The following is a 56227-nucleotide window of genomic DNA, read 5'->3' on the forward strand; positions in this document are numbered from 1 at the left end:
AGCGGTGGCGGCCAACGTCGGCACCAGGGTCACGGCCGTTGCGCCACTGCCGATCACGACGATCCGCTTGTCCCGGTAGTCCAGCCCCTCGGGCCAGTGCTGCGGATGGATCACGGGTCCTTGGAAGCGTTCCACTCCCGGGAACGTCGGGCTGAATCCCTCGTCGTAGCGGTAGTAGCCCGAGCAGACGTAGAGGAACGCGCACTGCATCGTGACGGTCTCGCCGGTGTCGGTGCGCGCAACGTCGACGGTCCACCGCGCCTCGGCGCTACTCCAACTCGCGGTCGTCACACGGTGATTGACGCGGATCAGCCGTTGCACGTCGAACTCGCGCGCGGTGTCGTGGATGTAGCGCAGGATGCTCGGGCCGTCGGCGATGGACTTGGCCTCGGTCCAGGGCCGGAATCGATAGCCGAGCGTGAACATGTCCGAGTCCGACCGAATGCCGGGGTAGCGGAACAGATCCCAGGTACCGCCGATCGAGTCCCTTGCCTCGAGTACGACGACCGACTTCTCCGGCCGGTCTTGGCGCAACTGGCATGCAGCGCCAACGCCCGACAGGCCGGCGCCGACGATGAGTACGTCGGTGTACTCGATGGCTTCGTTCGTCGACATGGGCACACCTCTCGTCGGGAGCGTCCGGTACGCACGCGTACCGTCGTCGGTACATGACCGTACCACTATTGAACGTGTGTGGAAAGAAGCCTTGCCCCGTTCGGTACTGCGGCGTACCGTGTCCGTAGCCATCACGTGCCGACAGCGAGGAGACGACATGGGCGAGGCCACGACCGACCCGGTGCGACTGCCACCTGCGCCGCGCATCCCGAAGGCCCTGCAGGCCCTCGGCTTCGTCATCAATCGCGACAAGGCCGTCGCCGCGGTGAGCAGGCGCTACGGCTCGGCGTTCACGCTGAACCTGCCGATCTTCGGGCACGCTGTGGTGATCAGCGATCCGGCACTGGTCAAGGATCTCTTCACGACGAGTAGTGACCTGATCGCCCGCGGGGGCACGCTCGGGGAGGTGCTGGGCCCCGGGTCGACGTTCAGCCTCGAAGGTACCGCGCATCGGCAACGCCGCAAGCTGTTGGTACCGCCGTTTCACGGCAAGCGGATGGCTGGCTACGAGGACATCGTCGAGCAAGAGGTGATGCGCGAGATCGCGACATGGCCCGAGGGCGAGGAGTTCGCCACGCTGCCGTCGATGATGCGGATAACGCTCAACGCGATCCTGCGCACGGTGTTCGGCGCCGAGGGCGCCGCATTCGAGGAGCTGCGGGAGTTGTTGCCGCCGATGGTCTTGCGCGCGTCCCACCTGGCGGTGCTGCCGCCGTTCGCCCGCCGTGACTACGGTCGGTGGAGCCCGTGGGGGCGAGTGGACGCGATGCGCCGCCGCTACGACGCGATCATCGCGCAGCTGATCGCCGACGCGCGCAATGACCCACACTTCGAGGAGCGCAACGACGTGCTGGCGTTGATGCTCCAGGCACGCTACGAGGACGGTTCGCCGATCACCGACGATCACGTCGCCGACGAACTGCTGACCCTGCTCGCGGCCGGCCATGAGACCACGGCCACCACGCTGGCGTGGGCGGTGGAACGGTTGCGCAGGCATCCGCGCATGCTCAACCGGCTGACCGCCGAGCTCGACGCTGGCGAGTCCGAGCTGCTGCAGGCCACGATCTTCGAGGTGCAGCGCAACCGACCGGTCATCAACGCCACCGCGCGCATCACCAAGGAGCGGATCAGGTTGGGGGAGTGGGTCATTCCCGAGCGCCACGCCGTGCTGGTCAGCATCTCGCTCGCGCACGCATCCGAGCGGAGCTTTCCCGACGCCGCTGCGTTCAACCCCGACCGGTTCGTCGGCAACCCGCCGGACAGCCATGCCTGGGTCCCCTTCGGAGGTGGAATCCGGCGCTGCATCGGCGCCGCATTCGCCAACATGGAGCTGATGGTCACGCTGCGTACACTGTTGCGCGAGTTCGAGTTCGGCACCACGTACGCCCCCGGTGAGCCGATGCACTCCCGCGGGGTGGCCACCGCCCCGGGTCGCGGCGGCCTGGCGGTCGTGCACCGTCGGGCGCGCGTCGCGGACGCCGTGCGCGAAGGCGCCGCACAGGTGTCGGCGTGACGGCGGACGAGTCGGTCGCCAGCGTCGGACGTGGAATCACGCTGTGCCACGACGGTTTCGGTGACCCCGCGGACCCACCGATCGTGCTCGTCGCGGGCCTCGGTCAGCAGCTGCACTCTTGGCCGTCGGACTTCGCCGCCGCGCTCGCGGCCCGCGGGTTCCGGGTCATCCGCTTCGACAACCGGGACGTCGGGCGGTCGACGCACATGGACTACCGCGCGCCGAACCCGATCGCGGTGCTGCGTGGCGGCAACCACCCGCGCCAGTACCACCTCGGCGACATGGCGCGTGACACCGTCGGCCTGCTCGATGCGCTCGGCTACCGCGACGCGCACCTCGTAGGCATCTCGATGGGTGGGATGATCGCCCAGACCGTCGCCGCGCACCATCCCGGCCGGGTACGGACGTTGACGTCGATCATGTCGAATACCGGTGCCGCGCGCATCGGTCGGCCTGCGGCCTCCACGTGGCGGCGGATGGCGACGGCGCGCCCGGCGCGGAACCGCGCCGAGGCGATCGACGGAGCGCTGCGGATGTTCCGGCACATCGGATCTCACGGTTACCCGTTCGACGAGGAGTGGGTGCGCGAGCGCGCCGGGGTGGCGTGGGATCGCGATCCGACGTCCGACGGTGTGACGCGGCAGCTCGCCGGGATCTTCGCATCCGGCGACCGGACTGCCGAGCTCCACGAGATCGACGTACCGACGTTGGTGATCCACGGCGACCGCGACCGCATGGTCCATCCGACGGGCGGCGCGGCCACCGCCCGCGCGATCCCGGGGTCGCGCCTGGTCACCATCACTGGCATGGGCCACGACCTGCCGTTCGGTGCTTGGGGGCGGCTACTCGACCTGATCACCGACCACACCGCAGGGGCTTCCGTCCAAGCGTCCACCACCGAGGAGCGAGCATGAGCAGATCCGCCCGACACGTCATCAGCGGCCGAACCGTCGTCATCACGGGCGCTGCGTCCGGGATCGGACGTTCACTCGCGCAACGGCTTTCCGCTCACGGATGCGCGGTCGCGATCGCCGACGTCGACGAGCGGGGCCTGAAGGAGACCGAAGCAACCCTGGGTGGGCCGACGTTGACCCGCGTGCTCGACGTACGCGACGCGGACGCTCAGCACGATTTCGCCGGCGAGGTGGCCGGTTGGGCGCCCACGCCGTTGGGTGCGGTGTTCAACAACGCGGGCGTAGCGGTTTCGTCCCGCGTGCTCGACGCCGTCCCAGAAGACGATCAATGGCTGTGGGACATCAACTTCCACGGCGTCGTCAACGGCAGTCGGGCGTTCCTCCCGATCCTCGTCGCGCAGGACTTCGGGTCCATCGTCAACACCTCGAGCGTGTTCGGTCTCGTCGGCATGCCGAACCAAAGCGCTTACTGCTCCGCGAAGTTCGCGGTACGCGGCTTCACCGACTCACTGCGTCAGGAGCTGCGCGGCACCGGCGTTCGTGCGGTGAACGTGCACCCCGGCGGGATCAACACCAACATCGTGCGCAACGCTCGCTTCCGGACGGATCCCAACGGGCTGGGCCGCAGCCACGAGCAGATGGTGCAGGAGTTCGCAGCCATCACGATGACCCAGCCGGACAAGGCCGCCGAGGTCATCCACCGCGGGGTCGAGCAGGGCAAGGCGCGCATCCTGGTCGGTCCCGATGCGTACCTGTTCGACACCCTGTCGCGGCTGGCGCCAACCCACTACTACGACATTCTCAGCCGGTTCGAGTCGCGACTGCGCGGCAAGGCACGCGCTGGCGAACCCGCTCAGGTCGTATGACCTCGTTGACGTAGCGCTGGCGTGACGAAAGTGCGAGTAGCCGTCGCCGTGAGCGCTACCTCAACGTGATTAGTCGCGCTTGCGCTTCACCTGGTTGAACGGCACGCCTCGGTCGGCGGCGTATTCGCGGGGGAAGCCAAGCACGCGTTCGCCGATGATGTTGCGCGCGATCTCGTTGGTTCCGCCGCCCAGCGAGGCGGCCTGCCGGGAGAGGAACCGCCGGCCGACCTTGAACAACCCGCTGCCGTCGTCGACGACGGCGCCTGCGCCGGTCATTGCCAGCACGGTGTCAATCTCGAACTGCACGTTCTCCGCGTGCGAAATCCGGATGATCGATCCCGCCGCCGGGGGCAGCGATCCGTCTAGCACGCCGTTGTAGACGTGACCGACGAGCTGTTCGTGAATAGCGCGGCGCACCAAGGCACGACCGGCCATTTCCCGAATGCGTTCGTTGTCCGCTAGGCCGAGTTCGTCGACCAGTTCTACGTAGTCGACGGGTTGGTCGGTCTTACCCTCTGCACCTATCCCGCTGGCGAACTCGGAGCCGCCGCCGACCGCGCGGCGTTCGTGGTACATCTGGCGCGACGCGACGTTCCATCCGTCGTTGACCTCGCCCACGACGGCGTCGGCGGGCAGTTCGAGATCGTCGAAGAACTCTTCGCAGAACTCGTCGCCACCATCGACCTGCTTGATCCGACGCATCGTGATGCCGGGGCTCTTGATTGGCACCAGGAACATCGTCAGGCCCTCGTGCTTGGGCACGTCCCAGTCGGTGCGGGCCAGCAACAGTCCATAGTCGGCGGCGAACGCGCTGGTGCTCCACGTCTTGGCGCCGTTGACGATCCACTTGTCGCCACGCCGGTCGGCACGCGTGATCACGCCCGCCAGATCGGATCCACCGCTCGGTTCGCTGAGCAGCTGGACGAGGATCTCGTCGCCACGGATCGCCGCGGAGATGCGGTCCCGCTTCTGTTGTTCGGAGCCCGTGTCCAGAATGGTCGCGGCGCAGATCGTGAACGTCGGTACGTTGAGGATGATCGGCAGCTCATACCGGCGAGACACCTCGTCGAACGCCCGCTGATACTCGATGGGCAGCCCGAGGCCGCCGTACTCGCGTGGGAAGCAGATCCCGGCGAAACCACCCTCGTAAAGCTTCTTCTGCAATTCGCGAGCGCGCAGCCACGGCTGCTCCGCGCCGCGGTCCGCGTCGGGCGGGTTCGCGGGGTCGGTCGTCGGCATGTTCGCCGCCAGCCATGCCTTGGCGCGCTGTGCGAACTCCTCGACGGTCTCCGTGGTGGCTTCCACCGACGTCGTCTCGGTCATGATGCTGCCTTCTGTGCCTCGGCGTGCGCGTACACGCGCAAGTTGTGGTCCTCGGGGGTGCCGAACATGGAGCGGTACAAGGTAACTCGGCGCACGAACAGATGCAGGTCATGCTCCCACGTCACGCCGATGCCGCCGTGCAACTGAACGCAGTGCTGCAACATGGGCGCCGCGTGCTCGCCTACATAGGACTTCGCCACGCTGGCCAGCAGGTCGGCGTCGGCGGCCCGGGTACCAACCGCTGCGATGGCGGCACGAGTGGTCGCCCGGCAAGCCTCTAGCCAGATCTTCATGTCGGCGAAGCGATGCTTGAGCGCCTGATACGAGGCCAACGGCCGCCCGAAGGAGTGCCGGTCCAACGCCCACTGGGTGGTGAAGTCGAACACGGTGTCGAGAATGCCGACGACCTCGGCGCACTGCAACACCTGCGCGACCTGAGCTTGTCTCGCGATGAGCGCCGCCGTCTGAGCGGACGTGCCTACCACGGCTTCGGCGCCGACGCTGACGCCGTCGAAAGTCACTCGCGCGTAACGCTTTACCAGGTCGAGCGACTCCTGCGGTTCGATCGTGACGCCCGCCGCGTTGGCAGGTACGAGGAACTGCTGCAGGGCGTCATCGACGCGGGCGACCAGGAGGAAGACGTCACTGTCGGTGCCAGCCTCGACGCGGTCCTTGACCCCGTCGATCCGATAGCCGTCGGGGGTCGCCGTGGCCGTCACCGTCGTCTGCAACGGCGCCCAGCCCCGGCGCGGCTCGTAGACCGCCCACGACGCGATGAGTTCGCCGGCAACCAAGGCCTCGATGGTCGCCGCGTGCGCTTCGGCGTTCTCGGCGTCGACGAGCCCGGCAAGCACGGTGTTGACGGGATGAAGGGGTCCTGGGGCGACGGTGTGACCGACCTGTTCAGCGACGAGCGCGAGATCCGCGACACCGTCACCCGAGACGCTGCCGCCGCCGAGTTCCTCGGGCACCAGCATGCTGGCCCAGCCGAGTTCGGCGGCCCGCTGCCACCAGCCCCTGTCGAATGACGTTCCGGCCGCATGCAGTTCGCGTACTCGGCTGAGCGAGGCTTCCTTCTCGAGGAAGGCCGCAGCGGTGGACACGAATAGCAGACGTTCGGGGGAGGCGACTTCACTCACGGCGCCAACTTCCTTTCCATAGCCCGCGAACGTGCGTGCCGGCGGGGCCGACACGCACGTTCGCGATGAGCCTGGGATCAGACGAATTCCATTGCGGGCACGTCGGGCTTGTGGACGACCTTGTTGGGCACCTTGAAGAGGTCGATCATGTTGCCGCCCATGATCTTCCGCTGTCCTTCTTCGTCGAGCCCTTGGAGGTCCTCGATCAGGTTGATCGGGTCGGCCAGGCCCTCGGGGTGCGGCCAGTCGGAGCCGAAGATGACCCGGTCGACGCCGCACAGCTCGGCCATCTGCGCGAAGTCGTCCTCCCAGAACGGGGCGACGTACACGCCGCGCTTGAACGCCACGACCGGATCCTCGAGGAACCCCTGCGGCATCTTCGAGTACACGTCCTTGAACTGCTTCAATAGCGTCGGCACCCAGGATGCGCCGTTTTCGACGGACAGGACGCGCAGGTCGGGGTTGCGGGTCAGTGCGCCGTGGCAGACCATCGCGGCCATGGTGTCCTCGATGGGCCGCTTGCCCATCGCGACCATGCGGAACGAGGTCGGCGAGAACGGCTTGAACTCGCTCGCGGGCTCCCAGTCGTTGAGGTACTCGGAGTATCCCGAATCCGACGCGTGCATCGAGACGGGGATACCGGCCTTGACGCAGGCGTCCCAGAACGGGTCGAACTCTTCGGTGCCCATGGAACGGCTGCCACGGTAACCGGGCACCGGTGCGGGGCGGACCAGGACGGTCTTGGCGCCGCGCTCGAGGCACCACTCCAGTTCTTCGAGAGCGCGGTCGACATTGCCCAGGTTGATGACCGGGGTGGAGAAGATGCGGTCCTCGTAGTTGAACTGCCAGGTCTCGTACATCCACTGGTTAAGCGCGTGGACGATGTCGAGGATCAGGTCGGGGTCGTCCTTGAGGCGCTCTTCGACGAGGCTGGCGAGCGTCGGAAACATCAGCGTGTAGTCCAGGCCGAGCGAATCCAACACCTCGAGGCGGGCGGCGGGGTCGCGGAAGGCGGGGATCGCCTTCATCGGCTTGCCCATGACCTCGCGGAAGCTCTTGCCGCCGCTGCCGTGCCGGAAGTACTCCTCCTGCGCGCCGGGTCGGGCGACGACCTCGAACGTCGGGTTCGGGATGTAGTCGCTGACCTGGTTGCGAACCATGATCTTGGTGCGTCCGCGGACGTCGATGTAGTCGATGACGCCCTTGCGGTGATCCGGAAGGAACTGGGTCAGCGCTTCCTTGGGCTCGTAGAAGTGGTTGTCGGCGTCGAACACCGGAAAGGGAAGCTCGCGGCTGGGCATTTCCGCCTCCTGAAAGGCTCGTTGTGCTTGGGTGGTAATGACGTTACCACTTCGGGAACACAAGCAACACCACCGCTGGAGAAATCCGAGATGGAATCGCATTCGATGCAGGTCAGCGGCCGTGTCGGCCGGCCGCGAGGTTACTTGCGCAGGACGCGTATGCAGAAGTCGAAGATGTGGTGAGGCTCGAGTGGTGCGTCGTTGAGTTCGGCCCCGAGCACCCGAAGCCGCATCGCGCCCATGGCCGACTGCATGATCAGCGTGGCGGTCGGGTCGACGTCGAGGTCGGGATCGAAGACGCCCTCGGCGATGCCGCGGTCGATGATGTCCTTGATGAGCACGTGCACCGGCGAGAGCACCCGCGCATACTCGCGGGGCAAGGTTTCCGCGAGGTGGTCGTTGTAGAACGTCAGCCCCCGGTTGATGCTGTCCTGGGTGGTTGACGGAGCCGGGGCGCTGACCCGGTCGATCAGCTTGCGCAGCGCCGCAACGGCGTCGAGGTCATCGGTCTCCTGTCGCCACTTCAGCGTCGACTCGGTCATGATCCGGTCGATGAGCGCCAGCAGGAGCTCGTCCTTGGTGGAGAAGTGCTGGTAGAAGGACCGCAGCGACGTCTTCGAACGTTCGACGACCTCGAGCACGGTGAAGTCGGCCTTGCCGGTCTCGCCGAGGATGGCCAGCGCAGACCGCATGAACCGATTCGCCCGGGACTCTTCTTCGCCTGCGCCGGCCTCTGCGGTGCCGGTCGACGGTCGTGCGCTCGACTTGGCCATGAGAATGACGTTACCGTCTCTGGGAAGCCCACGGTGTGGTTGCGGCTAAGGTGTCGCACCGCTGGGCAGTTCGCAACCTACGAGAGGCCGGATGCACATGACCACCGAAGCGACTACGGGCGAGTGGACCGTCGAGGGCTTGTTGGAGCTGTTCGACGCCCAAGAAGTCGGGACCGACAAATTCGTCGGACAGACCGGCATCGCTGGCGTCGACGAGCGACAGGTGGTCGAGGGCACCCAGGTGCTCGCTCAGGCGATTGTCGCCGTGGCCAAGCGCTTCCCGGAGAAGTCGGTGCGGTCGGTGTCCGCGGTGTTCGCGCGCGCAGTCGTCGTCGGCCCGCCCGTCGAACTCACCATCGACGTGGTCGCCGAGGGCCGCTCGACGGCGACGGCCGTGGTCAACGTGACGCAGAACGGCAAGCGCTGCATCACGATCACCGCGTTCACCGACGTCCCATCGGGCGACGTCATCCGCCACCACATCCCCCGCCCGAACGTGGCGGCGCCCGCGGACTCGAACGTGTCCGAGATGCCGATGGTCGGCCGCCAGTTGCGCCTCGTCGACGTCGTGGACGTCAACAGTCCCGACGAGGTGGGCCCTCCGGAGCTCTTCGCGTGGCTGCACTACGACCCGATCCCGACACGTGACGACCTCGCGAAGGCCCTCGTCGCGTATTTCACTGGCCACCTTGGTATCTCGACGACGATGCGCGCCCACGAGGGCATCGGCACCGCGCAGGCGCACCTGACGGTGTCCACGGCACCGATGACGATCTCCGTGAGCTTTCACGAGCCGTTCGCCTGGGGCGGATGGCTGCTGTACACGCACGAGAGCAATCAGGTGGGCGCGGGCATGTCCCACGTGCGCGGCGCCGTGCACACCGAAGAGGGCGCGCTCATCGCCTCCTTCGCTCAGGACGCGTTGATCCGCCCGCTGCGGACCACCGACACGTCGATCGGCGCGGAATCCCGGCTCTAGCAGGTCCGGCGCACTAGATCTTCAGATAGCCCTTGTCGGCGGGAATCTGTGCGGCGGTAACCAGGGAGGACCCGTCGCCGGCCAGCCAGACGACGATGTCGGAGATGAGGTCGGGCGCGGCCAGCGAGTCGGTCGGCAGCGCGCCGGGGGAGAAGCTGTGGATGTAGGTCTGGTGGTCGGCGAACAGTTGGTACATCGACAGGTCGTTGCCCATCGGCGTGTCGGTGCCGTACGGATGAACCGAGTTGACCCGAATCCCGAACTCGCCCAACTCGACTGCCAATGAGTTGGTCAGCGCCACGACGCCGAACTTGGTGGCGCAGTAGTGCCCGCAGCCCGGGACGGCCTTGATGCCCGCCGCCGAGCTGATGTTGATGATCGACCCGCCGTTGCCTGCCTCGATCATCGGCGGGACTACGGCCCGGATGGTGTTCCAGACCCCGGTCAGATTGATGTCGATCGTCTCCTGCCACTGCTGGGGCGTGAGCTCCCACAGCCGGCCCCAGTTCATGACGCCGGCATTCGCCACCACGATGTCGAGCCGCCCGAATTGTTCGACGGCGTCGGCGATCACCCGCTGCTGGCCCTCGGCGTCGCGAACGTCGACCTCCTTGGCCAGGATCTTGCGACCTTCCCCCTCGACGAGGCTCACCGTCTCGGCGAGGTCGGCCGGGGTGGAGGCCGCGTAGCCGTTGTGGGCGGCGACCGGACCGCAGGCGTCGATGGCGACCACGTCGGCGCCGGCCCTGGCCAGCCGGACGCAGTGCGACCGGCCCTGCCCGCGGGCGGCCCCCGTGACGTAGGCGACGCGTCCGGCCAGTGGCTTGTCGGTGTCGGTCATGCCGGTTGCTCCTCGGGTAGTTGGCGTGCGGCGGTGCGCGCCGACCGTCGGGTGAATTGGTAGTCGGTCAGCGGACCTCGGCGCGCGAACCACCTTGAGGCGGTGATGGTTTGGGGGCGGTGGTAAACGGTGTCGCGTTGGGAGTTGACGAAGTAGGTGTTGAGCTCGGGGTTGCAGTCGGTGAAGTAGACGTGGGCCGTCTTCCCGCGGCGCGTCATGGTGCGATTCCACCGGTTGAACGCGTCCGGACCGACCGCGGCGACCTGTAGCCCGCGCCTGCGGGTCTCGGCGATGACGCGCACCGCGTGGGCGGCCATCGTCTCGACGAAATCGCACCACGCGAAGCCAACGAATCCGAGCGGGCCCACGATCTCCCACCTGTTTGGCAGGTGCGGATGCGCCGTACCCGCGTAACTCTGCATGCCGTGAGCGCGGTAGTACTCGGCGAGATCGAACCCGTTGGCGCCGAGGATCGTTCCCGAGCGGTAGGTTTCGGGATCGGTCCACAGTTCGTAGCCAGTGGCCAACACCAACAGGTCGGCAGGATGCTCGACACCGTCGACGGTGCGCACGCCGTCGCGGGTGATCCGCTCGATGGGGGTGGTGATCAGCGAGGTGTTCGGATCGTTGAGCGCGGGCAGGAAGGTGCTGGAGATGACGGGCCGTTTCGCCATGATTCCGTAGCGCGGCACCAGCGCGGCGCGCGTCGCGGGGTCGCGCACCGTCGCGCGTAGCAGCAGCCGGTAGAGCGCACGGCAGTACGTGTCGTACAGAGGAATCAGGCGGACCAGCAGCCGGTCGGGCAAGCGCGAGAAGACGTGCACGATCGGCGCGATCATGGCGACGTCCATGAGCAACCGACCCGCCGCGTTGACGGCGGGAAAGACGCCGGGCACCTTGAGGATTCGGCGCATCTGCGGGGGGATGTCGAAGTCGACCTTGGGGAGCACCCAGGCCGGCGTGCGCTGGTAGACGTCGACGCTGGCGGCCTTACCGGACAGTGCGGCGGTGATCTGCACGCCGCTGGAGCCGGTACCGATCACCGCGATGCGCTTGCCCACGGGGTCGTACGAGTCGTCCCACGCGTTGGGCCGCAACGTCGTACCCGCGAAGTCCTCGGCGCCCGCGATGCTGACCGTCTGCTTCGCGTTGACGTAGCCGCCGACGGAGCTGATCACGAACCGCGCCGTGATGGTCCGCCCGTCTCGAATCCTCAGATGCCACAGCCCTGCATCTTCGTCCCACTGCTGTTGGACCACTTCGGCGTTGGGCATCAGGTGCTCGTAGAGCCCCAACGAGGCAGCGGTGTCGCGCAGATACTGGTAGAGCTCGGGACCCGGCGCGAACAGCCGGGACCACTTCGGATTGGGTGCGAACGACAGCTGATACCACAGGCTGGGGATGTCGACGGCCAGCCCGGGGTAGTGGTTGTCGCGCCAGGTGCCGCCGAAGTCGGCTGCCCGCTCGACGATGACGAAGTCGTCGATTCCGTTCTGCCGCAGCAGGTGTGCCGAGGCGATGCCGCCCGGCCCCGCGCCGATGATCGCGACTTCGTGGTCGGGTTCGGTCATGCAGCTCCTCCGGTCAGTCCGTCGACGACGTGGTTCTTCACGAATTTGCGCACCGCGCGCGGGTTGTCGAGGTTCACACCCATCGGCGGAAGCAATTCGAAGCTGAAGAGGATGCGCACGATCCACTCGGCGGCCCGCGCCTCCTCGACGCCCGGGTGGACCTCACCGCTACTCTGTGCGGCCTTCACCAGCGGCTTCCAGAGCTCGACGGCACGCTTCACCAGATCGTCTCCGCTGTTGCGCAGCAGTAGCACCACGATGCTCTCGTTGATGCCACGCGAAGTGACGGAATCGGAGCGCTGTCGGTGCACGCAGACGAAGACCGCTGCGGCCGAGACCTTTTCGGCCAGTGTCTCGGCTTTGTCGACCTCCTCGGCCATCGACTCGACGAATGCCGAAGCCAGGTGGTCGAGCGCCGTCTTGATGGCGTGCTCGCGGCTGCCCAGCGCGTTGTGGACGGTGCCGCGAGAGACTCCTGCCGCCTCGGCGACGGCGGTGAGGCTGAACTGGCGGGGGCCGAGCCTGCGGAGCGTGTCGGTGGTGGCGGCCAGGAGCGCAGCGGACACCGCCTTGGTCCTGGTCGGTTGATCCGGTCCCTGGCTCATCTTGAACACATTAGCGATATGTGTTCAAAGTGGTCAATGGCTAGGGCGTGACGTCCCAGGCATGGTGAACGATGTCGTGCAGGTGGTAGCGCGCGATCGACGCGATGGTGAACTCACTGCCATTGCTGCGCAGTCCACGCCGCGACCACGCGTCGGCGGGCACCGAGCCGTAGGTGTCGGCGACGGCGGTGGCGGCCTCGACGAGTTCGCGCGCGACCACGACGGGGTCCTGCGCGCCGTAGTTCTCCGACACCGCCGTCTCGTCCTGATCCCAGTTGGGAAACCGTGGCTCGTCCTCGTTCAGCATCAACTGGACGCGGTGATCGAAGATGCGGTGCACGTCGCGAACGTGGCAGCCGTACTCCAGATGTGACCAGACGCCGGGTGCGGGACGGGTCGTCGCGCCGGGCTCGGTGAGTCGGGCGATCCAATCGTTCGCATCGCGGCGCACGTGAGCGCCGACGTCGGTGGGATGTACGAGCGCGGCGTCGAAGCCGCACTGCGGACACGGGCGGCCGAGCACCCACGTCCAGTCCTTGGCGTCGGGCGTGATGGGATCGCCCGGCGTCATCGGTCGTGGAGGTCCTGCGCCGAGAACGTGTCGCACTTGTTGGGGTCGCCGGTCCGGTAGCCCTCGGTGAACCAGTACTGGCGTGCCGCCGCTGAGCCGTGAGTCCAGGACTCCGGATTCACGCGACCCGTCGACGCCTGCTGGATCCGGTCGTCGCCCACCGATGCGGCCGCTGACATCGCGTCCGCAATGTCGTTGTCCGTCAACGGTTCCAGGAAGGTGACGTTCGTACCCTCTTGCTTCGTGATCGCGGCGTAGTGCGCCCACACCCCGGCGTAGCAGTCGGCCTGGAGCTCGGTCCGTACGCCGTTGCCCTGTGAGCCGGTGGCACCCTGCTGCGCACGGCCGAGCACGCCGAGCAGGTCCTGCACGTGGTGGCCGAACTCGTGAGCAACGACGTACTCCTGCGCCAGCTTGCCTCCGCTGGAACCCAACTGCTTCTCCAAGACGTCCTCGAAGAAGGTGGTGTCGAAATACGCAGTCTTGTCGACCGGGCAGTAGAACGGGCCGACATCGGTGGTGGCCGGGCCGCAGCCGGTTTGCACCGAATCGCTGAAGAGGCGGACCTTCGGCCGGGTGTATCCCTTCAGCAGTTGGGACCACACACCGTCGACCGAGTTGCCCGTGGCGATGATGCGACACGCGAGGATGTCGTTGGCGTCCTTGCCCGTCTTGCACTGGCTGACATCGAATCCGGGCGCCTCGACGCCTTGGGTGTCGTATTGATTAACGCCGCCCTGGGGGAGCACCGAACCCGGATCGACGCCCAAGAACAGGGCCACGACGACGATCAGCAACCCGCCGAGCCCTCCGCCAATCGCGATGCGGCCGCCGCCACCGCCGCCTCCGCCGCTCGACGACGTGGTGCTCGTGTCGATCTGCATACCCTCGTTGAAGGTCATCGCGCGGGGTCCTTTCGCGGCGGTCCGCCGCCTAACGACACTCGTCCCGGAAGGCTGGGCGCCAGCCGTGTTCAGCTTCCCACACTACGATTCAGGCGTGGCCGCCCGGAACGATACTGCGGAACTTTCGACGGTGGTCCAGACCGCCGCCGGACTGCTGCGCGGCACGACGGACGGCGGGGTCAACGTCTGGCGCGGCGTCGCCTACGCCGAGCAGCCCGTTGGGGAGCGCCGGTTCCTGGCGCCCGCACCGCTGGAGCCGTGGACGGGTGTCCGCGATGCCGTCGAGCACGGACCACTACCGCCGCAGGGCCGGTCGTTCGTCGGTGGCGGACACGACGATCCCAAGATCCGCGACGAGGCGTGTCTCACCGTCACGGTGTGGTCTCCTGCCCACGAACCCTCCACCCCATTGCCGGTCATGGTCTGGATTCCTGGCGGTGCGTTCGTCTACGGGGCCGGTCAGCTGCAGCTGTACAACGGTTCGAAGCTGGCCGCCAACGGAAACGTCGTCGTCGTCAACGTGACGTATCGGCTCGGGGTATTCGGCGGATTCGAGCTCGGCGATCTCGGAGCGGGGTTCGACGACAACCTGTGCCTGCGAGACCAACTCGCCGCGCTGGCGTGGGTGCGCGAGAACATCGCAGCCTTCGGCGGTGACCCCGAAGCGGTGACGGTCTTCGGCGAGTCGGCGGGTGCGACGTCGGTACTCGCATTGCTGGCCAGCCCGGCCGCCGAGGGGTTGTTCGGCCGCGCGATCGCACAGAGCCCCGCGCTGCCGCTGATCGCCGACCGGGCCACGCGGGCGCGTCAGGCGCGGCGCTTCCTCGACCGGCTCGGCGTCGGCGTCGATGACGTGAAGTCGCTGCCGCAGAAGACGCTGCGTCGCGCCGCGGGCGAGCTTCAGGCCGAAAGTGCGGCAAACACCCCCATGCTGGCGTTCGGGCTCACCTACGGCGTGGACCTGCTGCCACACCACCCGATCGAGGCAGCCCGGATCGGGGCGGTGTCACGCGTGCCGCTCATCATCGGAACCAACAGCCACGAGGCGTCGATGTTCGCCTGGGTCAAGCCACCGATGTTGCCGACGACGCCACCGACCGTCGACGCCTACTTCGAACGCACGGCACCCGAAGCCAAGACGCGGGTGCTGGCGGCGTATCCGGCGTACCCGCGCCGGCGCGCCCTGGTGGCCGTCGGCTCGGACGCGATGTTCTGCGCGCCGGCATGGGCGTTCGCCGACGCATACAGTGCGCACGCCCCGACCTTCGCCTACCGCTTCGACCACACCACCTGGACGCTGCGCGTGCTCGGCCTCGGCGCCACCCACGGCAGCGAAATCGTGCACATTCAACACAGTTACGCGTCGTATCTGGGGCGCAAGCTGCACCCGCTCGGGCGTCGCGTGCAACCGTCGGTGGGCAGGCGCATGCAACGCACGTGGCTGGCGTTCGCCACGGGGGAGTTCGGCGCGGAAGACGGGGCGTGGCCGCGCTACGACACCGAACGCAGGCGCACGCGGGTCATTCGGTCGACGCGCGACGACACCGTCGCCGATCCCGACGGCGTCAGGCGGTCGGCGTGGGAGGGTCTGTACTGACCGGGTCGGTGAACCGCGCGTCGGTGTAGCGGCGCAGGTTGTGCAGGAACCGCTGGAACAGCCACGCCATCACGGGTTGTCCCACCGTCAGGCCGAGCTTGCCCGCCAGCCCGTTGGGCTTCATGACCATCACCCACGTCAGGTGGCAGCCGTCGGGCGTTTCCACCACCCGGTAGTCCTCGGCGAAGGCCGAGATGGCGTTCGACGTGCTCTGGTTGAACCGGAAGGCCATGTGGGAGAACGGCTCCCACGCAAGGAACTCCTCATCGCCGACGATGCCGCCGCGCATACTCACCGTTCTGGTGGTTCCGACGCCGCGCGGCTCGGGGCTGGTCCACTCGACGTTGGTGATCACGCTCGCCCAGTGCGGCCACGACTCGGCGTCGGCCAGCACCTCGAACAGTTGCTCGGGCGTGATCGCGAGGTCGACCTTGCTGACGAACCGGAACGGTGCGGAGTCGACGAAGTCCAGTTCGACTCGTTCGCATTCGTAGGTCTTGGCCATGGGTAGACACTCTAGGCGTTGGTGTCTACCCCGGTCCGTCGCTGGCCGCCGCAAGCAGTGACACCAGGACGTGGCTGATCGGGGTGGACAGGTGGTGGTCGGCGGCCTTGCGGTTGATGACGCCGTTTCGGACGTCCCACTCCAGCGCTCGGCCCTGTTCGCGGTCGGTCAGGATCGAGGTCGTCATATCCTCGGGCAACGCGGTGAACATGGCGATGATCTGGTCGACGACCTCGTCGCCGAGGTTGGCGCCCTCGGCCGCCGCTACCTCGAGGCACTCGGCAAGGTAAGCGCGTGCCAGCCGGACGACGTCGGGCCGTCGGAACATGCCCATCTTCCGTCCGGTCGGCACCATGAGGCCCATCACGGCGTTGACGAGCAACTTGTGCCACGCCGCGGTGAGGAAGTCGGGATCGGTGTCGATCGAGAGTCGCGGGCCACGCAACAGGGCGATCAGCCGATCCGCCGCGGGCACGTCGGGCAGCACCAGTCGTACGGGCGTACGGAGCCGAACCCAACCCTCGGGTTGCGTGTCCGCAGAGAACCACACGACGCAGGGCACCACCGTCGACTCCGGGCAGTACCTGCCGACCCGTTCGACCTGCTCGACGCCGTTCTGCAGAGCCAGGACCACGGTGTTCGCATCGCACAGCCGGGCCAACCAGCCTGCGGAGGCCTCGTTCTGGGTGTCCTTGACGGCCAGCAGCACGACGTCGACGGGCCCCTCCACGGTCGCCGGGTCGGTGTGCACGGGGCCAGGCACCACGATGGGATCGCCGTCGTCTGGCCGCAGTTCGATGAACTTCCGCGGCGTGCGCCCGCACAGCAGCACCGGGTGTCCGGCGGCGTGCACCAAAGCGGCGATGGTCGAGCCGATGGCGCCGGGCCCAACGAGCGCAATCCTGCTGGCATCCACATGGCCAAATTACCGGTGGACCGTCCCCACTAGACTCGTCAGTCGGTCCATCCCCACTTTGCGAGGAGTTTTCGTGCTGCGCAGCCATGCCGCCGGTTCGTTGCGGTCCACCGACGCCGGTCAGACGGTGACCTTGGCCGGCTGGGTGGCGCGAAGGCGTGACCACGGCGGCGTCATCTTCATCGACCTGCGCGACGCCTCGGGGGTGTCGCAGGTGGTCTTCCGAGACGCCGGCGTGCTCGAACAGGCGCACCGGCTGCGCGCCGAGTTCTGCATCGCCGTGGAAGGTGTCGTCGAGGTCAGGCCCGAGGGCAACGCCAACACGGACATCCCCACCGGCGACATCGAGGTCAACGCCACCACGCTGACGGTGCTGAGCGAAAGCGCTCCGTTGCCCTTCCAACTCGACGAGACCGCGGGCGAGGAAGCGCGGCTGAAGTACCGCTACCTCGACCTGCGTCGGGAGGGTCCGGGTCACGCAATTCGGTTGCGTTCCAAGGTGAATGCGGCGGCCCGCGGCGTGCTCGCCGAGCACGACTTCGTGGAGATCGAGACGCCGACGCTGACGCGCTCGACTCCCGAGGGGGCGCGCGACTTCCTGGTCCCGGCCCGGCTGCAGCCCGGCTCGTTCTACGCGCTGCCGCAGAGCCCGCAGCTGTTCAAGCAGCTGCTGATGGTCGCGGGCATGGAGCGCTACTACCAGATCGCACGCTGCTACCGCGACGAGGACTTCCGCGCCGACCGTCAGCCCGAGTTCACGCAGCTCGACATGGAATTGAGCTTCGTTGACGCCGATGACGTCATCGCCATCTCCGAGCAGGTGCTCAAGGCGCTGTGGGCGCTGATCGGATACGACCTGCCGTTACCCCTCCCACGGATCGACTACGCCGAGGCGATGCGACGGTTCGGCTCGGACAAGCCCGACCTCCGGTTCGGCGTCGAACTCGTCGAGTGCACGGAGTACTTCTCCGACACCACGTTTCGGGTGTTTCAAGCGCCGTACGTCGGCGCGGTCGTCATGCCGGGCGGGGCGTCGCAGCCGCGGCGCACGCTGGACGGCTGGCAGGAGTTCGCCAAGCAGCGCGGGCACAAGGGGCTGGCCTACGTGCTCGTCGCGGAGGACGGAACGCTCGGCGGTCCGGTCGCGAAGAACCTGACCGACGCCGAGCGCGACGGGCTCACCGCGCACGTTGGCGCGAAGCCGGGGGACTGCATCTTCTTCGCCGCGGGAACGCCCAAGGCAGGGCGTGCGCTGCTGGGCGCCACCCGCATCGAGATCGCCAAGCGACTCGACATGATCGACCCCGCTGCGTGGGCGTTTACGTGGGTAGTGGACTGGCCGCTGTTCGAGGCCACGGACGAGGTCACCGCCGCCGGTGACGTGGTGCTGGGCTCCGGGGCCTGGACGGCGGTGCACCACGCGTTCACCTCGCCGAAGCCGGAGTCGGAGGACAGCTTCGACACCGATCCGGGCTCGGCGCTGGCCAACGCGTACGACATCGTCTGCAACGGCAACGAGATCGGCGGCGGATCCATCCGCATCCATCGCCGCGACGTTCAGGAGCGCGTCTTCGCGATGATGGGCATCGATCACGACGAGGCACAGGACAAGTTCGGATTCCTGTTGGACGCCTTCACTTTCGGCGCCCCGCCGCATGGGGGCATCGCGTTCGGGTGGGATCGCATCACGGCCCTGTTGGCGGGGGTGGACTCCATCCGCGAGGTGATCGCGTTCCCGAAGTCGGGCGGCGGCGTGGATCCGCTGACCGATGCGCCTGCCCCGATCACCGCGCAGCAGCGCAAGGAGTCGGGCATCGACGCCAAGCCCAAGCAGCCCGACTCCTAAGCGATTTCGGCGCGCTTTTGCCGTGGTGACGGCCGAAAAGCGCGCCGAAATCGCTACGGAGACCAGTCGCAGCCGGTCAGTTCGGCCGACAGTTCCCACAGCTGGCGGGCCACGACCGGGTCGACGGCTTTCGCACGCAGCTTCGCCACCTTCGGTTTGCCCCATTGGTTGAACCGCGGCGCGAGATACGTGCCGCTGGGCAGCGACGTCGTCACGGCCTGGACGCTCGCGCGCGCGCCCTCGGCGGCCGTCTGAAGGTAGGGCCGGGGCAGCGGCAGCGAGTTCATCCAACCCATCAGGCCCGTGCCGTACCGCGCGATGTCGGTGTCCGTCGCCCCTGGATCCGTCGCGTAGGCGCGCACGCCGCGCCGGGCCAACTCGGAGGTGAACAGCAGGATCGCGAGCTTGGACTCCTCGTAGGCCGTCCACTTCGAGTACCGGCGGGTGTGCCAGTTCAGGTCGTCGAGGTGCATGTCGCACAGGGCGTGCATCGCGCTGGTCACCGAGATCACGCGGTCGGTGATCCGATCCCCGAGTAGGCACGTCAGCGCGAAGTGGCCGAGATGGTTGGTGCCCATGTGCGCCTCGAAGCCGGCGGCCGTGCGGGTTAGCGGCAGCCCCATCACCCCTGCGTTGTTGATCAAAACGTCGACTTCCGAAACCGACTCGGCGAACTCGCGCACGCTGGCGAGGTCCGCCAGGTCGAGGTGCGCGACGTCGACGTCGCCACTCATCTCGGCTGCGGCCTCGCGTCCCTTCGCCACGGTTCGGCAGGCGATCACCACGCTGTGCCCCGAGGCGGCGAGCGCGGCCGCCGTCGCCTTGCCGACCCCGCTGTTGCCGCCCGTGACTATCACCTTCACGGATTGATTGTCGCGCGCCGGGAATACCCGCCCACCACCGCGCCTTGTCCAAGGACATGACCGAAATCGACAAGGACAAGCTCGTTACCGACGCGAACGCGCTCGACGACTTCAACCGCGGCGTCACCGAGGAGTTCCGGGCCAACGGCGGCAAGGTCGGCGGGCCGTTCGAGGGTGGCGATCTGCTGCTGTTGCACACCACTGGCGCGAAGTCAGGCAAGCCGCGGCTGTCGCCGTTGGCCTACCTGACGATCGACGGCAAGACGATCGTCAACGGGTCGTACGCGGGCGGGCCGAAGGATCCGGCGTGGGTGCACAACCTTCGTGCCAACCCGCGGGCGCACATCGAGGTCGGCACCGAGTCCTATGACGTCACGGCTCGCGAGCTAGCCGCCGACGAGCGTGACGCGATGTTCTCGAAGGTCACCGAGATTGCGCCGGTGTTCGCCGAGTACCAGTCGAAGACCACGCGAACCATTCCGCTCTTTGAGCTCGTTCGCGTTTGATCGCTACAGCCGCTCGATGATGGTGGCGTTGGCCATGCCGCCGCCCTCACACATCGTCTGCAGGGCGTAGCGGCCGCCACGCTGCTCGAGCGCGTTGACCAGCGTCGTCATGATGCGGGCACCGCTCGCGCCCAACGGGTGCCCGATGGCGATCGCACCGCCGTTGACGTTCGTCTTGGCAAGCAAATCGGAAGCGGCCGCTCCTCCCAATTCCTGGGCCCAACTCAGCACCACGGGGGCGAACGCCTCATTGACCTCGAACAGGTCGATGTCGGACAACTTCAGACCCGCCCGCGCCAACACCTTCTCGGTCGCCGGGATGACACCGGTCAACATGTAGAGCGGGTCGGACCCCACCACTGTCATCGTGTGGATCCGCGCCAGCGGACGCAGCCCGAGCTTGCGGGCCACCGCACCGCTGGTGATCATCACCGCGGCGCTGCCGTCCGACAGCGGCGACGAGTTGCCCGGCGTGATCTCCCAGTTGATCTGCGGGAAGCGCGCCGCGTACGCCTCGTTGAAGAACGCGGGCCGAAGGCCGGCCAGCGTCTCGACCGTGGTGCCGGGGCGGATGATCTCGTCGGTCGACAGCCCCGCGATCGGCACTAGCTCGTTGTCGAACAACCCCTCCTTGGTGGCGCGGGCCGCCTTCTCGTGGCTGCCCGCCGAGAACTCGTCGAGTTGCTGGCGCGACAGGCCCCACTTGGCCGCGATGAGCTCGGCGCTGATGCCTTGTGGGACAAGCCCTTCGGAATAGCGTTCCGCGAACGCGTGGCCGAAGGGGTCGCTGCCGGGCAGCACGCTGGAGCCCATCGGCACCCGCGACATCGACTCAACGCCCGAGGCGATCACGATGTCGTACGACCCGGCGAGCACGCCCTGGGCCGCGAAGGAGATGGCCTGCTGGCTGCTTCCGCACTGGCGGTCGACGGTGGTGCCAGGGACGCTCTCGGGGAACCCGGCACCCAGCAGCGCATTGCGGGCAATGTTGACGGACTGATCGCCGACCTGAGTCACCGCTCCAGCGATGACGTCGTCGACGGTGGCGGGATCGACGCCGGTCCGGTCGACCAGTTCGCGCAGGCTGTGCGCCAACAGGTCCGCAGGCAATACGTCGTGTAAGGCGCCGCTGGCCTTGCCCTTGCCGACGGGGGTGCGTACGGCACCCACGATCACGGCGTCGCGGTCCGAATATTCGGCCATGTGGTCCTCCTGGAAACTCGTCGCTGAGTACTGCTCTCTATACTTAGATGTAACACCTAGGTCTAGTTGCAACAACCCAGCTGTGGAGTGATGTACATGACAGTCCTGCAGGGCTCCCTCGCCGACCGCGACGCCTGGTCGGCAATCGGGCATTGCCCGGTCGAACACACGATGGCGCTCGTCGGCACCAAGTCGGGGATGCTGATCATGCGCGAGGCGTACTACGGCACCACGCGATTCGACGACTTCGCCCGTCGCGTCGGCATCACCAAGGCGGCGACGTCGACCAGGCTGGCCGAACTCGTCGACGCGGGCCTGCTGGAGAAGCGGCCCTACCGTGAGCCAGGGCAGCGCAGCCGCGACGAGTACGTGCTCACCGCATCCGGGACGGCCTTCATGCCGGTGGTGTGGGCCATGTTCGAGTGGGGCCGCACCTATCTCAGCGACAGTCGGTTACGGCTCACTCACGTCGACTGCGGTGCCGAAGCGACCGTGGAGGTGCGGTGTGCGGCCGGCCACGACGTGCCCCCCGACGAGCTCGGCGTGCGCCTGGTCAGGCGTGGAACCGCGTGAGGCCCACCGCGAACGGCTAGCGTCCAAGGGTGCTGCACTTACGGGTGATCGCCCCCGAGGACATGCGCGACGACGTACTCGCCGTGCTCCGGCGCGAGGTCGGCGTCGCCAACCTGCTGCTCTATCCGGGCGTGGCTCTCGAGCCCGTTGGCGACGAGATCACCGCCGACATCGCGCGGGAGTGCGCCAACGACGTCATCAAGGAACTCAAGGCACTCGACGTCCAGCACCGCGGTGCCATCACCCTGGAACTGCTCGACACCGTGCTGTCGACCCGCGCGCACACCGCCGAACAGGAGGCCGACGGCGACCCCGCCGACGCGCTCGTCTGGGACGAACTGATCTCGCGAACGCGCGAAGAGGCCACGCTGTCGTTCACCTTCGTGATCTTCCTGACAGTGGCCTGCCTGCTGGCGGCCATCGGAGCCGTCACCGACTCGACGGTCACCGTGGTCGGCGCGATGGTGCTTGGACCCGAATTCGGTCCGTTGGCCGCCCTGAGCGTCGCGATCGTGCGGCGGCGTGCCGACCTGGCCAGGCGTGCGGCACTCGCCCTGCTGGTCGGATTTCCGGTGGCGATGGGCATCACGGCGTTAGCCACGCTCGCGGGCCAGGCGGTGGGCTGGCTGAGCCTGGATACGGTGCGCAACGTCACCGACGTCGACTTCATCTTCCAGGTCGGTCCGATCTCGTTCGTCGTTGCGCTGCTCGCGGGCGCCGCGGGGATGCTGTCGCTCATGTCGTCGAAGTCCGCGGCCCTGGTCGGCGTCTTCATCTCCGTGACGACGGTGCCCGCGGCCGGGTTCGCCGTCGTGGCAGCGATTCTCGGCGACTGGCACGTCGCGGCCCAGTCCGCCGCCCAACTCGCGGTCAACCTCGTCGGCATCGTGATCGCGGGCGTACTCGTCCTGATCGCCCGCCCCCACGGGTCGCTGATCCCGCGGGCGGCCCAGAACTGAGTAGCCGCACCGGGTACGCGTTCTGCGCGGGCGTGCCGCGTGTGGTGGGATCAACCCCTATGGGTATCAAGGTGGCGCTGGAGCATCGCACCAGCTACACGTTCGACCGGCTGGTGGAGGTGTTCCCTCACGTCGTCCGGCTGCGGCCGGCGCCGCACTCGCGTACCCCGATCGAGGCCTACTCCCTGCAGGTCGAGCCGGCCGACCACTTCGTCAACTGGCAACAGGACGCCTTCGGAAACTTCCTCGCCCGCCTGGTGTTTCCCACCCGCACGCGCAGTCTGAGCATCACCGTCGGGCTGATCGCTGACATGAAGGTCATCAATCCGTTCGACTTCTTCATCGAGGAGTACGCCGAGACCTTCCCGTTCGACTACACCAAGGACCTGCTCGACGACCTCAAGCCCTACCTGCGGCCCGTCGACGAAGACGACACGGACTCCGGACCCGGTGAACTGGCCCAGGCCTGGGTGAAGAACTTCGTCATCAACCCCGGCATGCGCACCATCGACTTCCTCGTCGCCGTCAACCACGGGGTCAACGCCGACGTCGGGTACAGCGTGCGCATGGAGCCGGGTGTGCAGACACCGGATTTCACCCTGCGGACCGGCATCGGGTCCTGCCGCGACTCGGCCTGGCTGTTGGTGTCTGTGTTGCGCCAGATGGGGTTGGCCGCCCGGTTCGTGTCGGGCTATCTGGTCCAGCTGAGCTCCGACGTCGAGGCGCTCGACGGGCCGTCCGGGCCTGCCACCGACTTCACCGACCTGCACGCCTGGGCCGAGGTGTACATCCCCGGCGCGGGCTGGATCGGGCTCGACGCCACCTCGGGACTGTTCGCCGGCGAAGGCCACATCCCACTTTCGGCGACCCCGCACCCGGCGTCGTCGGCGCCGATCACCGGCGCGACGGAACCCTGCGAGACGACGCTCGACTTCTCCAACGTGGTCACGCGAGTGCACGAGGACCCGCGAGTCACGCTGCCGTACACCGAGTCGGCGTGGGACGCCATCTGCGCGTTGGGTGCCCGGGTAGACGCGCGCCTGGCCGCGGGCGACGTGCGGCTGACGATGGGTGGCGAACCGACGTTCGTCTCCATCGATAGCCAGGTCGACCCGGAGTGGACCACCGACGCCGACGGGCCGCACAAGCGTGAGCGGGCGTCCGCGCTGGCCGCGCTGATCAAGGCGAAGTGGGCACCTCACGGGCTGGTACAGCGCAGCCAGGGCAAGTGGTACCCGGGAGAGCCGTTGCCGCGCTGGCAGATTGGGTTGATGTGGCGCGCCGACGGCGAGCCGCTGTGGACCGACGGCGCACTCCTGGCCGACCCGTGGTCACCAGAACAGGCGCGCGACGTCGTGCCCGACGCAGGCAAACGGGTGCTCGGCGCCGTCGCGGCGAGCCTGAGCCTGCCCGCCTCACAGGTGCGGCCCGCCTACGAGGATGCGCTGAGTCGCCTGGCGGCCGCGGTGCGCCAGCCGGCCGGTGACCCCGTCGCAGGCGAGGATGACCTGGAACAGGACGCCCCCGACGCGAGGGCCGGGCTGCTGGAGCGGCTCGACGAGTCCGTCGGCGAGCCGTCGGCTTACGTACTCCCGCTGCACCGCCGCGACGACGACGCCGGCTGGGCAAGTGCGGACTGGAAGCTGCGCCGCGGCCGGATCGTGCTACTCGAAGGCGACTCGCCGGCCGGGCTGCGGCTGCCCTTGAACTCCATCAGCTGGCTTCCGCCCCGTCAGTCGCACACCGGGGATCCATTGACCCATCGCGGTGCGCTGCGCAGCAGTCCGGCACCCGAGGACGCCGAAGTCGAGGAAGCCGAAGGTGCACCCGTCACCGCGATGGTCGCGGAGGTGCGCGACGGCATCCTCTACGTCTTCATGCCGCCGACCGAGGAACTCGACCACTTCGTCGACCTCGTCACCCGCCTCGAGGCCGCCGCCGCCAAGGCTGCCTGCCCGCTGGTGGTGGAGGGCTACGGGCCTCCGGCGGATGCGCGGCTGACGTCGATGAGCGTCACCCCCGATCCCGGCGTCATCGAGGTCAACGTCGCCCCCACGGCCAGCTTCGCCGAGCAGAAGGCCCAGCTCGAGACGCTGTACGAGCAGGCCCGGCTGGCACGGCTGTCCACCGAGTCGTTCGACGTCGACGGCACCCACGGCGGCACCGGCGGGGGCAACCACATCACCCTCGGCGGTGTCAGCCCCGCGGAATCGCCGATGCTGCGGCGGCCCGACCTGCTGGTCTCGATGCTGACCTACTGGCAGCGCCATCCCGCGTTGTCGTATCTGTTCTCCGGCCGCTTCATCGGGACCACCTCACAGGCCCCGCGCGTCGACGAGGGGCGCGCAGAAGCGCTGTACGAGTTGGAGATCGCGTTCGCGGAGATCGACCGACTGACGATGGAGGAGGACGCCAAGCTCGGACATGGTCGCTCCGCAAGCTTCGCTCCGTGGGTCACCGACCGCGCACTGCGGCACCTGCTCACCGACATCACCGGAAACACCCACCGCGCGGAGTTCTGCATCGACAAGCTCTACAGCCCCGACAGCGAGCGTGGCCGGTTGGGGCTGCTCGAGCTGCGCGGCTTCGAGATGCCACCACACTTCCAGATGGCCATGGTGCAGTCGCTGCTGGTGCGCTCGTTGGTGGCATGGTTCTGGGACGAGCCGCTACGTGCCCCGCTGATTCGGCACGGCGCCAACCTCCACGGTCGATACCTGTTGCCGCACTTCCTCATTCACGACATCGCCAACGTCGCGTCCGACTTGAGGGCGCACGGGGTCGACTTCGACACCAGCTGGCTTGATCCGTTCACCGAGTTCCGCTTCCCGCGCGTCGGCACCGCGGTGTTCGACGGTGTCGAGATCGAACTGCGCGGCGCCATCGAGCCGTGGAACGTGCTCGGCGAGGAATCCACCGCAGGCGGTACCGCACGCTACGTCGACTCGTCGGTCGAGCGGCTCCAGGTTCGGCTCATCGGCGCCGACCGGCACCGCTACGTCGTCACCGCGAACGGCTTCCCGATCCCGTTGCTCGCCACCGACAACCCCGACGTCCAGGTCGGCGGGGTCCGCTACCGGGCCTGGCAGCCACCCAGTGCGCTGCACCCCACCATCACCGTCGACGGGCCGCTGCGGTTCGAATTGATCGACACCGCCAGCGACATGTCGCGCGGCGGATGCACCTACCACGTGTCACACCCCGGCGGCCGGGCCTACGACAACCCGCCCGTCAACGCGGTGGAGGCCGAGTCCCGCCGTGGGAGACGCTTCGAGGCGACCGGATTCACGCCAGGCAAGGTCGACATGTCCGACATTCGCGAGAAGCAAGCGCGTCAGTCGACGGACGTGGGCGCGCCGGGCATCCTGGACCTGCGCCGGGTGCGTACCGTTCTTCGGTAATGGTTCTTCGCGCAAGCGGCTCACCTGAGCCCTTTCCTGCCATTGGGCGTGACAGCGACAACGTGCTGGCCCATTACCGCACCTCGCGGGCCCAAGAAGCGCTCTTCGACCTGCGCGGCGGGTCGGGCTCCGGCTACGACGAGTTCGTCGACGCTGCCGGAAACGTCCGCCCGGCCTGGCAGGAACTCGCCGAGTGCGTCGCAGAGCGCGGGCACGGTGGACTGCAACAGCTGCGCGCCGTGGTCCGCGAACTCGTCGACAACGACGGCATCACCTACGTCCAGGTCGATCCGCACGGAGATGCGGTCACCAACGGCGACGGCACCGCGGTGCCGGGTCCCTGGCACCTCGACGCGCTGCCACTCGTGCTGTCGGCCGCGGATTGGGACGTGCTGGAATCCGGCCTGGTACAACGCTCCCGGCTGCTCGACGCCGTGCTCACCGACCTCTACGGGGAACGCAGGTCGATCACCAGCGGGGTGCTGCCTGCGCAACTGCTCTTCGCCCACCCCGGCTACGTGCGCGCGGCGCGCGGCATCGAGGTGCCCGGCCGCCACCAGCTGTTCCTGCACGGCTGCGACCTCAGCCGCAACGGGGCGGGCGAGTTCGTGGTCAACGCCGACTGGACGCAGGCCCCCTCGGGCGCGGGCTACGCGCTGGCCGACCGACGCGTGATCGCCCACTCGATCCCTGACCTGTACGAGCGGATCGGTCCCCGGCCCGCGTCACCGTGGGCGCAGGCATTGCGCCTGGCGCTCATCGACGCGGCTCCGGAGTCCGCCGAGGAACCCGTCGTCGTCGTGCTCAGTCCTGGTATCCACTCCGAGACCGCGTTCGACCAGGCGTACCTGGCGAGCGTGCTCGGCTTCCCGTTGGTGGAGAGCGCCGACTTGGTGGTCCGCGACGGCAAGCTGTGGATGCGTTCGCTCGGCACGCTCAAGCGGGTGGACGTGGTGTTGCGCCGCGTCGACGCCGAGTACGCCGACCCGCTCGACTTGCGCGCCGACTCCCGGCTCGGCGTCGTAGGGCTCGTCGAGGTGTTGCGCCGAGGGGCGGTCACCGTGGTCAACACGTTGGGCAGCGGTGTGTTGGAGAGCCCAGGGCTGCTTCGGTTCCTGCCCGAACTCGCCGAACTGCTGCTCGACGAAGAACCGCTGCTGCACACCGCCCCGGTGTACTGGGGTGGCGTCGACGTCGAACGCTCGCACCTGCTGACGCACCTGTCCTCGCTGCTGATCAGGCCCGTCACGGGCGGCGACGCGATCGTGGGGCCCGCCCTGTCGGCGGCGGATCGTCAGGAGTTGGCTGCCCGCATTGGCGCCTCGCCCGCCGAATGGGTGGGCCAGGAGCTGCCCGAGTTCTCTTCGGCTCCAACGGATTATCACCCAGGCGGAATGACGGCGGGCAACGTCGGCATGCGGCTGTTCACGGTCGCCCAGCGCAGCGGCTACGCGCCAATGATCGGCGGGCTCGCTTACCTGCTGGCTCCGGGAAACGCCGCGTACAAGATGAACACCATTGCAGCGAAGGACATCTGGGTCCGCACGCCGAGCCGGGTGACGGCCACCCCGACCCCGACGCTCGACCTCACCGTGAGCCTGCCCGCTCCGATGACGCCGAGTCCCACCCGCGCCGTCAGCTCGCCGCGCGTGCTGTCCGACCTGTTCTGGCTGGGCCGCTACACCGAACGTGCGGAGAGCACCGCGCGACTGCTCAACGTCACCCGCGAGCGTTACCACGAATTCCGTTATCGGCGTGAGCTTCCCGGCAGCGAGTGTGTTCCCGTGCTGTTGTCCGCGCTCGGCCGGATCACCGGTACCGACACGGGCGACCACGGCGACGACGCGGAGCTGGTCGCGATCGCCCCGACCACTTTGTGGTCGCTGACGGCCGATCGGCAGCGGCCCGGTGCGCTGGCGCAGTCCGTCGAACGGCTCGGGCTCGCCGCGCGCGCCGTGCGCGACCAGATGTCGAACGACACGTGGATGGTGCTCGCGGCCGTCGAGCGGGCGGTGCTCCATCCGCGAGGGGTGCCACCGGATTCGCACGCCGAAGGGGAGGCGTACTTGGCGGCCGCGCACAGCCAGACGCTCGCCGGAATGCTGGCGCTGTCGGGGGTGGCCGCCGAGTCGATGGTGCAGGACGTCGGCTGGACGATGATGGACATCGGCAAGCGCATCGAGCGCGGCATCTGGCTCACGGCGTTGCTGCGCGCGACGCTGACCACGGCGCGCAGTCCCGGTGCCGAACAGACGATTACGGAGTCGACGCTGGTGGCGTGTGAGTCGTCGGTCATCTACCGCAGGCGCATGCTGGGCAAGGTCAGCGTGGCGGCCGTGGCCGACCTGGTGCTGTTCGACGAGGAGAATCCGCGGTCGCTGGCCTACCAGTTCGAGCGGTTGCGAGCCGATCTGCGGGCGCTGCCGTCGTCGTCGGGTTCGTCGCGGCCCGAACGGTTGGTCGACGAGATCTCGGCCCGCCTGCGCAGGCTCGACCCAGCCGACCTCGAGGACGTCGACTCGGATGGAATCCGTGCCGACCTCGCCGACCTTCTGGACGGCATGCACGCCAACCTGCGCGACCTGTCGAAGCTGATCACGGCGACGCACCTGTCGCTTCCCGGCGGCATGCAGCCGCTATGGGGTCCGGATGAACGGAGGGTCGTGCCGTGATTCGGCGGGCAGGAGCGCAGCGACATGGGGAGTAGCTCAGACGGCCCGACCTTCGCCCCATCCGGCCGCAGCTACGAGGTCACCCACCGCACGGTGTACCGGTACTCCGACGAGGTCACCAGCTCCTACGGCCGGGGCTTTCTGACGCCTCGCGACTCCGCCCGGCAACGCTGCCTCTTGCACGAACTCGTCATCGAACCCGAGGCGGCCGACAGTTCCACCAGCCGCGACGGGTACGGCAACATCAGTTCGTACTTTCACGTGACCGAGCGTCATCGCACGCTGACCATCACCAGTCACTCGATCGTCGAAGTCGATGCCCCGCCCCCGGAGCTCTACGCCAGCGGCTCGGCGCTGGCGCCGTGGGAGATCGCCCGCCCGGTGGGTCCGGACGGCGCACTGGCTACCGAGTTCGTGCTCGACCTGCAACCTCCCGAGCTCACCGACGAGTTACGCGCTTACGCCGCACCGAGTTTCGAACCCGAGCGCCCCCTGATCGACGTGCTGCGAGACCTCAATTCGCGCATCCACTCCGACTTCACCTACCGATCGGGGTCGACGACGGTGTCGACCAAGGTCAGCGAGGTGCTGGCAGATGGCGAAGGTGTCTGCCAGGACTTCGCACGTTTGGCGATCGCCTGTCTGCGCGCGAACGGCCTTGCCGCAAGCTATGTTTCGGGCTATCTGGCGACCGATCCGCCGCCGGGCCGGGAGCGGATGGTGGGCGTCGACGCAACGCATGCGTGGGCCTCGGTGTGGACGCCGCAGAACCAGTGGCTCGGGCTGGATCCGACCAATGATCAGCTGGTCGACGATCGCTACGTGGTCGTCGGCTTCGGGCGTGACTACGCCGATGTGCCACCGCTGCGCGGAATCATCTACACCGACTCGGAGAGTAGCGTCATCGACGTGGCAGTCGACGTGGCGCCATTCGACGGAGGTGTCCTGCGTGCGTGACTTCAACTGCCCCAACTGTGGTCAGCGGCTGTCATTCGAGAACTCGGTGTGCCTCTCCTGCCGGAGCAGGCTTGGTTTCTCGCTCGCCGACACCGCGCTTCTCGTCATCGCCCCAGGCGACGAAAGCGAACACGCGGGCGCGGTGGACGAGAGCGCGTACCGACTTTGCGCGAATCTGCACATCGCCGAGTGCAACTGGCTCGTCGAGAGGGGTCCGGTCGTGCGGCTGTGCGCCTCGTGTGCCTTGACCCGCACCCGCCCGAGCGACACCGATCCGAAGGCCATGGCCGCCTTCGCCGCCGCGGAGAAGGCCAAGCGCCGGTTGATCGCCGAGCTCCAAGAGCTCAAGTTGCCGATCGTCGGTCGCGACGTCGACACGCAGTACGGCTTGGCATTCGACTTGCTCTCCAGCGATCGCGAAAAGGTCCTCACCGGGCACCACAACGGTGTCATCACACTGGATCTCGCCGAGGGCGACGACGTGCACCGCGAGCAGCTACGCATCGCCATGGCCGAGCCGTACCGCACGCTGCTCGGCCACTTCCGCCACGAGATCGGGCACTACTACTTCTATCGGCTGATAGACCCGTCGCCCGACTACACGCAACGCTTCACCGAGCTCTTCGGCTATCCCAACGCGGACTATCAGGCCGCGCTGAACCGCCACTACAACGAAGGCGCGCCCGCGGGCTGGGAGAAAACCTTCGTCTCCTCGTATGCCAGCATGCATCCCGCCGAGGACTGGGCGGAGACGTTCGCGCACTACCTGCACATCCGCGACACGCTCGACACCTCAGCGGCATTCGGGTTCGCGCCGGCGGGTGCCACGTTCGACCGCCGCTCGCTCGGGCCCAGCGGCTTCGACACCATCATCGAGCTATGGCTGCCACTCGCATGGGGGCTGAACATGGTCAATCGGTCGATGGGCAAAGACGACATCTACCCGTTCGTGTTGCCGCCCGCGGTGCTCGAGAAGATGCGTTTCGTGCACACGATCATCGACGAATTGGCCCAGCACTTGACCTTTAGCAAACCGTAGAGCACCATCTCGGCTTGTGATGCGAACTCGAGTTGTCCGTGTTGGTGTGGCTGTGTTCATCGCCCTGGTCGGTCTGCAGCTCGCAGCTTGCGGCTCGACGATCAAGCCCGACGGAGCCGCGCAGGCCGTCGTCGACCTGGTGTCGGAGAAGACCGATTTCAAGCCCGAGGACGTCAAGTGCCCGGAGGGCATCGACGCGAAGGTCGGCGTGACGTTCGACTGCAACTTCACCGGGCCGGACGGCGACTACGTCGCTCACATGAAGATCGAGAAGATCGAGGGTGAGCAGGTGCTGTTCGACATCAACACCGAGCTCGCCAAGTAGCGCTTCAGCTCAGTTGTCCAGGTCGGGGGCCCAGGCCACGCCGTTGATGTGGCCGCCGCCGTCGACGAACAGTGTGTTGCCCGTCAGGTAGCGCGAGCCTTCACCGGCCAGGAACACTGCCACCGGTGCGATGTCGTCGTACGGATCGCCCATGCGGCCCATCGGGTTTGCCGCATCGGCCATTGCCTCGAGTTCGGGGTACTCGCCGATCGCCCGAAAGAACGCCTGGCTCTTCGCCGCTGGGCACATCGCGTTGACGGTCACCCCCGTGGGCGCCCATTCGCGCGCCGCGGTCCGGGTCAGCGCCCGCAGCGCCTCCTTGGCGGCGTTGTACTCGAGCGAACCCACGTGGGCGTTGACGCCGTTGAGGCTGCACATGTTGATCACCCGCCCCCAGCCGCGCTGCTTCATGTGGGGAAAGGCCGCCCGCATCGCCCAGAACGGCCCGTAGTACCCGACGGCGACGCCGGCGGCCACCTGCTCGTCGGTCTTGTGCTCCACCCGGCCGAGCCCGCCGCCGCCCCACGCGTTGTTCACCAGGACGTCGAGCGACCCGTATTCGGAAATGGCCGCCGCGACGGCCGACTCGACCTGCTGGCGCTCGGCGACGTTGGTGGAGACGAACATTCCCGACACCTCGTCGGCGACGGCGCGACCGGCGGCCTCGTCCAATTCGGCCACCACCACCCGGGCGCCCTCGTCGGCGAACCGTCGCGCGATGCCCGCACCGATGCCGGCGCCTGCGCCGGTCACCAGGGCGACCTTGCCGTCCAGCGCTCCGTTCATCGGGCCAGCCCCGCGACGCCCTCGGACAGCAGCTGCCGCGCCTCGACGCCACCGTCGAGGGCGCGGGTAGTGCGGTGGACGATCTGCCATCGCCCGTCTCGGCGCTGCAGCCGGAAGTGGTTCGCTCCGGCCCGCCATACGTGAAAACCCTTGGTCGCCTTGACGAACAGTGCGGATTCGCACACCGCGACGGCGTCGTCCCCGTCGACGGTCACCACGACCGGACCGAGGAAGTGACTGCACCCGCGGCCGATCAAGCTCTGATGGGCATCCGAGTGGACCATCGCCGCGACGTCGTCGCGACTGCGCATCGGCCAGCCCTCCACGTCGTAGGTGCCGTCGACGGCCCAGAGGTCGGCGGTCGCGTCGGCCTCACCGGCATCCACAAGGGGCCCGTAGGAGGCGATCATCCGCTCGATCGCGCGCTCGTCCTCGATCTTGCGCAGCCGTTCCTCGAGCTCGGCGATCCTGTCGTCGGTCGTCATCCCGGCTCCCCTTCGTCGTCGGCCAGGGCACGCAGGGCGCCCAATTGTTCGCAGTAGTGGGCGGGGGAGTCCGCGGCGACGGCACAGGTGGCCAACGTCGCCCCGACGTTGGCTAGCGAGTCGAGGCGGCGGCGCGTCTCGTCGGGCGCACCGGTCGGGTCGAGCGGACCGCAGGGTAGCACCACGTCGAAACCCGGTGGAATATCAACGGCAGCAAGCATTCTCGCGAGCTCCGAGGCGGCCAATCCAAACGGGATCCAGCCGTGCGCGAGTTCGACGGCGCGCCGCAGTGACCGCATGGTGCGCCCGCCCACCCAGATCGGCACCGGATCTTGGACGGCGCAGGGTTCCATCACCACGTCGTCGTAGGAGTAGTACTCGCCGGAGTAGGCGGGCCGGTTCGTCGAGAACGACGCCCGCAGCGCGCGCAGCGCGTCGTCGGCCCGCGCCCCCCGATCGGAGAAGGGCGCGCCGAGCAGCTCGAACTCGGCCTCAAGAGAGCCGACGCCGACGCCGAGCACCAGGCGCCCGCCGCTGACCCGGTCGAGGGTGCCGTACCGCTTGGCGAGCTCCAGTGGATGGTGATAGCCGAGCACCACCACGGCGGTGGCGAGCCGGATGCGCGTCGTCCGGGCGGCCAGAAACGCCAGTGTCGCAACGGGATCCCAGTAGGTGGCGCCGCGCCCAGCCGCGTCGGCGACGGGGACGACGACGTGTTCGGGGCACGTCAGGTAGTCGAATCCGAGCTCGTCGGCGGTCCTGGCGATGCGGGCGACGTCCTCGATGTCACCTCCGCGTTCCCAGTCCGACATGGCACCTGGCAGTTGCATGACCACGGGCGTGGACAGTCCGATCCGCACGCCGCGGTTATAGCGCGGGCGACGGCGCCGTGGGTCTTGCGTCCCGATGATCGGGACCGGTAGCTTGGTAGAACCAATTCTCGTTGAGTGGGGTGCGCGGTGACGATGGTCGACAGGTTCACCTCGATCATCGACGTGTTCGACGACACCACGACGGGGCTGAGCCTCGATCAGGTCGCCACGCGTGCCGAGCTCCCGCGGTCGACCACCCATCGGATCCTCGATCACCTGGTGCGGCTGCACTGGTTGCGGCACTCCGAAGGCGGTTATGGCCTTGGTGCGCGGGCGATTTCGTGGGGTGCGGGTGACGCCGCAGACCTGCGACTGCGCGAGGCCGCGGCTCCCGTACTCCATCAGCTGTACGTCCAGACCGGAGCCGTCGCGCACCTCGGCGTGCTCGCAGGCGCGGCAGGCGGATACGAGCTCGTTCACCTCGACAAACTCGGCGGGCCCTCGGCGGACCGCGTGCCGACGGCGGTCGGGACGCGTGCGCCCGCGCATCGGCTGGCATTGGGGCTGGCCGTGCTCGCGGTGCTTCCGCCGGAGGCCGTGGTGGGCGTGCCGGACGTCGAGCTACACCGTGTGCGCAGGGCCGGGGGGCTGGTGCGGCGCGGGGATTACGCCCGCGGGCTGGCGTCGGTGGCGGCGGCGATCGATACGCGCGCGGCGGTGGGAATCGTCATGCCCGACAACGGCTCCGGCGAGCGGTACCTGCCATTGGTGATCGACGCGGCCAAGCGGATTCGTCGCGAACTCGGTTGATCACGTAGCTGGCGGTCGACTACGCTCGCGGCCATGGGGCGGGCATACGAGCGAACGTACGAGGCGCCGCATTACCGAGTGTGGGATGCGCTGATGGCGACGATCACCGACCTCGGCTACCTGGACGTGACCCCGAATCTCCCTGCCGAGAGCATCACGTACCGCACCGGCGCGTCCCTCTCGACGTGGCGTGGACAGCAGATGACCGCGATCGTGCGCGACCAGGGCGGGTCAACCCTCGTCTCGTTGAGCGGACACGCGGCCGGCTCGCAGCTGGTCTCGTGGGGTGAGACGACGCGGCTCGCCAACAAGGTGCTCAACCGCCTCGACCAACGGATGGCCGGCTAGCGGTCTCTCAATCTGGACCGATCAGCTGCTGCATGAAGCGGTGCGTGCCGAGCACGACCTTGGCCCGGTCGGGGTCGTTGCGCCGCACCACGTCACCGATGTTTCCGCCCGCGACGTACACAGGGCCGTTGGGCAGCTGCTCGAGACCCTCGCGGGCGACGTCGGCCGGTTCGGCCACCCGAAGCCCCGGCACGTCGAAGTTGAGTCCGACCCGTTCCATCGCGGGCGTGCGGGTGACGCCGAGCACCAACTCGAGCACGTGGACGTCGTAGTCACGCAGTTCCAGCCACAGGCTCTCGGCGAATATCCGCCCGAATGCCTTGACGCCCCCGTACACGGTGTGTCGCATCGAGCCGAGGTAGCCCGCCATCGAGCCGACCAGCAGGATGCCGCCGCGGCGCCGGTCGCGCATCGGCCGACCGAAGTGCTGGACCAGCGCCATCATCGCCGTCACGTTGAGCTCGACCACCCGACCGAAGTCCGTGAGCGCGCCGTCGAGGAAGCGCTCGCTGCAGGTGTTGGCGCCCGCGTTGTATATCAGCAGCCCGACCTCGAGCTCCGCGGTCGCCGCGGCGATGGCGGACACGCTGTCGGCCTCGACGAGATCGATTGTGAGAGTGCGTACTTCGACACCGAGTGCACGACACGACTCGGCGGTCTCGGCCAGCGGCCCGGACTTGCGGGCGACGAGCACCAGGTTCAGCCCGGCGTGCGCGAGCTGCCGAGCGAACTCCGCGCCGACGCCCTCCGACCCGCCCGCGACGACCGCCCAGGGTCCGTAGGAATCGAGCTTCGTCACCGGCCGATCGTGGCGCACCGCCATCCCGGGCGCTGGGTCCGTCCCGCTCATCGGTACAACACCTGCGTCGCGCGCTCTGGTGCCGATACTCGTGTGATGGCGCGAATCGGTGAGCGGCGGCCTCCTGCGCTGCCGTCGACCAGCGACCAGCACGCTCGCCGGGCGGCCATCCTCGCCGCCGCCGCGCGGCTGGGGCGCGTCAAGCAGCTCGACAGGATCGGGGCGCAGGAGATCGCCGCGGAGGCGGGTGTCGCGCTGCGCACGTTGTACCGCTACTACCCGTCGAAGTACCACGTCTTCGCCGCCGTGCTCGGCGCGCAGATCGAACACCTCGAGGCTCCGGAAGGGCGGCCGGGCGACCCGGCGGGGGCGGTGGCCGAGCTCATGGCCGACGCGTGTCGTAACATGCTGCGCCACAATCATCTTGCGCATGCCATGATCACCTCGACGCAGGTGGTGCGGGCGCAATCGGCGGCCACCGGTGACCACGCCGTGCGCGACCTGATCCTCGCCACCGCGGGCGTCGCACGGCCCACCGACCAACAGGTCCGGATCGCCCGGTTGGTCGAGCAGGTGACCTTCGGCGTGCTGACGTGGACGGTGGGCGGCGAGCTCGACGTCGACCAGGCCGTCGCCGACGTCACCGTGGCCTGTCGATCACTGATCGGTCACGGGTTCGGCGCGGCGAGCGACTAGGTCCGTCGATCGTTCCTAGGATTCCCGGCGTGACTGATCGATACGGCTCCGACGTGCTGGCCCGAGATCCACACGGCGCCAGGCGCCCCCGATCCACCGAGCGTCCCGTCGAACTCGGCCTGGTGGTCGAGGACGCGCAGACCGGCTACGTGGGAGCGGTGGTCCGCGTCGAGTACGGCCGCATGGAGCTCGAGGACCGCAACGGGCGCCGCCGCCCGTTCCCGGTCGGCCCCGGCTACCTCATCGACGGAAAGCCGGTGATCCTCACCCCGCCAAGAGGGCCTGCCCCGGCCGCGCCGACGAGGACCGCATCGGGATCGGTGGCCGTCACGGGGGCGAAGGCCCGCGTGGCCTTGCCGAGCCGCATCTACGTTGAAGGCCGTCACGACGCCGAGCTCGTGGAGCAGGTCTGGGGCCACGATCTGCGCATCGAGGGCGTCGTCGTCGAATACCTCGGTGGCGTCGACGATCTCGCCGACGTCGTCGCCGACTTCCGCCCGGACGGCAAGCGGCGCCTCGGTGTGCTCGTCGATCACCTGGTCAAGGGTTCCAAGGAGGCGCGCATCGCCGAGGCCGTGCGCCGCGGACCCGGCGGCGCCCACACGCTGGTGGTGGGGCACCCGTTCGTCGACATCTGGGCCGCGGTCAAACCCGGTCGGCTCGGGCTGGCGAAGTGGCCGGTCGTGCCGCGCAGCGTCGAATGGAAGCACGGCGTATGCGAGGCGTTGCGCTGGCCGCACGGGAGCCAGGCCGACATCGCGGCGGCGTGGCGGCGCATTCGCTCGACTGTGCGGGACTGGAACGATCTGGAGCCCGCGCTCATCGGACGAGTCGAGGAGCTCATCGACTTCGTGACGACGCCGGACGGATAGCGGCCTTCAGCTGTCCAGGAAGGCCGTGCCTCGCGGCGAGATCCGGTATCCCACATCGAGACTGATCGTTAGGCCGAGCCCCTTGAGTTGACGGACGCGGCGCTTGAACCGCGCGGTCTCCTGGCCCTCGGCGGCAGCCAGATCTGGGGCGCGCACCCCCTCGTTGGCGGCGATCAGGTCCAGGTATCGCCTTGTCCATGGTCCGTCGGAACTCGCGGCGTCCCAACGGTTCAGGCTGGCCGAGATCGCCGCGAGCTCGGCGGCCGTCAATCGATCCGCGGCCGCAAGGGCATGCCGTTCGTCTGGCGCGACGTACGAGACGGCGATGATGTACGTGTGTGCGGCGGGTCGTCGATCCAGTTCGGCCTGCGCCGATTTGGCGTCCGGGTAGCCGGCCGCGATCGCCTGTGCGTGGGTGACCCGGTAGTCGGCCGGGTGCTCGGTCACGCGGTCGATGCGGATGGTGCCCGCGGGAGTGCGTTGCGTGCCACCGGCCGTCGCCCGCGGCGCATCCCATCGACGCAACACCGTCGTGACGTGGCCCGCCGCGATGCCCGCCGAGGTGATCTGGTTGATCAGCACGCCTCCATCGTGGCCGATGTCGGGTGAAATCCTGTGAATTCTGACCACGCCGGTCGCCGGGGGTGGACTCCGACGTCGGAATAGGCAACCATCCCTGGCATGACAGAGCCTCAATCCGGTGCGGAGCAGCCGCCAACCTACGGCACGGAACAGCCGCCTGCGTTCGGCGCAGACCAACCGTTGCCACCGCCAGTCGACCCGTACGGCGCCCCGCCGGCGAATTACGGGCCCCCGCCGAACTACGAGCCGGCTCCCGGCTACGGTGGCCCGCCGCCCGGGTACGGCCCGCCGCCACCGTCGTACGGCATGCCGCCGCAGTACGCCGGTAGCCCCTACCCGCAGCCAGGAGCGCCGTTCGGCGTCGACGCCTACGGGCGCCCGCTGTCGGACAAGAGCAAGCTGACGGCCGGCCTGCTGCAGCTGTTCGTCGGCGGCTTCGGCGTCGGCAGGTTCTACTTGGGCTACACCAACATCGGTGTTGCGCAGCTGATCGTGACGCTCGTGACGTGCGGCATCGGCTCGATCTGGGGGTTGATCGACGCCATCATGATCCTCACCAACAAGGTGCCGGACTCGGATGGGCGCACGCTGCGCGAGTGACGTCGGCGCGGCGTGGTAAGCCTGAACCGTGTCTGACAGCCTGTTCGACTTCGACGGGGACTCCGGCCGGGGCGAGCCAAGCGCTCCACCTGCGGGGGCACCGCTGGCCGTCAAGATGCGGCCGGCCAGCCTCGACGAGGTAGTCGGACAGGACCACCTGCTGCGCCCCGGTTCGCCGTTGCGCCGGCTCGTCGACGGCTCGGGAGCGGCCTCCGTCATCCTGTACGGCCCGCCGGGCACCGGCAAGACCACGCTCGCGTCGTTGATCTCAAATGCGACGGGCCGACGCTTCGAGGCGTTGTCGGCGCTGTCGGCCGGGGTCAAGGAGGTGCGCGCCGTCATCGACCTGGCCCGTCGCTCGGCCGCGCACGGACAGCAGACGGTGCTGTTCATCGACGAGGTGCATCGGTTCTCCAAGACCCAGCAGGATGCGCTGCTTGCGGCCGTCGAGAACCGCATCGTGCTGTTGGTGGCCGCGACCACCGAGAACCCGTCGTTCTCCGTCGTCGCTCCGCTGCTGTCGCGCTCGCTGATCCTGCAACTGCAGCCGTTGGCGCCTGAGGACATCCGCGCAGTCGTCGAGCGCGCCGTCGCCGACCCGCGCGGCTTGGGCGGCGCCGTCCACGTCGACTCCGAGGCCGTCGACCTCTTGGTTCAGCTCGCCGCGGGCGATGCGCGTCGCGCGTTGACGGCGCTCGAGGTCGCCAGTGAGGCCACCGACGCCGTGACGGTCGAGGCGGTCGAGCAATCGCTCGACAAGGCGGCGGTCCGCTACGACCGCGACGGCGATCAGCACTACGACGTCATCAGCGCGTTCATCAAGTCGGTGCGCGGCTCCGACGTCGATGCCGCGCTGCACTACTTGGCGCGCATGTTGACGGCGGGGGAGGACCCCCGGTTCGTCGCGCGGCGGCTGGTCATCCTCGCCAGCGAAGACGTGGGCATGGCCGACCCCATGGCGCTGCCGACCGCGGTCGCCGCCGCCCAGACGGTGGCCCTCATCGGGATGCCCGAGGCACAGCTGACGTTGGCGCACGCCACGGTGCACCTCGCCACTGCGCCCAAGTCGAATGCGGTGACCGCCGCGCTGTCGGCCGCGATGGCCGACATCAAGGCGGGCAAGGCCGGGCTGGTGCCGGCACATCTGAGGGACGGCCACTACTCGGGTGCGGCCGCCCTCGGCAACGCGCAAGGCTACAAGTATCCCCACGACGACATCGATGGTGTTGTGCCGCAACAGTATTCGCCAGACGACCTCGTCGGCGTCGACTACTATCGGCCGACCGGTCACGGAGCCGAACGCGAGCTCGCCACGCGGCTGGACAAGTTGCGCGCCATCATTCGACGCAAGTCCTGACACCCCGCCCCGATTCGTCGGGTCGGAGGCAGCTCTTGACACCCGCGACGACTGCTCCTACCTTGGTAGTCAATCAATTGGTTGATCAAAGAGGAGATTGACAATTGAGAAGTGATGACGATGTGGCGACTGGGCTGGACCGCGCCTTCCTGGCGCTGGCCGACCCGGTTCGGCGAGCGATCGTGGCGCGGTTGTCACGGGGCCCGGCGACGGTCAACGAGTTGGCTGAGCCGTTCGCCATCACGAAGCAAGCGGTGTCCAAGCACATTTCGGTGCTCGAGCAGGCGGGGTTGGTGACGCGTAGCCGCGACGCTCAACGCAGGCCCGTGCACCTCGACGCGGCGGCCCTGGAGAAGCTCACCTCCTGGATCGACCGGTACCGGTTGGACGCCGAACGCAACTACCGCCGGCTCGATGACCTGCTGGCGGCGATGACCGAGAAAAAGGGGAAGACAGAATGACGAACGCACTGCACCTGACCGCGCCTGTCGACACGCTGGCGATGGAGTTCACCCGCGAGTTCGCGGCACCGAGGGACGCGCTGTTCCGCGCGCATGCCGAGCCGGACCTCGTCAAGCAGTGGCTGGGGCCCGCTCGCAACGAGATGTCCATCGAGCGTTGGGACTTCCGCACCGGCGGCGGCTACCGCTACCTGCATCTGGGTCCCGACGGCGACGAGTACTGGTTCAACGGTGTCTTTCACCGGGTGCGGGAGAACGACTTCATCATCCAGACCTTCGAATTCGAAGGTGCGCCCGACATGGTGAACATCGAGTACATGTGGTTCGAGGACCTCGGCTCTGGCCGGAGTCGGCTGCGGGGCCGCTCCATCTGCCCGAACACCGAAGCACGCGACGGCCTGCTCGAGTCCGGCATGGAAGGTGGCATGACGGAGGGTTACGAGCGGCTCGACGCGTTGCTGGTGTCCGTCTGATGGATTGGACGCTCGAGGTGGTCGTGGTCCCGGTCGCGGACGTCGACCGGGCCATCGCCTTCTACCGCGACCAGGTCGGCTTCCGCCTCGATCACGACACCCGCGGCGGGCCGATGAGGTTCGCGCAACTGACGCCGCGCGGTTCGGGTTGTTCCATCGTGCTGTCGGACCCACCACCGATGCCTGCAGGCTCGCTGCGCGGGCTGCAACTCGTCGTCTCCGACGCCCACGCCGCCCGCGATCACCTCGTCGCACATGGCGTTGCCGTCGGTGACGTCAACGTCCTCGACGACCGCGATGGGGGCACGATGCTCGAGTTCGCCGATCCCGACGGCAACGCATGGGTGGTGCAGCAAATCGCGGCGCGGGGCGGAACGCCGTTGCTGCCCAGCTGATTTGGGTTAGCGGAAGAGCCCCGACCGGCGGCGGCCGCCCATAACACCGGTGCGACGACGGCCCATTGTCCCGGACACCAGGGCGACGCCCACCGCGGCCACCGCGATCTGCACGAAGAGTTCTAGCCAGTCGATCCCGTTGGTGGCGGTCGGGATTCCGAGCGCGCGGGAGAGCACGGTACCCAGGAAGGCCCCGACGATGCCGACCAGAACGGTGAGCAGCATTGAAATGTTCTGCTTGCCGGGCAGGACGAGTCGGGCGAGCACGCCGACTATTGCGCCGACGATGATGGCAATGATGATGCCCGTAAACGTGATGGTCATGTCTTCCTCCAGGGATGTGTAGTGGGAGAGCAATACCCTGGGTGGACCGATATAAACGTGGCCGTCAACGTACGGGCGCGCCGTAAGTCACCACTGCGCGGCGACCTAGCGGCGCAGCAGTTCCGGAGCAAGGAACAATCGCTGTGGTCAGGCCATCTCGGGTACGCGTAGGTGGGCCAGCACCAGGTCGAATTCGCCTTCGTCGACCTCGCTGGCACCCGCCTTGCGGATGGACTCGACCTTGAGTGCGGTCGCCTGGGACCGGTTGTTCTCCATGGCGTCGCGGTTCCGGAACGACACCGAGGACACTCCGCGTCCCGATGCAGGGTCGATCAGCAGGCTGGCGCTGCAGAATCCGTCCAAGTGCTCGACCTGTGGCAGCACCGCGGTGCGGAAGTACTCGACGCCCGCCTCCATCTCGTCGGCTGGCAGCGTTACCCACGTGGCCCGCACGCATGCACCGTTGTCGGAGCTGCGCTGACGGTGCAGAACGGCGATCTCCCACGCTTCAACCGTCGCGCTGCCGCCGAACGTAGCCGCGGCCTGATCGCGAACCGGTCCAATACTCTCGGCGCTCGCACGCTGGGCCTCGTCGGACTCCCACGCGCTGGTGGCAATGCAGCGGCCGGTTTGCCGGTTGACCATCAGCGAAAGGCCCACGTAGCCAGGCATGTCCTGGAGCGCTGGCATTACCTCATCGCGAACGTACGCAATTCCGGCGTCGATGGACGACGGTTGCGCGGAAATAGTGGTAGTTCGTGCGTACACGATCCACCCCCTGTCGGGTTCGGGGCGGCGCCCCGGTGGCGCCACCGGCATCCCTTACTGTCCTCCGCCGGGTTTGCCGAGGCAATGCCTCGTAGGCTTGGAAATCATGGACACCGAACTAGTCGACGTCGACACCGCGCGACGTCGGACCGTCGACCTGACCGATGCGGTCAGGGCGTTCTGTGCCGATCGCGGCGACGGGTTGTGCAACGTGTTCGTCCCGCACGCGACGGCGGGCGTGGCCATCCTCGAGACTGGCGCCGGTTCGGATCACGACCTCGTCGACGCGCTCGAGCGGCTGCTGCCCCGCGACGACCGCTATCGCCATGCGCACGGTTCCCCGGGCCACGGAGCTGATCACGTCCTGCCCGCGCTCGTCGCGCCGTCGGTGACGGTGCCGGTGCAGGGCGGCGCCCCGCTGCTGGGCACGTGGCAGAGCGTCGTCCTCGTCGATCTCAACGGCGACAATCCCCGGCGGTCGGTGCGGCTGAGCTTCCTCGGCGGCTGAACCGCGCCCTGTCGGACCCGCCACTACCGACCGGTACTGTAAACCGGTCGAGAAACTCCCAGCATTGAAGGACGAACAGCACGTGCAGACACACGAGATCAGGAAGCGCTTCCTCGATCACTACGTGAAGGCAGGACACACCGAAGTGCCCAGCGCATCGGTGATCCTCGACGACCCAAATCTGCTGTTCGTCAACGCCGGCATGGTGCAGTTCGTCCCGTTCTTCCTCGGCCAGCGCACTCCGCCCTGGGACCGCGCGGTGAGCATCCAGAAGTGCATCCGGACGCCAGACATCGACGAGGTCGGCATCACCACCCGACACAACACCTTCTTTCAGATGGCGGGCAACTTCTCGTTCGGTGACTACTTCAAGAAGGGCGCCATCGAGTTCGCCTGGACCCTGCTGACCAATCCGCAGGACCAGGGCGGCTACGGATTCGACCCCGAGAAGCTCTGGGCCACCGTGTATCTCGACGATGACGAGGCCATCGCGCTGTGGCGGGAAGTTGCGGGACTGCCGCTCGAGCGCATCCAGCGCCGCGGCATGGCCGACAACTACTGGTCGATGGGCATCCCCGGCCCGTGCGGACCGTCGTCGGAGATCTACGTCGACCGCGGGCCCGAGTATGGCGTCGACGGCGGCCCGGAGGCCAACGAGGACCGCTACATCGAGATCTGGAATCTCGTCTTCATGCAGAACGAGCGCGGCCAGGGGACCAGCAAGTCCGACTTCGAGATCCTTGGGCCGCTGCCGCGCAAGAACATCGACACCGGCATGGGTGTCGAGCGGGTGGCGTGCCTCCTGCAGGACGTGGACAACGTCTACGAGACGGACCTAATGCGGCCCGTCATCGACCTCGTCGCAGGCATCGCGCCGCGCGGATACGGCGTGGGCAATCACGAGGACGACGTGCGTTACCGCGTCATCGCCGACCACATCCGGACGGCGGCCATCATCATCGGCGACGGCGTCAGCCCCGGCAACGACGGGCGCGGCTACGTGCTGCGCCGCCTGCTCCGGCGCGTCATCCGGTCGGCCAAGCTGCTCGGCATCGACACCCCGATCGTCGGCGAGCTCATGGTGTGCGTGCGCGATGCGATGGGCCCGTCGTACCCCGAACTCGTCACCGACTTCGACCGCATCCAGCGCATCGCCGTCGCGGAGGAGACCGCGTTCAACCGCACCCTGGCTTCGGGCTCGCGGCTGTTCGAGGACGCCGCCGAGGCGACCAGATCGTCTGGTACAACGGTGCTTTCGGGCACCGACGCGTTCACGCTGCACGATACCTACGGCTTTCCCATCGAACTGACGCTTGAGATGGCGGCCGAGGCCGGCCTGTCCGTCGACGAAGAGGGCTTCCGCGGTCTGATGACCGAGCAGCGGCAACGGGCCAAGGCCGACGCCGCCGCACGCAAGCACGCCCACGCCGACCTCACCGCGTACCGCGACCTCGTCGACGCGGGGCCAACCGAGTTCACCGGCTTCGACGAACTCACCACCGAGGCACGGATTCTCGGCATCTTCGTGGATGGCAAGCGGGTGCCCGTCGTTGCACACGGTGGCGAGGCCGCGGAGGCGGACCGCGTCGAGTTGGTGCTCGACCGCACGCCGCTCTACGCCGAGTCCGGTGGCCAGATCGCCGATGTCGGCACGATCAGCGGCACCGGTTCCAGCATGGCGGCCAAGGCTGCCGTGACCGACGTGCAGAAGATCGCCAAGACCCTGTTCGTGCATCGCGTCAACGTCGAATCCGGAGAGTTCGTGGAGGGCGACACCGTGACCGCGGCCGTCGACCCGAAGTGGCGGCGCGGGGCGACGCAGGGCCACTCGGGTACGCACATGGTGCACGCGGCGCTGCGACAGATATTGGGGCCCAACGCCGTTCAGGCAGGTTCGCTGAACCGTCCAGGGTATCTGCGGTTCGACTTCAACTGGCAGGGCGCGCTCAGCGAAGAGCAGCGCAACGAGATCGAAGTCGTCAGCAATGAAGCGGTCGAGGCCGACTTCGCGGTCAACACGTTCAACACGAAGCTCGACAAGGCCAAGGCCATGGGCGCCATGGCGCTGTTCGGCGAGGCCTATCCCGACGAGGTGCGGGTCGTCGAGATCGGCGGACCATTCTCGCTCGAGCTGTGCGGCGGTACGCACGTGCACAACTCGGCCCAGATAGGCCCGATCACCATTCTCGGCGAGGCGTCGGTGGGCTCGGGCGTGCGACGCGTCGAGGCGTACGTCGGACTGGACTCCTTCAAACACCTGGCCAAGGAGCGCGCGCTCATGGCGGGCCTGGCCTCGTCGCTGAAGGTCCCGTCCGAGGAGGTGCCGGCCCGCGTGGCCAATCTGGTGGAGCGCCTGCGCACCGCCGAGAAGGAACTCGATCGCGTCCGACTGGCTAACGCGCGGGCGGCCGCAACGAATGCGGCCGCAGGTGCCGAGCTGGTGGGTAGGGTTCGTCTGGTGGCACAGCGGATGGCCGGCGGCATCACGGCGGCGGATCTCCGTAGCCTCGTCGGTGACGTCCGCGGCAAGCTCGGCGCCGACCCGGCCGTCGTCGCTCTGATCGCCGAAGGGGAGGGCGATACGGTGCCGTTCGTGGTGGCCGTCAACGACGCCGCTCGTGAGCTCGGGCTCTCGGCCAACGACCTGGTGAAGGCGCTCGGCGCACCGGTGAACGGACGAGGCGGGGGCAAGGCCGAACTCGCGCAGGGCTCGGGTAGCGACGCTGGCGGCATCGACGCCGCGTTGGCCGCGGTACGCGCAGAGGTTCAACGGAGCTGACTTCATTGACCGTTGATCGTCAGCCGGATCGACCCGGTACCGGTGACCCCGGACGTGGACGAAGACTCGGCATCGACGTGGGAACCGTGCGCATCGGAGTGGCCACCTGCGACCCCGACGGGCTACTCGCAACCCCCGTCGAGACGGTCCGTCGCGAACGCACGGACAAGCACCTGCGGCGGTTGGCACAGCTGGCCGACGAGCTCGGCGTCGTCGAGGTCGTCGTCGGCCTACCGCGTACGCTCGCCAATCGAACCGGGCCATCGGCGCTCGACGCGATCGCGGTCGCCGATGCACTCGCCGAACGCATCGCTCCGACGCCCGTGCGGCTGGCCGACGAACGACTGACCACCGTGACCGCGCAGCGCTCGTTGCGCGACGCCGGAGTAAGGGCCAAGGGACAAAAGGCGATGATCGATCAGGTTGCCGCAGTTGGCATTCTGCAATTCTGGCTGGACCAGCGGCGCTCGGTGCTGGCGGACGACGATGGAGTGACGCGTGGCTGACGACGACTGGGGTCGCGAGCGCACGGGACCGGTGGCCGTCGGCCGACCGCGACGTGCGATGAGCCGCACGGAGCGGGCGAGGGCCACGCGCAACAAGCGGCGGCGCCGCACGGTGACCGGCTTCTCGCTCGCGGTGTTGGTCGTCGTGGTCGTCGGCGCGGTGTTCCTTGGCTCCCGGCTGTGGCACGGGGTCTTCGGTTCCGAGGACGACTACGCCGGGGCCGGCGTGAAGGACGTCGTCATCGAGGTGCACGGCGGTGACTCGACGACGGCGATCGCGCAGACCCTGAAAGACCACGAGGTGGTGGGGACGGTGAAGGCGTTCGTGGACGCCGCATCGGGCAGTGCGGCGATCTCTGCCATCCAACCGGGCTTCTACAAGGTGCGCACCGAGATTCCCGCCGCGGATGCCGTTGCGCGACTTGCCGATCCGCAGAACCGGGTGGGCAGGCTGGTGATCCCCGAAGGCCGCCAGCTCGATGACGTCACGGACGTCAAGACCAACGCCGTGACCAAGGGCATCTTCTCCCTGATCTCCGACTCCACCTGCGTCAACCTCGACGGAACGGTGCAGTGCGCGAAGGCCGATGAGTTGAAGTCCGCGGCAGGCTCCGCCGATCCCAAGGCGCTGGCGATCCCGGACTGGGCGCTCGATCCGGTCAAGGCGCTCGGGTCCGACCACCGGCGCATCGAAGGGCTCATCGCTCCTGGCACGTGGAACGTCGACCCGTCGGCGTCGAGCGATCAGATCCTCGCTTCGCTCATCGGCGCGAGCGCCGCGCAGTACGAGCAGGAGGGACTACTCGAGGCGGGCACGGCCCAGAATCTGTCGCCGTACCAGGTCCTGATCGTCGCGTCGCTCGTGCAACGGGAGTCCAAGCCGCAGGACTTCGCGAAGGTGGCCCGCGTCATCTACAACAGGCTGGTGGCACCGGATCACCGCAGACTCGAATTCGACTCGACGGTGAACTACTCGCTGGACCGTCAAGAAGTGGCCACCACCGACGGCGACCGAGCGCGCCAAACACCGTGGAATACCTATGCGCGCGACGGGCTTCCGGCCACTCCCATATGTTCGCCGGGCCAGCCCGCGCTTGACGCGGCCGAACACCCCGCGCCGGGCGACTGGCTGTACTTCGTCACGGTGGACCTGCAGGGAACCACGCTCTTCACCCGCGACTACGACCAGCACCTGGCGAACATCGAGCTGGCCCGCCACAACGGCGTCCTCGACAGCGCACGGTAGCCGGACCGGCGATGTCCGTACGCAGGGCCGCGGTGTTGGGTTCCCCGATCGCGCATTCACGCTCCCCGCAGCTGCACCTGGCCGCGTACCGCGCGCTCGGATTGTCCGACTGGACGTACCAGCGCATCGAGTGCGGCGCAGCCGAACTGCCTTCGGTGGTCGGCGGATTCGGGCCTGAATGGGTCGGTGTCTCGGTGACGATGCCGGGCAAGTTCGCCGCATTGCAGTTCGCCGACGAACGTACCCCGCGGGCCGAACTCGTCGGCTCGGCGAACACGCTGGTTCGGACGTCGTCCGGTTGGCGGGCCGACAACACCGACGTCGACGGGGTGTCCGGCGCGCTCGGCGCCTTCTCGGGCCGCGCGGCGGTGGTGGGATCCGGCGGTACCGCGCCCGCCGTCGTGGTCGCGCTCGCCGAACTGGGGGCCAGCCACATCGCCGTCGTGTCTCGCGACCGCGGCAAGGCCGCACCACTGCTCGATCTCGGACCGCGCGTCGGGGTGGATGTCGAGTGGCTCGCGCTCGGCACGCCGCTGACGGGTTTCGACGCCGCGGTGAGCACGATTCCGGCGAACGCGGCGGCGGCCCACATCGGTTCCATCGCGATGGTCCCGCTGCTGCTCGACGCGATCTACGAGCCGTGGCCGACCCCGCTAGCACGGGCGGTCACCGCCGCTGGTGGCACGGTGATCAGCGGATTTCAGATGCTGCTCAATCAGGCGTTCGCCCAGGTCGAGCTCTTCACCGGGCGGCCGGCCCCCAAAGAGGCGATGAGGGCGGCCCTGGACGGCGGTTAGCCTGCTGAAGATGGGGGCGGGGGTCGCCGGCGCATGCGTGCTGTGCTGGCTGGTTGCACTGACTGGCTACGACGTTCGCGAGCGTCGCTTGCCGAATGCGCTCACGCTGCCCGGTGCCGCGGTGATCCTGGCCGCGGCTGCGCTGTTGGGGCGCGGGGTGCCCGCGTTGGTCGGAGCCGGCGCCCTGGCGGCGCTGTATCTGGCGGTGCACCTGGTCGCCCCCGCGGGCATGGGCGCTGGTGACGTCAAACTCGCGATCGGCATCGGCGCGCTCACCGGGGCCTTCGGGGTCGACGTCTGGGCGCTGTCGACGGTGGCCGCCCCGCTGCTCACCGGACTGTGGGCGATCGTCGCGGCCGCGTGCCGCGGTGAGCGCACCGTGCCGCACGGCCCGTCGATGTGCATCGCCGCCGCGGCTGCCGTCGCCGTGGTGCTTGCGTAGTCGGGGAGTCGGTTACGTTCATGTGATGGAGGAGATTGGCTCGCGTCGACGAAGCCAGCCTGCGCCACCGTGGGTGATCTTCGACGACCTCTGCGATCCGAATCGCCAACCGTGCCGCCCCTGGCTAAATCTTCTCGCCGACGAAACCGCCCCGCTAGTACTCGAATCCGAAAGACCCGGCCACGTGGTTTGGTCATCGCTGTGGGTCAAGCGACCCGACGCGCGTGTCCATTTCGACCTCGCGGCAATAGGCGGTGGCATCGGCGGCACCGAGCTGCGCTGGACGCTCTATGTCGACGAACCGCTGCCAGACCCGAGCCTCACCGGACATATGCGAAAGCGAGTCGGCGAATTGATCAACGCCAACCTGCGATTCACCTACGGCCAGTAGGGACTGCCATGTCGACTCGCCCCGCGACCCCCGACGACCTCGCCGCCGTCGCGGTGATCTACGCCCACTACGTCGCCACCAGCGTCGCCACGTTCGAACTCGACCCGCCGGACGGCGACGAGTGGCGGCGGCGCTACGACGCGATCGTCGGGGCTGGACTGCCGTTCCTGGTCACCGAGCGCGACGACGCCATTGCCGGATACGCGTACTGCGCGCCGTGGAAGACCAGACCGGCCTATCGCGCCACCGTGGAGGACTCGGTGTACGTCTCGCCTGATGCCGTCGGCCGGGGTTGCGGGACGGAACTGCTCCGTGACCTGCTCGGAGCCTGCCGCGACGCGGAGATCAGGGAGGTGATCGCGGTGATCGCCGACAGTGGCGACCCCGCATCCGTCGAACTGCACCACCGCCTCGGATTCGTGGACGCAGGTCGGCTTGCCAATGTCGGCTACAAGTTCGACCGATACGTCGACACCGTCCTGCTGCAGTGGAGCGCGGGTTAACGGATTGCGTCGTGCAATGCCCGTCATGGGAAGATGGGACGCGTGTTGCGATGGACAACTGCTGGTGAATCCCACGGCCGCGCCCTGGTGGCCGTCGTCGAAGGCATGGTTGCCGGCGTCCACGTCACCTCGGGAGACATCGCCGACGAGCTGAGCAGGCGCAGGCTCGGCTACGGACGCGGCGCCCGCATGAAGTTCGAGGCCGACGAGGTGACCATCCTCGCCGGGGTCCGGCACGGCGTCACGCTCGGCGGGCCGATCGCGATCCAGATCGCCAACACCGAATGGCCCAAGTGGGAGACCGTGATGGCCCCCGATCCGGTCGCTGAGGACGAACTGGACGTGGCGCGCAACGCCCCGCTGACGCGGCCCCGGCCCGGGCACGCCGACTACGCAGGCATGCTCAAGTACGGCTTCGACGACGCCCGGCCGGTGCTCGAGCGGGCCAGTGCGCGCGAGACCGCGGCCCGCGTCGCCGCCGGAACCATCGCCCGCGCCTTCCTGCGGCAGGCACTCGGCGTCGAGGTGCTGTCGCACGTCATCTCGATCGGTGCATCGAAGCCCTACGACGGGCCGCCGCCAGCCCCCGCCGACCTGCCCGCGATCGACGACAGCCCGGTGCGGGCCTACGACAAGACCGCCGAAGAGGCGATGATCGCCGAGATCGAGGCGGCGAAGAAGGACGGGGACACGCTCGGCGGCGTCGTCGAGGCGGTCGCCGACGGGCTGCCGATCGGGCTGGGCTCCTTCACCAGCGGGGACAACCGGCTCGACAGCCAGCTCGCCGCCGCGGTGATGGGCATTCAGGCCATCAAGGGCGTCGAGATCGGGGACGGCTTCGAAACCGCCCGCCGCCGCGGCAGCGTCGCTCACGACGAGATCTATCCCGGCCCCGACGGCGTGATGCGCTCCACCAACCGCGCGGGCGGGCTCGAGGGCGGCATGACGAACGGTCAGGCCGTTCGGGTGCGGGCCGCCATGAAACCCATCTCGACGGTGCCTCGGGCATTGGCGACGGTCGACATGACCACCGGCGAAGAGGCGGTCGCCATCCACCAGCGCTCCGACGTGTGCGCGGTCCCTGCCGCGGGCGTCGTCGTCGAGACCATGGTGGCCCTCGTGTTGGCCAGGGCGACGCTCGAGAAGTTCGGCGGCGACTCGCTGACCGAGACCCGGTCCAACGTGGATGGTTACCTGCGAAGTGTTGCGGCTCGCGATCCGTCGATGCAGCCAACGGCTCGGGCGTCGGGCTGATGGCGCCAAAGGCGGTGCTGGTGGGCATGCCCGGGTCGGGCAAGTCCACCATCGGACGCCGCCTGGCCAAGGCGCTTGGCGTACCCCTGCTCGACACCGACGTCAAGATCGTCGAGACCACCGGGCGGACGATCGCCGACATCTTCGTCGACGGTGAGCCCGAGTTCCGGCGCATCGAGGCCGACGTGGTGCGCGCGGCGCTGGCCGAACACACCGGGGTGGTGTCGCTGGGCGGCGGCGCCGTCACCACGCCGGAGGTTCGCGAGGCGCTTGCCGGTCATACCGTCGTATACCTGGAAATCACTGCAGCCGAAGGCATTCGGCGTACCTCGGGCGGCGCCACCCGCCCGCTGCTCGCCGACGCCGACCCCGCCGAGAAGTACCGCCGCCTGATGTCGCAACGCGTGCCGCTGTACCGCAAGGTCGCGACCATCAGGATCAACACCAATCGCCGCAATCCTGGCGCGGTGGTGCGGCACATCGTGCACAAGCTGGAGGCCGCGGATTCGGACCGCCAGCGCCCGCGCCGCCGCAGGCCGGCCTGGCGTCGCCTGCCCACCGTCCTGAATCCAGCACCCACCACCGAGGCCCCGCCGAGTCCCGCGGCACTGGCCCGCCGAGCGGAAGCACGCAATGACTGAACCAGTGACCGTCGACGTGTTGGTCGACCGGCCGTACCCGGTGATCATCGGGATGGGCCTGCTCGACGAGCTCGCCAGGACGCTCGACGGCCGCCACAAGGTGGCCATCCTGCACCAGCCTTCGCTAGGCCGGACCGCCGAAGCCGTCCGAAGTCACTTGGCCGACAAGGGCATCGACGCTCATCGCATTGAAATCCCGGACGCCGAGGCGGGCAAGGAGCTGCCCGTCCTCGGCTTCATCTGGGAGGTGCTGGGCCGTATCGGGGTGGGTCGCAAGGACGCGATCGTCAGCCTTGGCGGGGGAGCGGCCACCGACGTCGCGGGCTTCGCCGCCGCGACGTGGTTGCGCGGAATCGACATCGTCCACGTGCCCACGACGTTGCTCGCCATGGTGGACGCGGCGGTGGGCGGCAAGACCGGAATCAACACCGATGCGGGCAAGAACCTGGTGGGCGCATTCCACCAGCCGCTCGCGGTGCTGGTTGACCTGGCCACGCTGGAAACGTTGCCGCGCAACGAGATCGTCGCGGGCATGGCCGAGATCGTCAAGGCCGGCTTCATCGCCGACCCGGTGATACTGGACACGATCGAGGCCGACCCCGAGGCCGCGCTCGCCCCAACCGGCACGGTCTTGCCCGAGTTGATCCGGCGGGCCGTGGCGGTCAAGGCCGAGGTGGTGGCGGCCGACGAAAAGGAGTCGCAGCTGCGCGAGATCCTCAACTACGGCCACACGTTGGCGCACGCGATCGAGCGCCGCGAGCAGTACCGCTGGCGGCACGGGGCCGCGGTGTCCGTCGGGCTGGTGTTCGCTGCCGAACTCGGACGGCTGGCGGGTCGGCTCGACGACCAGACCGCCGACCGGCACAAGGCGATCCTGACCTCGCTCGGGCTGCCCGTGACCTACGACGCCGACGCGTTGCCGCGGCTGCTCGAATACATGGCCGGGGACAAGAAGAGTCGCTCGGGCGTGTTGCGCTTCGTGGTGCTCGACGGGCTGGCCAAACCCGGCCGGCTGGAAGGTCCGGACCCAGCCCTGCTGGCCGCCGCCTACTCGGAAATCGGGGCGTCCTCGTGAAGGTGTACGTACTGAACGGGCCGAACCTGGGTCGGCTGGGCAAGCGAGAGCCGGAGGTGTACGGCAGCACCACCCACGACGACCTGGTGGCGCTCATCGAGCGCGAGGCCACCGAACTGGGGCTCGACGTTGACGTGCGCCAGTCGGACAGCGAGGCGCAGCTGCTGCAGTGGGTTCACGACGCCGCCGACGAGAAGGCTGCCGTCGTGCTCAACGCGGGCGCATTGACTCATACGTCCGTCGCACTGCGCGACGCCTGCTCCGAACTGACCGCCCCGCTGATCGAGGTGCACATCTCGAACGTCCACGCGCGCGAGGAGTTCCGGCACCTGTCGTACCTGAGCGCCATCGCGACGGGCGTGATCGTGGGACTCGGCGTGCAGGGGTACCTGCTGGCCCTGCGTTACCTGGCCACGCTGGACTAGGAACGCTCCGTCGACACCGGAGCCGTCGCCTCGACGTCGCCGGGACGAACGGCTTCGAACACGTCGGTGTCCGCGCGCTCGCCGTCGGCGCCGTGGCGCTGGACGGGCGGGGCGTTGCGGTCCACCAGGTAGCGGCCGAGCGCCACCCCGGCGATGGCGGCCAGGAACACCAGCAGCGCGGTGAACGCCGCGAAGGTCGTCACCTCGTTGAGCAGTGCCTCGGCGTAGAGGTTGTCGTAGAACAGCGAGATGAACCACGCGACCACGCCACTCACGATGCCGGCGAACAGCCCCGCCAGGAGCCACGTCATGGCCAGATCGCCGCGTCGGTCGGGATCGGGGTTCGCTCGTGCGTCGGCGCGGCCGTCGGCAGTGCCCCAAATGAACACGGCGATCGCGAACAGGACGACGAGCGTGACACTGATGGTCAGGGCCCAGGTATCCATGGCGTTGATCAGCACGCCCTGAAGCAATCGGACGAACACCATCAAGGCCGCGAACACCAGTCCGCGCAACAACCACTTAGTCATGGGGCCACAGCGTAGCGAGTAGCGTCAACGACTGTGACGATTTCTCAGCGCAGGGACCGTTTGCGTCGCCGATTGGCCAACGCCGAATTGGACGCGATGTTGGTAACGGACCTGGTCAACGTGCGTTATCTGTCGGGATTCACGGGATCCAACGCGGCGCTGCTGGTGCGCGCTGACGACGAAACGGCGGTGCTGGCCACCGACGGGCGCTACGTCACGCAGGCCGCGCAGCAGGCGCCCGACGCCGAGGTCGTCATCGAACGCGCCTGCGCGCCCCATTTGGCCGCCCGCGCGGCCGCCGACGGCGTGCGACGGCTGGGCTTCGAGAGCCACGTGGTGACGTGCGACGGATACCGATTGCTGGAGCACGCCGCCCCCGAGCTGGAGTTCGTTCGGGCGGCGGGCACCGTCGAGTCGCTGCGTGAGGTGAAGGACGCGGGGGAGCTCGCGCTGCTGCGGCTCGCCTGCGAGGCCGCCGACGCGGCGCTGCACGAGCTGGTGGATGCCGGAGGGCTGCGCCCGGGCCGCACCGAGAAGGAGGTCGGCCGCGAGCTCGAGGCGCGGATGCTCGACAACGGTGCCGACGGCGTGTCGTTCGAGACCATCGTCGCGGCCGGCCCGAATTCGGCGATTCCGCATCATCGGCCGACCGACGCCGTGCTCGCGGCGGGCGACTTCGTGAAGATCGACTTCGGTGCTTTGATCGCCGGCTATCACTCCGACATGACCCGCACGTTCGTGCTTGCCCCCGTCGCGCAGTGGCAGCTTGACGTATATCGGCTGGTGGAGACCGCGCAGCGGGTCGGGCGCGAGGCGCTGGCGCCCGGGGTGTGCCTCAAGGACGTGGACGGCGCATCCCGGCAGGTCATCGCCGACGCAGGCTACGCGGAGAACTTCGGTCACGGACTCGGACACGGCGTCGGACTGCAGATCCACGAAGCGCCGGGAATCAGCGCGTCAGCCGCCGGTACACTGCTTGCTGGCTCCACGGTCACCGTGGAGCCCGGAGTTTATCTGCCGGGCCGCGGCGGCGTCCGCATCGAGGACACGCTGGTCGTCGGCAGAGCAGATTCCCCCACACCCGAGTTGCTTACCCGGTTCCCCAAGGAACTGGCTGTCATTGATTGAGACCTAGGAGATACACCAACCGTGGCTTCGACCGCAGACTTCAAGAACGGGCTCGTCCTGCAGATCGATGGCCAGTTGTGGCAGATCATCGAGTTCCAGCACGTCAAGCCGGGCAAGGGCCCCGCGTTCGTGCGCACCAAGCTCAAGAACGTGCTGACCGGCAAGGTCGTCGATAAGACCTACAACGCGGGCGTCAAGGTCGAGACGGCCACCGTCGACCGCCGCGATGCCACGTATCTCTACCGCGATGGCACCGACTTCGTGTTCATGGACTCCCAGGACTATGAGCAGCACCCGTTGTCCGAGACGTTGGTCGGCAACGCCGCGAACTTCCTGCTCGAGAGCCTGCCGGTGCAGATCGCGTTCCACGACGGCGCGCCGCTGTACCTCGAGCTTCCCGTGACGATCGAGTTGGTCGTCACGCACACCGAGCCTGGTCTTCAGGGCGACCGTTCGAGCGCCGGCACCAAGCCAGCCACCGTCGAGACGGGCGCGGAACTCCAGGTGCCGCTGTTCATCAACACCGGGGACAAGCTGAAGGTCGATTCGCGCGACGGCAGTTACTTGGGCCGCGTCAATGCCTGACGGCTTCGGCTCCGGGACAAGCGCCCGGCGCCATGTCTGATCGCCGACCCGACAAGGGGCGCCACCAGGCCCGCAAGCGCGCCGTCGACCTGCTGTTCGAGGCGGAGGCCCGCGGGCTCACCCCCGCCGAGGTAGCCGACTCGCGAAACACGTTGGCGGAAGCGGACTCCGAGGTTTTCGCGCTCAACCCCTACACCGTCACGGTGGCCCGCGGAGTCACCGAGCACGCCGCTCACGTCGACGAGCTGATCTCCGCGCACCTGCAGGGCTGGACGTTGGAACGGTTGCCTGCGGTGGACCGCGCGATCCTGAGGGTGGCGATCTGGGAGCTGCTGCACGCCGACGACGTGCCAGCTCCGGTTGCCGTCGACGAGGCCGTCGAGTTGGCCAAGAAGCTGTCCACCGACGACTCGCCCGCGTTCGTCAACGGGGTACTCGGCCAAGTGATGCTGGTGACCCCGCAGCTCCGAGCGGCGGCGCAAGCGGTTCAGGACGCCGTGCGCGGTGCGGGCGCCGAGGGCTCGTAGTGGCTGCGCCGCAGGATTGGGCTCCCTACTCGAGCCTCGAGGATGCGGCCCGGGTGTACCTGCGCGATCCGGAGTTGGCGCTGGATCAGCTGCGCTCCGTGGTCGACTTTCCTGCGGTCAAGTCGTTCATCATGTCGCGGGGTGCTACCGACGAGCCGTGGGGCGACGCCCTGTGGCAAGAGGTGGTACTCACCGACGGGCGCCGGTTGATCATCTGGCGGGCCGACGACGAATCCTCGACGGCCGAGGATCGCGAGCCGCGTCAGGTACTCGACGCCGCGGTGCGGACCATCGTGCTGTCGACCATCACCGACCACATCCTCACCACCGAGTTCGAAGTGCTCGACGACGGGACGCGGCGCCTCTCCGAGGTCCGGCTGCGGATGTACACGCAGCTGTTGACGCGGACCAGGCAGAAGTCGGCCGTCGACACCGACCTGTTCTGTGAGTCGTTCCGGTACGTCAAGACGGTCGACAACGGCGGGTTGGCTCAGATGGAGCGGCTGTTGCAGTTCGGTCGGGTGCTGTCGCGCTCGATGTGAGCCGGCCCGGTTCACTTCCGACCAGACGTAGTGAGGTCGTGTGACTGGGTCGTTCTGGTGGCATGTCGCAGTCGGTATCGCCGCGGCGCTCGTCCTGACTTGGGTGGCGCTCGTCGTCGTACTCGCGATCCTGCGGCCGCCCGGCGGACTATTGCGCGAGGCCGTGCGAATCCTCCCCGACGTGCTTCGCCTCATCCGCCGCCTGGCCGCCGACAAGACGCTGCCCTCGGGTGTGCGCACTTGGCTCTGGGTGTTGTTGGCTTACCTGGCGTTACCGTTCGATCTGATTCCCGACTTCATCCCCGTGCTCGGGTACGCGGACGACGCCATCATCGTCACCGCGGTCCTGCGCATCGTCGTTCGTCGAGCCGGAATCGATGCGGTGCGAGGCCACTGGCCCGGCACCCTCGACGGCTTCGCTGCGCTGTGCCGCCTCACTGGCCTGAACGAATCAAAGCGGGAGTCGGACGGCTGAAGTCGAGTAGTCCACTACTCACGCCGC

At 68.1% G+C, this 56227-nt stretch carries 61 protein-coding genes and 1 pseudogene (1 of these 62 running past the window's edge); 40 read left to right on the forward strand and 22 right to left on the reverse strand.

The genetic code is table 11. The features are described 5' to 3' along the window. Positions 1-615 carry the 5' portion of an NAD(P)/FAD-dependent oxidoreductase gene (locus SLQ33_RS11680; RefSeq protein ID WP_319453999.1) on the reverse strand. Its footprint begins 897 nt before the window's first position, so only the first 615 of its 1512 coding nucleotides appear in the window; its start codon is at positions 613-615; its stop codon lies beyond the left edge, outside the window. A gap of 157 nt (positions 616-772) precedes the next feature. On the opposite strand from SLQ33_RS11680, the gene SLQ33_RS11685 reads away from it, so the two are divergent. The 3 genes from SLQ33_RS11685 to SLQ33_RS11695 are packed head-to-tail and all read left to right on the forward strand — an operon-like array spanning position 773 to position 3908. Further along, the gene (locus tag SLQ33_RS11685) at positions 773-2128 is read left to right on the forward strand and encodes a cytochrome P450 (RefSeq protein ID WP_319454000.1); all 1356 of its coding nucleotides are present in this window, start codon (positions 773-775) and stop codon (positions 2126-2128) included. Beyond that, complete coding sequence (locus SLQ33_RS11690; RefSeq protein WP_319454001.1) at positions 2125-3042, forward strand: alpha/beta fold hydrolase; 918 nt, start codon at positions 2125-2127, stop codon at positions 3040-3042. Before SLQ33_RS11685 ends, SLQ33_RS11690 begins: the two co-directional genes overlap by 4 nt. Beyond that, positions 3039-3908, forward strand: a complete 870-nt coding sequence (locus SLQ33_RS11695) for an SDR family NAD(P)-dependent oxidoreductase (RefSeq protein ID WP_319454002.1) — start codon at positions 3039-3041, stop codon at positions 3906-3908. Before SLQ33_RS11690 ends, SLQ33_RS11695 begins: the two co-directional genes overlap by 4 nt. A gap of 69 nt (positions 3909-3977) precedes the next feature. Here SLQ33_RS11695 and SLQ33_RS11700 read toward each other — a convergent pair whose 3' ends face one another. The 4 genes from SLQ33_RS11700 to SLQ33_RS11715 form a co-directional block, all read right to left on the reverse strand. After that, positions 3978-5231, reverse strand: coding sequence for an acyl-CoA dehydrogenase family protein (locus tag SLQ33_RS11700; RefSeq protein WP_319454003.1), 1254 nt, complete (start codon positions 5229-5231; stop codon positions 3978-3980). Beyond that, a complete protein-coding gene (locus SLQ33_RS11705) occupies positions 5228-6370 on the reverse strand; it encodes an acyl-CoA dehydrogenase family protein (RefSeq protein ID WP_319454004.1) in 1143 nt (380 codons plus the stop codon). The genes SLQ33_RS11700 and SLQ33_RS11705 overlap by 4 nt, the downstream gene beginning before the upstream one ends. A gap of 77 nt (positions 6371-6447) precedes the next feature. Further along, positions 6448-7671 (reverse strand): amidohydrolase family protein, encoded by a 1224-nt coding sequence (locus SLQ33_RS11710; RefSeq protein WP_319454005.1) that lies wholly within the window; start codon positions 7669-7671, stop codon positions 6448-6450. A gap of 140 nt (positions 7672-7811) precedes the next feature. After that, positions 7812-8444, reverse strand: coding sequence for a TetR/AcrR family transcriptional regulator (locus tag SLQ33_RS11715; protein ID WP_319454006.1), 633 nt, complete (start codon positions 8442-8444; stop codon positions 7812-7814). Between the two features lie 97 nt (positions 8445-8541). On the opposite strand from SLQ33_RS11715, the gene SLQ33_RS11720 reads away from it, so the two are divergent. Then, positions 8542-9423: a thioesterase family protein gene (locus SLQ33_RS11720; protein ID WP_319454007.1), complete on the forward strand. Its 882-nt coding sequence runs from the start codon at positions 8542-8544 to the stop codon at positions 9421-9423. A gap of 13 nt (positions 9424-9436) precedes the next feature. Here SLQ33_RS11720 and SLQ33_RS11725 read toward each other — a convergent pair whose 3' ends face one another. Genes SLQ33_RS11725 through SLQ33_RS11745 form a run of 5 tightly spaced genes read right to left on the reverse strand, consistent with a single transcriptional unit; the run spans position 9437 to position 13913 of the window. After that, positions 9437-10264 carry a mycofactocin-coupled SDR family oxidoreductase gene (locus SLQ33_RS11725; RefSeq protein WP_319454008.1) on the reverse strand — a complete coding sequence of 276 codons (828 nt, stop codon included), beginning with the start codon at positions 10262-10264 and terminating at the stop codon, positions 9437-9439. After that, a complete protein-coding gene (locus SLQ33_RS11730) occupies positions 10261-11835 on the reverse strand; it encodes an NAD(P)/FAD-dependent oxidoreductase (protein WP_319454009.1) in 1575 nt (524 codons plus the stop codon). Before SLQ33_RS11730 ends, SLQ33_RS11725 begins: the two co-directional genes overlap by 4 nt. Continuing rightward, on the reverse strand, positions 11832-12440 hold the full coding sequence (locus tag SLQ33_RS11735) for a TetR/AcrR family transcriptional regulator (RefSeq protein WP_319454010.1): 609 nt from the start codon (positions 12438-12440) through the stop codon (positions 11832-11834). The genes SLQ33_RS11730 and SLQ33_RS11735 overlap by 4 nt, the downstream gene beginning before the upstream one ends. Before the next feature lie 40 nt (positions 12441-12480). Continuing rightward, complete coding sequence (locus SLQ33_RS11740) at positions 12481-13011, reverse strand: DinB family protein (protein WP_319454011.1); 531 nt, start codon at positions 13009-13011, stop codon at positions 12481-12483. Further along, the gene (locus tag SLQ33_RS11745) at positions 13008-13913 is read right to left on the reverse strand and encodes a neutral zinc metallopeptidase (protein WP_319454012.1); all 906 of its coding nucleotides are present in this window, start codon (positions 13911-13913) and stop codon (positions 13008-13010) included. The genes SLQ33_RS11740 and SLQ33_RS11745 overlap by 4 nt, the downstream gene beginning before the upstream one ends. Here SLQ33_RS11745 and SLQ33_RS11750 point away from each other — a divergent pair. Next, complete coding sequence (locus SLQ33_RS11750) at positions 13834-15513, forward strand: carboxylesterase/lipase family protein (RefSeq protein ID WP_413467634.1); 1680 nt, start codon at positions 13834-13836, stop codon at positions 15511-15513. The genes SLQ33_RS11745 and SLQ33_RS11750 overlap by 80 nt on opposite strands. Here the strand turns inward: SLQ33_RS11750 and SLQ33_RS11755 are convergent. Further along, on the reverse strand, positions 15482-16018 hold the full coding sequence (locus tag SLQ33_RS11755) for an SRPBCC family protein (RefSeq protein ID WP_319454014.1): 537 nt from the start codon (positions 16016-16018) through the stop codon (positions 15482-15484). The two genes, SLQ33_RS11750 and SLQ33_RS11755, sit on opposite strands and share 32 nt — an antisense overlap. Before the next feature lie 25 nt (positions 16019-16043). Then, a complete protein-coding gene (locus tag SLQ33_RS11760) occupies positions 16044-16934 on the reverse strand; it encodes an oxidoreductase (protein ID WP_319454015.1) in 891 nt (296 codons plus the stop codon). A 73-nt stretch (positions 16935-17007) separates the two neighbouring features. On the opposite strand from SLQ33_RS11760, the gene aspS reads away from it, so the two are divergent. Next, positions 17008-18780 (forward strand): aspartate--tRNA ligase, encoded by a 1773-nt coding sequence (gene aspS, locus SLQ33_RS11765; RefSeq protein ID WP_319454016.1) that lies wholly within the window; start codon positions 17008-17010, stop codon positions 18778-18780. A 53-nt stretch (positions 18781-18833) separates the two neighbouring features. Here the strand turns inward: aspS and SLQ33_RS11770 are convergent, their stop codons facing one another. After that, positions 18834-19643, reverse strand: a complete 810-nt coding sequence (locus SLQ33_RS11770) for an SDR family NAD(P)-dependent oxidoreductase (RefSeq protein WP_319454017.1) — start codon at positions 19641-19643, stop codon at positions 18834-18836. Between the two features lie 56 nt (positions 19644-19699). Here SLQ33_RS11770 and SLQ33_RS11775 point away from each other — a divergent pair, with 56 nt between their 5' ends. Next, positions 19700-20149: a nitroreductase family deazaflavin-dependent oxidoreductase gene (locus SLQ33_RS11775; RefSeq protein WP_319454018.1), complete on the forward strand. Its 450-nt coding sequence runs from the start codon at positions 19700-19702 to the stop codon at positions 20147-20149. Between the two features lie 3 nt (positions 20150-20152). Here the strand turns inward: SLQ33_RS11775 and SLQ33_RS11780 are convergent, their stop codons facing one another. Then, positions 20153-21352, reverse strand: coding sequence for a thiolase family protein (locus SLQ33_RS11780; RefSeq protein ID WP_319454019.1), 1200 nt, complete (start codon positions 21350-21352; stop codon positions 20153-20155). A 96-nt stretch (positions 21353-21448) separates the two neighbouring features. Between SLQ33_RS11780 and SLQ33_RS11785 the strand changes: the two genes are divergently transcribed. The 7 genes from SLQ33_RS11785 to SLQ33_RS11815 are packed head-to-tail and all read left to right on the forward strand — an operon-like array spanning position 21449 to position 31278. Continuing rightward, complete coding sequence (locus SLQ33_RS11785; RefSeq protein WP_319454020.1) at positions 21449-21925, forward strand: helix-turn-helix domain-containing protein; 477 nt, start codon at positions 21449-21451, stop codon at positions 21923-21925. A gap of 29 nt (positions 21926-21954) precedes the next feature. After that, entirely contained in the window at positions 21955-22884 is a 930-nt protein-coding gene (locus tag SLQ33_RS11790) for a DUF389 domain-containing protein (protein WP_319454021.1), read from the forward strand. Positions 22885-22943: 59 nt separating this feature from the next. Next, positions 22944-26285, forward strand: coding sequence for a transglutaminase family protein (locus SLQ33_RS11795; RefSeq protein ID WP_319454022.1), 3342 nt, complete (start codon positions 22944-22946; stop codon positions 26283-26285). Then, entirely contained in the window at positions 26285-28957 is a 2673-nt protein-coding gene (locus SLQ33_RS11800) for a circularly permuted type 2 ATP-grasp protein (RefSeq protein WP_319454023.1), read from the forward strand. The genes SLQ33_RS11795 and SLQ33_RS11800 overlap by 1 nt, the downstream gene beginning before the upstream one ends. Positions 28958-28981: 24 nt before the next feature. Further along, positions 28982-29914 (forward strand): transglutaminase family protein, encoded by a 933-nt coding sequence (locus SLQ33_RS11805; RefSeq protein WP_319454024.1) that lies wholly within the window; start codon positions 28982-28984, stop codon positions 29912-29914. Continuing rightward, positions 29907-30953, forward strand: a complete 1047-nt coding sequence (locus SLQ33_RS11810) for a putative zinc-binding metallopeptidase (RefSeq protein WP_319454025.1) — start codon at positions 29907-29909, stop codon at positions 30951-30953. Before SLQ33_RS11805 ends, SLQ33_RS11810 begins: the two co-directional genes overlap by 8 nt. 46 nt (positions 30954-30999) lie before the next feature. Continuing rightward, positions 31000-31278, forward strand: a complete 279-nt coding sequence (locus tag SLQ33_RS11815) for a DUF4333 domain-containing protein (RefSeq protein ID WP_319454026.1) — start codon at positions 31000-31002, stop codon at positions 31276-31278. A 9-nt stretch (positions 31279-31287) separates the two neighbouring features. Here SLQ33_RS11815 and SLQ33_RS11820 read toward each other — a convergent pair whose 3' ends face one another. From SLQ33_RS11820 to SLQ33_RS11830, 3 genes are read right to left on the reverse strand one after another with little or no spacing between them, the layout of a single operon-like run. After that, on the reverse strand, positions 31288-32064 hold the full coding sequence (locus tag SLQ33_RS11820) for an SDR family oxidoreductase (RefSeq protein ID WP_319454027.1): 777 nt from the start codon (positions 32062-32064) through the stop codon (positions 31288-31290). Then, positions 32061-32549: a nuclear transport factor 2 family protein gene (locus tag SLQ33_RS11825; protein ID WP_319454028.1), complete on the reverse strand. Its 489-nt coding sequence runs from the start codon at positions 32547-32549 to the stop codon at positions 32061-32063. The genes SLQ33_RS11820 and SLQ33_RS11825 overlap by 4 nt, the downstream gene beginning before the upstream one ends. Next, positions 32546-33409 (reverse strand): LLM class F420-dependent oxidoreductase, encoded by an 864-nt coding sequence (locus tag SLQ33_RS11830; RefSeq protein ID WP_319454029.1) that lies wholly within the window; start codon positions 33407-33409, stop codon positions 32546-32548. Before SLQ33_RS11830 ends, SLQ33_RS11825 begins: the two co-directional genes overlap by 4 nt. A 105-nt stretch (positions 33410-33514) precedes the next feature. Between SLQ33_RS11830 and SLQ33_RS11835 the strand changes: the two genes are divergently transcribed. After that, positions 33515-34171, forward strand: a complete 657-nt coding sequence (locus SLQ33_RS11835; RefSeq protein WP_319454354.1) for an IclR family transcriptional regulator — start codon at positions 33515-33517, stop codon at positions 34169-34171. Positions 34172-34204: 33 nt separating this feature from the next. Next, entirely contained in the window at positions 34205-34519 is a 315-nt protein-coding gene (locus SLQ33_RS11840) for a hypothetical protein (RefSeq protein ID WP_319454030.1), read from the forward strand. Between the two features lie 7 nt (positions 34520-34526). Here the strand turns inward: SLQ33_RS11840 and SLQ33_RS11845 are convergent, their stop codons facing one another. Continuing rightward, complete coding sequence (locus tag SLQ33_RS11845) at positions 34527-35342, reverse strand: SDR family NAD(P)-dependent oxidoreductase (RefSeq protein ID WP_413467643.1); 816 nt, start codon at positions 35340-35342, stop codon at positions 34527-34529. A gap of 72 nt (positions 35343-35414) precedes the next feature. Here SLQ33_RS11845 and SLQ33_RS11850 point away from each other — a divergent pair, with 72 nt between their 5' ends. Together SLQ33_RS11850 and SLQ33_RS11855 are read left to right on the forward strand one after the other, a co-directional pair. Further along, complete coding sequence (locus SLQ33_RS11850) at positions 35415-36014, forward strand: TetR family transcriptional regulator (protein WP_319454031.1); 600 nt, start codon at positions 35415-35417, stop codon at positions 36012-36014. 29 nt (positions 36015-36043) lie between these two features. Then, on the forward strand, positions 36044-36886 hold the full coding sequence (locus SLQ33_RS11855) for a DUF3097 domain-containing protein (protein ID WP_319454032.1): 843 nt from the start codon (positions 36044-36046) through the stop codon (positions 36884-36886). 6 nt (positions 36887-36892) lie between these two features. Here the strand turns inward: SLQ33_RS11855 and SLQ33_RS11860 are convergent, their stop codons facing one another. Next, positions 36893-37468 carry a hypothetical protein gene (locus SLQ33_RS11860; RefSeq protein ID WP_319454033.1) on the reverse strand — a complete coding sequence of 192 codons (576 nt, stop codon included), beginning with the start codon at positions 37466-37468 and terminating at the stop codon, positions 36893-36895. Positions 37469-37567: 99 nt separating this feature from the next. Here SLQ33_RS11860 and SLQ33_RS11865 point away from each other — a divergent pair, with 99 nt between their 5' ends. The 5 genes from SLQ33_RS11865 (at position 37568) to SLQ33_RS11885 (ending at position 40754) form a co-directional block, all read left to right on the forward strand. Continuing rightward, a complete protein-coding gene (locus SLQ33_RS11865; RefSeq protein WP_319454034.1) occupies positions 37568-38068 on the forward strand; it encodes a TM2 domain-containing protein in 501 nt (166 codons plus the stop codon). 28 nt (positions 38069-38096) lie between these two features. Further along, positions 38097-39425 carry a replication-associated recombination protein A gene (locus tag SLQ33_RS11870; protein ID WP_413467635.1) on the forward strand — a complete coding sequence of 443 codons (1329 nt, stop codon included), beginning with the start codon at positions 38097-38099 and terminating at the stop codon, positions 39423-39425. A gap of 104 nt (positions 39426-39529) precedes the next feature. After that, entirely contained in the window at positions 39530-39886 is a 357-nt protein-coding gene (locus SLQ33_RS11875) for a metalloregulator ArsR/SmtB family transcription factor (protein WP_319454035.1), read from the forward strand. Then, positions 39883-40359 (forward strand): SRPBCC family protein, encoded by a 477-nt coding sequence (locus tag SLQ33_RS11880; protein ID WP_319454036.1) that lies wholly within the window; start codon positions 39883-39885, stop codon positions 40357-40359. The genes SLQ33_RS11875 and SLQ33_RS11880 overlap by 4 nt, the downstream gene beginning before the upstream one ends. Further along, positions 40359-40754 (forward strand): VOC family protein, encoded by a 396-nt coding sequence (locus SLQ33_RS11885; RefSeq protein ID WP_319454037.1) that lies wholly within the window; start codon positions 40359-40361, stop codon positions 40752-40754. Before SLQ33_RS11880 ends, SLQ33_RS11885 begins: the two co-directional genes overlap by 1 nt. A 6-nt stretch (positions 40755-40760) precedes the next feature. Here the strand turns inward: SLQ33_RS11885 and SLQ33_RS11890 are convergent, their stop codons facing one another. Together SLQ33_RS11890 and SLQ33_RS11895 are read right to left on the reverse strand one after the other, a co-directional pair. Next, positions 40761-41072 (reverse strand): GlsB/YeaQ/YmgE family stress response membrane protein, encoded by a 312-nt coding sequence (locus SLQ33_RS11890; protein ID WP_319454357.1) that lies wholly within the window; start codon positions 41070-41072, stop codon positions 40761-40763. Between the two features lie 153 nt (positions 41073-41225). Then, the gene (locus SLQ33_RS11895) at positions 41226-41846 is read right to left on the reverse strand and encodes an antibiotic biosynthesis monooxygenase (protein WP_319454038.1); all 621 of its coding nucleotides are present in this window, start codon (positions 41844-41846) and stop codon (positions 41226-41228) included. Positions 41847-41952: 106 nt separating this feature from the next. On the opposite strand from SLQ33_RS11895, the gene SLQ33_RS11900 reads away from it, so the two are divergent. The 12 genes and pseudogenes from SLQ33_RS11900 to aroQ all read left to right on the forward strand — a co-directional run bounded on the left by SLQ33_RS11900 (position 41953) and on the right by aroQ (position 52413). After that, positions 41953-42354: a secondary thiamine-phosphate synthase enzyme YjbQ gene (locus SLQ33_RS11900; RefSeq protein WP_319454039.1), complete on the forward strand. Its 402-nt coding sequence runs from the start codon at positions 41953-41955 to the stop codon at positions 42352-42354. Between the two features lie 82 nt (positions 42355-42436). After that, complete coding sequence (gene alaS / locus SLQ33_RS11905; protein ID WP_319454358.1) at positions 42437-45133, forward strand: alanine--tRNA ligase; 2697 nt, start codon at positions 42437-42439, stop codon at positions 45131-45133. A gap of 5 nt (positions 45134-45138) precedes the next feature. Further along, positions 45139-45639 (forward strand): Holliday junction resolvase RuvX, encoded by a 501-nt coding sequence (gene ruvX / locus SLQ33_RS11910; protein WP_319454040.1) that lies wholly within the window; start codon positions 45139-45141, stop codon positions 45637-45639. Further along, the gene (locus SLQ33_RS11915) at positions 45632-46885 is read left to right on the forward strand and encodes an endolytic transglycosylase MltG (RefSeq protein ID WP_319454041.1); all 1254 of its coding nucleotides are present in this window, start codon (positions 45632-45634) and stop codon (positions 46883-46885) included. Before ruvX ends, SLQ33_RS11915 begins: the two co-directional genes overlap by 8 nt. An 11-nt stretch (positions 46886-46896) precedes the next feature. Then, positions 46897-47682: a shikimate dehydrogenase gene (locus SLQ33_RS11920; protein ID WP_319454042.1), complete on the forward strand. Its 786-nt coding sequence runs from the start codon at positions 46897-46899 to the stop codon at positions 47680-47682. Between the two features lie 10 nt (positions 47683-47692). Next, positions 47693-48124: an A24 family peptidase gene (locus SLQ33_RS11925; protein ID WP_319454043.1), complete on the forward strand. Its 432-nt coding sequence runs from the start codon at positions 47693-47695 to the stop codon at positions 48122-48124. A gap of 25 nt (positions 48125-48149) precedes the next feature. Continuing rightward, the gene (locus SLQ33_RS11930) at positions 48150-48515 is read left to right on the forward strand and encodes a hypothetical protein (RefSeq protein WP_319454044.1); all 366 of its coding nucleotides are present in this window, start codon (positions 48150-48152) and stop codon (positions 48513-48515) included. An 8-nt stretch (positions 48516-48523) separates the two neighbouring features. Next, the gene (locus SLQ33_RS11935) at positions 48524-49018 is read left to right on the forward strand and encodes a GNAT family N-acetyltransferase (protein ID WP_319454045.1); all 495 of its coding nucleotides are present in this window, start codon (positions 48524-48526) and stop codon (positions 49016-49018) included. Between the two features lie 42 nt (positions 49019-49060). Next, entirely contained in the window at positions 49061-50272 is a 1212-nt protein-coding gene (gene aroC / locus SLQ33_RS11940; protein ID WP_319454046.1) for a chorismate synthase, read from the forward strand. Then, a pseudogene (locus SLQ33_RS11945) lies at positions 50272-50769 on the forward strand (shikimate kinase); the annotation flags it as partial. The gene aroC and the pseudogene SLQ33_RS11945, both read left to right, overlap by 1 nt. A 136-nt stretch (positions 50770-50905) precedes the next feature. Then, a complete protein-coding gene (gene aroB / locus SLQ33_RS11950; protein ID WP_319454047.1) occupies positions 50906-51988 on the forward strand; it encodes a 3-dehydroquinate synthase in 1083 nt (360 codons plus the stop codon). Next, the gene (gene aroQ, locus SLQ33_RS11955) at positions 51985-52413 is read left to right on the forward strand and encodes a type II 3-dehydroquinate dehydratase (RefSeq protein ID WP_319454048.1); all 429 of its coding nucleotides are present in this window, start codon (positions 51985-51987) and stop codon (positions 52411-52413) included. Before aroB ends, aroQ begins: the two co-directional genes overlap by 4 nt. On the opposite strand, the gene SLQ33_RS11960 is transcribed toward aroQ, so the two are convergent. After that, positions 52410-52943 (reverse strand): B-4DMT family transporter, encoded by a 534-nt coding sequence (locus tag SLQ33_RS11960; RefSeq protein ID WP_319454049.1) that lies wholly within the window; start codon positions 52941-52943, stop codon positions 52410-52412. The genes aroQ and SLQ33_RS11960 overlap by 4 nt on opposite strands. Positions 52944-52976: 33 nt before the next feature. Between SLQ33_RS11960 and SLQ33_RS11965 the strand changes: the two genes are divergently transcribed. The 5 genes from SLQ33_RS11965 to SLQ33_RS11985 are packed head-to-tail and all read left to right on the forward strand — an operon-like array spanning position 52977 to position 56200. Then, positions 52977-54071, forward strand: a complete 1095-nt coding sequence (locus SLQ33_RS11965; protein ID WP_319454050.1) for a Xaa-Pro peptidase family protein — start codon at positions 52977-52979, stop codon at positions 54069-54071. A 21-nt stretch (positions 54072-54092) separates the two neighbouring features. After that, the gene (efp, locus tag SLQ33_RS11970; protein ID WP_319454051.1) at positions 54093-54656 is read left to right on the forward strand and encodes an elongation factor P; all 564 of its coding nucleotides are present in this window, start codon (positions 54093-54095) and stop codon (positions 54654-54656) included. Positions 54657-54688: 32 nt separating this feature from the next. Beyond that, on the forward strand, positions 54689-55183 hold the full coding sequence (nusB, locus tag SLQ33_RS11975; protein WP_319454052.1) for a transcription antitermination factor NusB: 495 nt from the start codon (positions 54689-54691) through the stop codon (positions 55181-55183). Beyond that, positions 55183-55725, forward strand: a complete 543-nt coding sequence (locus tag SLQ33_RS11980) for a hypothetical protein (RefSeq protein ID WP_319454053.1) — start codon at positions 55183-55185, stop codon at positions 55723-55725. Before nusB ends, SLQ33_RS11980 begins: the two co-directional genes overlap by 1 nt. 40 nt (positions 55726-55765) lie before the next feature. Further along, positions 55766-56200 (forward strand): YkvA family protein, encoded by a 435-nt coding sequence (locus tag SLQ33_RS11985; protein ID WP_319454054.1) that lies wholly within the window; start codon positions 55766-55768, stop codon positions 56198-56200. Positions 56201-56227: the final 27 nt, after the last annotated feature.

The organism is Mycobacterium sp. RTGN6 (genome assembly GCF_033804605.1).
Lineage (GTDB): Bacteria > Actinomycetota > Actinomycetes > Mycobacteriales > Mycobacteriaceae > Mycobacterium.

Bases quoted from the DNA above. Each gene is read 5' to 3' on its own strand.
- SLQ33_RS11835 (WP_319454354.1), top strand. From the start codon at position 33,515: ATGGTCGACAGGTTCACCTCGATCATCGACGTGTTCGACGACACCACG.
- SLQ33_RS11920 (WP_319454042.1), top strand. From the start codon at position 46,897: ATGTCCGTACGCAGGGCCGCGGTGTTGGGTTCCCCGATCGCGCATTCA.
- SLQ33_RS11880 (WP_319454036.1), top strand. From the start codon at position 39,883: ATGACGAACGCACTGCACCTGACCGCGCCTGTCGACACGCTGGCGATG.
- SLQ33_RS11900 (WP_319454039.1), top strand. From the start codon at position 41,953: ATGGACACCGAACTAGTCGACGTCGACACCGCGCGACGTCGGACCGTC.
- SLQ33_RS11825 (WP_319454028.1), bottom strand. From the start codon at position 32,549: ATGACGACCGACGACAGGATCGCCGAGCTCGAGGAACGGCTGCGCAAG.
- nusB (WP_319454052.1), top strand. From the start codon at position 54,689: ATGTCTGATCGCCGACCCGACAAGGGGCGCCACCAGGCCCGCAAGCGC.
- SLQ33_RS11715 (WP_319454006.1), bottom strand. From the start codon at position 8,444: ATGGCCAAGTCGAGCGCACGACCGTCGACCGGCACCGCAGAGGCCGGC.
- SLQ33_RS11725 (WP_319454008.1), bottom strand. From the start codon at position 10,264: ATGACCGACACCGACAAGCCACTGGCCGGACGCGTCGCCTACGTCACG.
- SLQ33_RS11845 (WP_413467643.1), bottom strand. From the start codon at position 35,342: ATGGCGGTGCGCCACGATCGGCCGGTGACGAAGCTCGATTCCTACGGA.
- SLQ33_RS11735 (WP_319454010.1), bottom strand. From the start codon at position 12,440: ATGAGCCAGGGACCGGATCAACCGACCAGGACCAAGGCGGTGTCCGCT.
- SLQ33_RS11805 (WP_319454024.1), top strand. From the start codon at position 28,982: ATGGGGAGTAGCTCAGACGGCCCGACCTTCGCCCCATCCGGCCGCAGC.
- SLQ33_RS11755 (WP_319454014.1), bottom strand. From the start codon at position 16,018: ATGGCCAAGACCTACGAATGCGAACGAGTCGAACTGGACTTCGTCGAC.
- SLQ33_RS11930 (WP_319454044.1), top strand. From the start codon at position 48,150: ATGGAGGAGATTGGCTCGCGTCGACGAAGCCAGCCTGCGCCACCGTGG.
- SLQ33_RS11885 (WP_319454037.1), top strand. From the start codon at position 40,359: ATGGATTGGACGCTCGAGGTGGTCGTGGTCCCGGTCGCGGACGTCGAC.
- SLQ33_RS11850 (WP_319454031.1), top strand. From the start codon at position 35,415: ATGGCGCGAATCGGTGAGCGGCGGCCTCCTGCGCTGCCGTCGACCAGC.
- SLQ33_RS11785 (WP_319454020.1), top strand. From the start codon at position 21,449: ATGACAGTCCTGCAGGGCTCCCTCGCCGACCGCGACGCCTGGTCGGCA.
- SLQ33_RS11740 (WP_319454011.1), bottom strand. From the start codon at position 13,011: ATGACGCCGGGCGATCCCATCACGCCCGACGCCAAGGACTGGACGTGG.
- SLQ33_RS11960 (WP_319454049.1), bottom strand. From the start codon at position 52,943: ATGACTAAGTGGTTGTTGCGCGGACTGGTGTTCGCGGCCTTGATGGTG.
- SLQ33_RS11800 (WP_319454023.1), top strand. From the start codon at position 26,285: ATGGTTCTTCGCGCAAGCGGCTCACCTGAGCCCTTTCCTGCCATTGGG.
- aroB (WP_319454047.1), top strand. From the start codon at position 50,906: ATGACTGAACCAGTGACCGTCGACGTGTTGGTCGACCGGCCGTACCCG.
- SLQ33_RS11750 (WP_413467634.1), top strand. From the start codon at position 13,834: ATGCGGCCGCCGCCACCGCCGCCTCCGCCGCTCGACGACGTGGTGCTC.
- SLQ33_RS11935 (WP_319454045.1), top strand. From the start codon at position 48,524: ATGTCGACTCGCCCCGCGACCCCCGACGACCTCGCCGCCGTCGCGGTG.
- SLQ33_RS11925 (WP_319454043.1), top strand. From the start codon at position 47,693: ATGGGGGCGGGGGTCGCCGGCGCATGCGTGCTGTGCTGGCTGGTTGCA.
- SLQ33_RS11695 (WP_319454002.1), top strand. From the start codon at position 3,039: ATGAGCAGATCCGCCCGACACGTCATCAGCGGCCGAACCGTCGTCATC.
- SLQ33_RS11840 (WP_319454030.1), top strand. From the start codon at position 34,205: ATGGGGCGGGCATACGAGCGAACGTACGAGGCGCCGCATTACCGAGTG.
- SLQ33_RS11795 (WP_319454022.1), top strand. From the start codon at position 22,944: ATGGGTATCAAGGTGGCGCTGGAGCATCGCACCAGCTACACGTTCGAC.
- SLQ33_RS11780 (WP_319454019.1), bottom strand. From the start codon at position 21,352: ATGGCCGAATATTCGGACCGCGACGCCGTGATCGTGGGTGCCGTACGC.
- SLQ33_RS11775 (WP_319454018.1), top strand. From the start codon at position 19,700: ATGACCGAAATCGACAAGGACAAGCTCGTTACCGACGCGAACGCGCTC.
- SLQ33_RS11730 (WP_319454009.1), bottom strand. From the start codon at position 11,835: ATGACCGAACCCGACCACGAAGTCGCGATCATCGGCGCGGGGCCGGGC.
- SLQ33_RS11720 (WP_319454007.1), top strand. From the start codon at position 8,542: ATGACCACCGAAGCGACTACGGGCGAGTGGACCGTCGAGGGCTTGTTG.
- SLQ33_RS11685 (WP_319454000.1), top strand. From the start codon at position 773: ATGGGCGAGGCCACGACCGACCCGGTGCGACTGCCACCTGCGCCGCGC.
- SLQ33_RS11700 (WP_319454003.1), bottom strand. From the start codon at position 5,231: ATGACCGAGACGACGTCGGTGGAAGCCACCACGGAGACCGTCGAGGAG.
- SLQ33_RS11865 (WP_319454034.1), top strand. From the start codon at position 37,568: ATGACAGAGCCTCAATCCGGTGCGGAGCAGCCGCCAACCTACGGCACG.
- SLQ33_RS11710 (WP_319454005.1), bottom strand. From the start codon at position 7,671: ATGCCCAGCCGCGAGCTTCCCTTTCCGGTGTTCGACGCCGACAACCAC.
- SLQ33_RS11745 (WP_319454012.1), bottom strand. From the start codon at position 13,913: ATGACCTTCAACGAGGGTATGCAGATCGACACGAGCACCACGTCGTCG.
- SLQ33_RS11820 (WP_319454027.1), bottom strand. From the start codon at position 32,064: ATGAACGGAGCGCTGGACGGCAAGGTCGCCCTGGTGACCGGCGCAGGC.